Source organism: Candidatus Acididesulfobacter guangdongensis, from assembly GCA_004195045.1.
Taxonomy (GTDB): Bacteria; SZUA-79; SZUA-79; order Acidulodesulfobacterales; family Acidulodesulfobacteraceae; genus Acididesulfobacter; species Acididesulfobacter guangdongensis.
This window is the reverse complement of sequence record SGBC01000003.1, coordinates 288,357-346,027: the sequence shown is the minus strand read 5'-3', so window position 1 is coordinate 346,027 and position 57,671 is coordinate 288,357. Positions and strand designations below refer to the sequence as shown.

The window sequence follows — 57,671 nt, the reverse complement described above, 5'->3', positions numbered from 1 at the left end:
TAATAACGGAAAGATTATCCACAATATCTTTAGGTCCTTTAATTTTAACATATTGCGGAAAAAATGAAATATTCTTTAAATAATAGCCTTTTTTAAATTTTCCCTTAAATATAGGCAGAATTTTAATATATTTTACGACGATTCTGCTTATGATTACAGGAATTATCTTAGGATAAATCCTTACAACCCTTATCCCTGAAGGCAGATTTAAATATGACTGTCCTAATATTAACGTATTTTTTTTACTTAAAAGGGAACTGCCGTTAATCCTGAAATATATTTTTTTGTTTAATTTCATAAATGAAATTTTTGAACCCCTCAGCTTTACTATAATTTTTTTCGGCAGAGTATTGCTGATGGCGAGCCCTTTTGGCAATGCATATATCTTAAGACCGGCATGCAAATTAATATCGTATTTTTTTCCGCCTATAACATATATCCATATAAAAATAGCGATAAATAAAGAAATTAATTTGAGCCAGAAATTATCTTTTATTATGTTTATTATATTTCTTAAATTTTTATTCATCATCGCTGCCGTCGTTCTTATTAACGTCCTCGGTTTTCTTGGTACCAAAGATTAATTCATAAACTGATTTTAATAATAATTTATTTTCATTAGTCTGTTCTGATATATTTTTAAATAAAACAACCCTTAACTCTTCTATATTTGAAATTTTAATAATTTTTTTAGGCATTACTATCGAAACATATCCTGTTTCTTCGGAAACTACTATAGAAAAAGCATCCGTTAATTCTGAAAGTCCGATAGCGGACCTGTGCCTTGTGCCAAAATTCTGGTCTATATTTTCATCGGTTGACAAAGGAAGATAGCACGAAGCGGCAGAAATTCTGCCTTTTTGTATAATAACCGCACCGTCATGAAGCGGTGAAGGCTGCGTAAAAATACTTATCAGTAATTCCTTGGAAATTAAAGAATCTAACTTCACCCCTATTTTTAAATAGTCTCCAAGAAATACATTTCTTTCAAAAACAATTATCGCTCCTATTCGTTTATTTGCCAGCTCTATAACGGCATGCGAAGTTTCTTCTATAATGCTGACTTTTTCAAGTTTATTGCGGGCAATAGCAAATGGATTTTTTCCTACGTCAATCAGAGCTTTTCTTATTTCATTGCGAAAAAGCACTATTATAACGATAATTATTGAACTTAAAAAATCGCCAAAAATAAATTCCGTAGCATAAAGTTTTAAAATTACCGCTATTAAAAAAATTAAAAATATGACAATAAGTCCGATTAGTACCTGAAATGCTCCTGTACCCTTGATAAGCATTAATATGCGATATATTATAAAAGCTACAAATAGTATATCGGCAATATCCTGCCATCCAAAATTTTGAAGCAATAAGGAAAGCATATAAAAAATTTAATATAAAATTTAATGTTGAAAGCAAATTGAAGTTATTGATGTCTTACGAGATTCTCTTTCAATTTTGCAATGGTATTTAAAGCCGTTTTAGTCTGTCTTACATCGTGAACTCTGATAATATCGATATTTTTCAACGTAAGATAAGATGCCAAAGCGATATTGCCGATAAGCAGATCTTCTTTTTGTCCGCCAGTAATCTTTTTAATAAAGGATTTTCTCGAAACACCTGCTAAAATTGGCAAATTCAGTGATTTAAAAGATAATATATAATTTAAAATATCATAATTGTCTTCCGCCGATTTTGCAAAACCGAAACCAGGGTCTAAAACTACTTTATCAGTATCAAAACCTTTAGATTTTAAATATGCCAGCTTTTCGCTGAAATACAGAATAATATCAAACGCTGCATCGTTATAAGGTTCCACGTCAATCTGCATATTCTGCGGATTTTTATTCCTGGAATGCATTAAAATATATGGAACATCATATGAGGTTAAGACATTAATCATATCGTCAGGTTCATATGTCAAACCGGAAACATCGTTTACTATGGCAGCCCCCGCCAGAATTGCTTCTTTTGCAACTTCAGGCTTTCTGGTGTCTATTGAAATGGGAACATCTATATTTTCAGATAATTTTTTAATTACTGGACACACCCTGTCTATTTCTGTCTGAATATCTATAAAATCAGCTGCAGGTCTTGTAGATTCGCCGCCGATATCAATTATATCCGCTCCTTCCTTTACAATTTCAAATCCTCTATTGACCGCATCTTCAAAATTAAAATAGAGTCCTCCGTCAGAAAACGAATCGGGAGTGACATTAAGAATTCCCATTATCAAAGGAACTTTTCCTAACGTTATGTCTTTTTTATTTGTTTTTAATATTTTAAATTTTAAATCAGAATTATTTGAGTCAATGTGCTCAACGTTAATATTGACTACATCTAATATATTTTCAATATCGGAAGAAAGCTCTTTAAGACCGAATTGCTGATGCCTTATCTTTTTTACGATAATACGGAGCTGCACCAGAGTGCCAAACAAAATGCCGTCCGATATGTTAATTTTTCCTGTTATAACATCTCGGTGATTTGCTAATTCCGCCCCTATGCTTAACGCTTCCTGTTTTAGTATATTCAATGCGGTAGAATTTATATTCTTCAGCTTAATAACAATAAAAATGAGCTTATTAGACATAATATACTTTCCGGATTTTGAAACACCTATCTTATCTAATTCGCTTATGGCTAATTTAGAATCAAAAACGTCAACAAGATAAGCATGCATAATTTTACTCCGCTACAGTTTCAGCGGGAACGTCTTTTAAATCGCTATTTTTATAGTCAGGTTTATGCGCTAAAATTATAGCATCTATATCATTACCGTTAACCGTCTCTTTTTCAATCAGGGTATTTGCAAGATCCTTTAATATATCCATATTATCGGTTAAAATTTTTATAGCTCTATCATGATTAGATTCTACTATGTCTCTAACTTCACCGTCAATGACGACGGCAGTCGATTCAGAATAGTCTTTATGCTGCGCAAATTCTCTTCCGAGAAAAATCTGCTCGTCTTTTTTTCCAAATGTAAGAGGTCCTAACTTTTTGCTCATTCCCCATTCGCAAACCATTTTTCTTGCAATGTCCGTAGCTCTTTCAATGTCATTGGACGCGCCGGTAGTCATAGAATGAAATATTAACTCTTCGGCGCTTCTGCCGCCGAGAAGAATGGCTACTTCGTTCAGAAGAAATTCTTCATCGTAATTATGCTTTTCATCTATCGGCAGCTGCTGAGTCAATCCCATTGCCATACCCCGGGGGATAATCGTAACTTTATGTATAGGATCGCTTCCCGGAAGCATTTTTGCGACGATAGTATGTCCGGCTTCATGAAAAGCGGTTATTTTTTTCTCTTTATCGCTGATGACCATACTGCGTCTTTCCGTACCCATCATAACTTTATCTTTAGCTTCTTCAATATCTTCCATTTTGACTGTTGTTCTATTTTTTCTCGCAGCCAATAAAGCTGATTCGTTCACCATATTTGCAAGGTCTGCGCCTGAAAATCCGGGTGTTCCCCGCGCTATAATTCCAAGGTCGACATCTTTGTCTAAAGGTATACCTTTAGTATGAACTTTCAGTATTCCTTCTCTTCCTTTTATATCAGGCTTAGGAACAATTACCTGTCTGTCAAATCTGCCCGGTCTTAAAAGGGCTGGATCTAAAACATCGGGTCTGTTGGTGGCGGCAATTAAAATTACTCCGTCGTTGGCTTCAAACCCGTCCATTTCAACAAGCAGCTGATTCAACGTTTGTTCTCTTTCATCATGTCCCCCGCCTAAACCTGCGCCTCTATGTCTGCCTACGGCATCAATTTCATCTATAAATATTATGCATGGAGCATTTTTCTTGCCCTGGGCAAAAAGATCCCTTACTCTTGATGCGCCGACTCCGACAAACATTTCGACAAAATCGGAACCGCTTATGCTGAAAAAAGGCACTCCTGCCTCTCCGGCTATCGCTTTTGCAAGCAGTGTTTTACCTGTGCCGGGAGGTCCGACAAGCAGCACTCCGTGAGGTATCCTGCCGCCTAATTTTGTAAATTTTTTTGGATCTTTTAAAAAATCTACAATCTCTTCAAGCTCCTGTTTAGATTCATCTATGCCTGCAACATCTGCAAAAGTTATCTTTTTGGCAGATTCGTCCATTAATTTTGCTTTAGATTTACCAAAAGACATTGCCTTTCCGGCTCCTCCCTGCATCTGCCTCCAGAAAAAGTACCAGAATGCGAATAAAATAAGAATCATAGGCAGCCATGATAATAAAAACGACATATACCAAGGTGAACTCGGCACAGGTTTGGCAGTTATCGGCACTTTGTATTTTTCTAACAAAGGAACCAAACCGGGATGCGTCGGGGCATAAGATTTAAATTTTTTACCTGTTTTGAAAACTCCTAGTATGTTATGAGATTCAATTGTTATAGTTTTTATCTTACCCGCTTTTATATCGCTTAATAATGATGAAAATATTATTTTCTGAGATTTAGGTTTATGATGATTAAACATTGTAAATATAAATATCATTAGAAAAATAATAAAAACCCACAATAAAATATTTTTAATTTTGGGATTCAAATTAGAATATCCTCCTTAATTCTTAATAGTTTGTAATTTATTAACAGCTTATGTCGTGTAAGTTATTTTATTTTTTTATATTTTCACTTGTAAACAAAAACATGCCTGCTATAATTATATATTTCTGCATTATTTGATTTTATTTTTTTTATGTTTTAAATTGCAAACTTAAAAACCCTTTATGCCGACACCCTACAAAGTAAAAATATTTTCAATATATATTCAATATTAAATATGTCATATTTAAAGTTTTTTTTCAATATAAATATACTGTTTTTTATTTACTAATTTTATATGCTTTTATATGCCAGCTTTATATACTTCAAAAATACTATAATAGTATAATGATTGTTTCATTTATTATTTTTTAATAATTTAATACTATAACAATTTCATTTATTTATTATTGTTTAATAATTAAATACTATATGTTATTTTATTCATTATTATTTAATAATTTAATATACCCTATGTTTTTTGTAAACTCCGATATTTTTATAGTATCGCTCATCATAATAAACCCTATCCATACGATTTGTCCGCCGAAAAGAATAAGCGGCAGGTTCTGTCTATATAATTCGGGTATTTTTTTGTCTATAAAAAAATCTTTAACTTTTTTTTCATGCTCCATTCCCAAAGGAATAAATCTGTCACCATTAATAAAATTTCTAATTTTTACGGGAAATGACAGTTTATCAAAATCGAATAATATGGCGTTAGCTGAATGCTTTTTAATTTCTTTTTTTATTAATTTATTTATAATGATTTTTGTGTTAACGCCGTTCAATTTTCCTATTGTGAAGTCAACATCTATCTCTTTTATATGAATAACCGATTTATTAATTGTCTTTATATTATATGCATTATTTTTAATAATATCGCTATAATTAATTAAATATTCATAATGTTTATAATTTAACGGCAAATAATAATTAATATCACGTATCTTTCTGATATATTTATTATTTTCTATCTTTTCAAAAATTATTTTTTCATAGCTTCTAATTACTCTTATATTTTTATTAAGATTAAATGATATATTTGGTTTACTGCTTTTTATAATATTTAAAAGATTTTTAAAATTACCGTATGAAATAAAATTCTCGTTATTAGCGATATTATCATAACTATTACGACTATTATTGTTTATACTGCCCATTCCGATTAAGATTTCATTTACAGTAATCTTAAATACCCTATATAAGACTGCCTCTGGAAGTTTTAGCAAATGAACAATATTAAAAGTTAAAATACCGGAATCTTTATATTCGGTATTCAATATAGTATTTTTGAAAATTTCTTTTGCATAATTTTCAATAAATTCATCATCTTTTCGAAGAACTTCAGAAGTTCTATATAACGTGCCAAGAAACGAGGGGTTTATTTTTTTAAATTCTGGAATAATATTTAATCTTATATTATTTCTGAAAATATTTTCCTGATAATTAGTATAGTCTTCAAAAAATTTAATTGAATTTAAACAGGCAAAATCGATAATTTCATTTTTGGAAAATTTAATAAAGGGACGAATAATTATGCCGTTCTTAACTTTTATTCCCGCTATAGAACCGCTCCCGCCGCCTGTAATTGCTCTCATCAAAAAATTTTCGGCAAAATCATCAAGATGATGAGCCGTCGCTATTTTATCGGCATGTATTTTGTCTGCAGTTTTATAAAGAAATGTATATCTGAAATTTCTTGCCGTTTCTTCGATACTTTTTTTATTAATTTTTGATTCTGCAAGGATATTAGCTTTGTCTGTGTAAAACCGGATGGATAAAATATTGCATAAATCTTTTAAATATTCAACTTCTTTATATGACGATTCTCTTATTTCGTGGTCAAATACCGCGCATGCTATCTTAATACCTAATATATGCCTTAAAAAATAAAGAGAATACAACAGCGAAACAGAGTCTACACCGCCGCTGACGGCAGCAAGAATTAAATCGCCGCGTTCGATAAGTTCAAACTCTTCAACGGTATAAATAAATTTTCTTAAAAAAAATGAAGTTCCTTTATTAAAATACGGCATTTATGATATAATTCGCAATTTCTTTAACATATCTAATAACATTATATTTCAGAATAATGTTTCTATTTTTTGCTCTTAATAGTGAATGAAGAACTGTAAAGAGGAAGTTCGGTTATATCTGTGAATCCGGCGGCGCTTAATAATTCAACTGATTCTGCCGAAGAAAGCCTTTCTTCAACGGGCGGTCCCATTTTCAATATTTTATCTTCTTTATCCCAGTCAATAAGAAATAAATTACCTCCCGGTTTCAACACTCTTTTTATCTCGCTAAGATAATCCAATCTATGTTCTATCTCATGAAAAACGTTAGATGTCAGGATAATATCCATAGAGGCGTCTTCCAACGTAATATTTGACTCTTCGCACTTTGTTAATATTGCGCAGCTTTTTTGATTTTTGCTAAAATTGGCATTTTCAATATTTTCTTTTATGCAGGAAAGCATTTCTTCGCTGATATCTAAGGCATATACCTTAACATCAATATTTTCAATATCTGCAATTGTTTTTATTAAAGGAATTGTAAAAAAACCGCTTCCGCATCCAATATCCGCAATTTTCACTTCATTTTGACCGCTGTTACTTAAAATTTCAACAACCTTTTTAATTTCATCAATTGCAATCTGCGGCGGCATCAGTTCATATCTGTCTTTAGATGTTAATCTTTGATGATGGGCGGGATTAAATTTGTGCATTTACAATATTCTCCTATGTTGTTTCTTCGTATTCAAACGATGTATCGTAATAAGACCTGTTTTCTATCATTGTATGAACAGGACATCTTTTAGAAACACGCTTCAACTCGTCAATCTGATCTTCGTCAAGATTTCCAGTAAATTTTATTTTTTTTGTAATTTTATGAGCGTATCCGCGTTCTGCATCGATGTTTGTTCCTGCGCTTTTAAGTTCTTCAACTCTGACTCTTTCATGGACTACATCTATTTCCACATTTCTTAAATCATATTTCATTCTTTTTGCAAACATCATAATAACCGAAATAGTGCATGCCCCTTCCGCTCCCATAGCAAGTTCCACAGGATTGATAGCAAGACAATCCCCGCCGGAACCCTTCGGTTCATCAGTGATTATCGTATGTTTTTCCGTTATTATCTGATTTTGAAGATTATGAAGATGTTTCACTTTTACCGCTACTCTATCGCCATCTGCCATATTATTCTCCTACTGATCTATTTTTTTAAAATTATCATTTTATTCACATTCATTCGAATATTAAATTTGAGGCATCTTGTTTAATATACCGTTTAATTAATATCATAAAAGTTCTTTTCTAACAGAATTAAGCATAAGAACAACATCTACTGGTTGTCCTTTCATTTAATCACAATATTCTAAAAGTTCTTTTCTGACTCTTGAAATATCTGAAGCATTTAACTCAAAAGGGAAACTCCTTATATTTCTAGGCGAAGAATCGCCAAAAGGTCTGTTGCAGGCAGAGATTTCCGATTTTCCTGGGCATCCGGTAGTTCTGAATGCCGTTCCTGTTTCAACTATCATAGCGACATCTTTAAACGGAATTCCAAAATCCACTATTTTACCTTGAGCATCAAATTTCATATCTTCCGCATTACCCATATCATAATCAATGATATGCCGAGCTACCTGCACTCTTCTAAATTGACCTGCGGGACACTGCGGATGACTGTCTAATTTTGAACCTTTTTCCTGATAAAATGAAAATAAATGGGAACGAGCACCTTTATTTCTAACATCCTGCATCCTGAAAACCATTTCTTTTTCGGTTTCTCCAAGTCCTACCACGAGATGACATCCTACTTTATTTTTTCCGAAAACAGAAACGGAATAATCCAATGTATCGTTATATTTATCCCATCTATGCGGTCCTTTAACACCTGAGCCTCTATATTCGTCAAATAATTCAGGCGTTGCACAATCAAGAGCCACTGTAACCATATCTGCTCCGTATTCTTTAAATTTATCTATGTCGGAATGTTTAAGTATAGTAGGGGTTAATAGTATAGAAGTCGGACAATGAAGGTTCTTAGTAAAATTCTGCAGCAGCGTAAATGTATCTTCTTTTGCGTTCTCATGAGTAATCATTGAGATGCATATTCTTTGGACAACATCTTTTTTAGCAAGTGTTGTTTTAACTATATCCTCGGTTTTAAATGAAGGCCAGTCAACCCTTATAAAACTTTTATCATTGTAATTTCCTTCTCTGGATTTTTGTAAACCGCAATAAGCGCAATTTGCTCTGCAGCCATCATCATAAGTCAAAAGAACATTGACACAGTGAAGACATGCATTCCTATAAAATAATCCAGGCACCATTCCAAGTGTCATCGCAGCAGCAAGGCTTATTTTAAGGTATTCCGGCGAATTTTCGGCGGCATGATCATTTAAATTTTCTTCAAAAGGAATCGTTTCTAAATCAGTATCCGCAATAGCTATCCCTGTCTCTTGATAATTCATATAAACATTCTCCATTTTCATTTATTATATTTTTTCTATATTGTTTTCTACATCATTTTTGAATCTTACACCTTTCCATTATATTTATTTTGCATAACCTAGCAAAGAAACGCATAAATATTTTCTATTGCAAGATTAAGGAATACTTAGATAAATATAAATATTTATTATTTTGTTTATTCTTTAATTTTTATTTATAAATTAATTTTTTTATTTGCTTATAATCTTGGATAAATCTTGCAATATATTTGCATTGAGCATAGTTTCCCCGTCAAAGATACCTTTATATGCGTCTTCTTCTTTTTTATAATTATAGCATAAAGGAGAAGATATATCTATAAGTAATGCTTTGATTCCCGAATCTTTAAAAGCTTTGTTGCGTTTAATATAAAATTCTTTGCAGCAAAAGCCGATATATGAATTTATATTATTATTTTTCAATTTATTTAATGTTTCGACAAGGTTTTCATAATTAATTATCGTAACAGGCAATAAATTAAAGTCTTTCGCAAATTTATAAGCTATACCGGTTTCGCAATCGCCGCATATTGAGCAATAGTCGACATTTCTAAATTCGCAGCCTTTTTTTTTAGCGCAATAAGGCAGTAAAATAGCTTTTACTGATTTTATATCGCATAGCTGCATTCCGTTTACCAGCATAAAACGTGAAAGTTCGTCTTCATTAATGCCAAAATCATTAAGAAAAGCTATTTTATCTATTATATTATTTATTATATTAAAAAAATCAACTTTCGAAACATTCTGAAATTCGGGTGTATATTTTTCAAAAAATTCATCTATTTTAAAAATTAATTCGTTAATATCGCAATCTTTTAAAAAACTTTCTAAATCAGCGATAGCTCTTTCAGGTATAACAAAATAATCTCCGGTAAAATAAATATATTTTAGCAGTTTTCTTTTATAATCAACTTTGGCAAAAGTTTTAAATATTCCCCCGCTGCATCTGTATGTATCTTTGATAGTTTTAGTTTCTAACAGTTCGTTATCGGATGAATATACCCATTCATCCGATTTATAATATTCTTGATTTTCAGTAATATAATTATTTTCTTCCGCGCTCAGTGTTCCATAAGTAAACTGGATATTAAAATATTCTGAAAATCCTTCTATAATCACAGACTTTACAATTTCTATATCTGGAATATATCCAAGTACGTTTTTTAAAGATGTGACCCTTGCGGATATGGAATCAAAATTTTTTGATATTAATTTTTCTACAGGAATTTTTAATGATTTTACCATATTTTCAGGATTAAAATCCAAAAGCAAAGTGCCTTGAAAAAAAAATATAGACGAATCGTATGTTCCGCCTGTACCCGATATCTTTTTACCATCTACTTCAATATCGTTTCTAGGTCTAAATTTTGCATTAATACCCAATTTATTAATGCCTGATACAAATGCATTGCATATATTTTCAGTTAAGTTTTGAAAATTTGCAGCTTTAAGAGTTTTTGAGGAAAAAACTAACTCCCAACCCAATTGCGCTTCATCAAAATATATTGCGCCGCCGCCGGTGATGCGGCGGCCTATATCAATGTTTTTATCATTACAATAATCTATTCTTATTTCATTGAATACAGACTGATGAAACCCTGCAAGCGTGCAAGGTTTAAATGTTAAAAAGCGCAAAGTATCAGGAATTATATTGTCTTTTCTTAAATCAAGCATTGCTTTGTCCATAGCAATGTTATAAGAAAAATCTTTAATCCCTGTATCTATAACTCTAAACATTTTATTATTTATTATTTAATATTAATTTAACCGCCTATATTGATAGTTGATAGCGCTTCTTCTGCAAAAATTAAGGAACAGCAGACATCGGAATATAATGGTTTTAGCTCAAGTTCTTTACTGAAAGGTATAACGCCTTCCGAAGGATATGCGATTCCGTTTAGTCCCGCTTTAACAGCAAGTTCCTCTATTTTAAATTTATTCATCCCGTATGGTCTTTCGCAGCCAAGCAAAACAGGAGTATGGGCAAATTTTTCTCTGGCATATATAAAAACATCGCCTATTTCTTCAGGCTCAGGAGGAACTGTATTTTCCATCTTCGTGTTACCCATAGGCATAAACCCAACAAGAACTAAAGAAGATATACTGTGTTTCGATATAACATCTATTGCGTTAAATTCACCTGCAATTTCGCCATGTTTCAAACCTATAACAACATGAGGCGAACATGGAATGTTTCTTTCAGATAAGTATTTTAAAGAATTGTCATAATCTTCTACCGAAGCTTTTAAGTGATAAACGGTACGAATGGTGTCTTCATCACCAATTATATCAAGCATAGCGGAGTCAACGCCGGCATCAAGCAGACCGTCGGCTATTTCTTCGGTAATAATACCGCAATGAACTATAACTTTTAGCTTAAAATCAGTCTTAATTTTTTTAATAGTATTTATATAAGGTAAAATTTCGACTATGCCCTTAGAGTTTGAACCTCCGCTAAGCAAGAAACCTTTACCTTTTGATTTGGATATTTGAGCCGCTCTGTGATATAAGTCATCCGTGGTAATTACAGAATCCATAGATTTTAATATTTCTGCATTGCAGTGGTCGCATTTTAATGAACATGAACTGCCTGTTATCGACAAGGGAGGAAACGAATCAGATTTTTCATTTTTAAAATCTTCAGTTTCATAAGCTTTTATGCTCGGAGCATAAAAATGAATTACATTATTAAAATTATTTTTTCTGATATTAAAACCATTAATATATTTAGAACTTATTTGTTTATCAAATTCATAGTAGCTCATAATTATTATCTCTTTTTTTTTATTATCTTTTTTTACAAATTATTTCTTCATCTTCTAATTTTTTTCTATAAGCATTCACTGCTGCTTCACCGGTTGGCAATAAATTTATATCTGATGCGGCTTCAGGCAGCGGCTTTAATTTAACTAACCAGCCTTTTCCGTACGGATCTAAATTAATAATGTGGGAGTCGCTTTCTAATTCAGCGTTAACAGCGACTATTTCTCCTGAAAAAGGCATAGGAAACGGACCGACGTATTTTCCGCTTTCGATAGTTGCAGCACTTTTCCCTTTTTTTATAATTTTTCCGACAGGTTTAACGTCGGCATATAATATTTTTCCGGCAAGCGATTGAGCCGGATCAGTCATACCGAAAGTAAATGTTCCGTCGTCATTTTTTTTTCCCCAAACCTGATTTTCTATATCATAATAGAGGTCTTCAGGGATATTACATTCATTTAAAATAGCCATTGAAAATATCCTCCCGTCTTAATTTAAAATAACGCGTCTATAAATGTTATATATAAATGTTATATATAAACAGCACACATATATAATGAATAATATAAATTTTCTTTTAATAATTTATTCAGCCGATATATAAGAAATTTATAGAATTATACATATTTTTGCAGCTAATTTACAGACGCATATAATAGAAACTATATAATTTAAAAAAAATAATTTAAATTAGAGGTTTATTTAATGTTTTTAATTATTCGCATTTAATTCCGTCGGCTTCTATTTTTTTCTTATAAGCTTCTACGGCCTCTTTTCCTGTCAATAAATTTTTTTTATCTGCTTCTATATCAGCGGGTTTAATTTTACAAACCCAGCCTTTACCGTATGGATCACTGTTGATAGGTGAAACGTCCGCTTTCAGTTCTTCATTAATTGCAATAATCTCGCCGCCGAAAGGTGCAGGAACGGGACCGACATATTTTCCGCTTTCAACGGTAGCGACAGATTTCAACTGAGCAACTTTTTGTCCTACTTTTTTTGGAGTAATGTACAATAGTTTTCCGGCAAGACTTGCTGCAACGCTTGTCATACCCATTAAAATGGTTCCGTCAGATTCAATTTTACCCCAAACATGCTTTTCGATATTGTAATAAAGTTCCTCTGGAATATCGCATCCATTCATTTTAGCCATAAGATTCTTTTCTCCTTAAAATAATTTTTTTGTTAAATTTTGTAATTGTTAATAAAATTTATCAAAATTTATAATACTACATTTTTATCTGCTTGACAATAGTTTATGTTACCTTAATCTTGCAATAGAAAATATATATGCATTTCTTTGCTCGGTTAAGCATATTTATATTAATTTAAAAAAAATGCCTAAAATTTAATTAATAATCATTAAACTACTAATTAAAAGATAGGCATAAAATTATATAAGACAATCTAAATTACGGCTAATTATCTTATGTGCTTACAAGATAAAACTTAAACCAATCCTTTAGATTTTAACACATCCATCGGATTAGAAATAGGATCTGTCAATTTTAAATCTTTAGCAGATTTTCCCATAGAAAGACCTATCAATTGAGTAAAATAAACAACCGGAATTTTTGCGTCATTTCCGTGAACTTTAACTATTTCGGGCTGTTTTATATCTAATGCAGCGCCGCATAGCGGACAAGGAAGAGCTAAAATATCGGCTCCAGCTTTTTTGGCTGCTGATAAGATAGTAGCCGATAACGTTGCCGACAACGATTCATCCTGAAGAGCATGAGCGCCTCCGCAGCATGAAGCAGCAGCATCGAATTTTACAATCTCGGCTCCGGTAGCAGCTAAAAGCTCATCCTGAAAGTACGGATTTTCGGAATCGTCTCTATTGCTTTTATAGCCGGTTTTAGTAATAGTTTTAGGTCTTTCATATAAGCAGCCGTAATAAGAAGCAACTTTCAAACCTTTTAGAGATTTTTTTACCGCATTTTTTACTTTTTCAGGTCCTACTTCATTATAAAATAATTCAAGAAAATGTCTAACGTCTATATCACCTTCATAAGAACCGTATCCGACATCTTTTAAAAAACTTATAACATCGCTTTTGGCATTTGCATTTTCATTCATAGCGGCGTTAGTTCTCAGCAAACTGTGATAGCAACCATTGCATGGCGTAACCACAGCATCTACATGAAATCTGCCTTTAGCAGAATCCATAACTCTAGCCGGAAGCATATATGAAAGTTTTTCATTAGAACCTTTGGCTTCTAATGCGCCGCAGCAGTTAAAATCATCTATTTCCATTAATTCAATGCCAAAACCTTCGGCAACTATTTTTGTAGATTCATCATATGCTCTTGCCATTCCCTTTAATGAACAGCCTGGAAAATAACCTAATTTCATTGTAATTCCTCCTTTAACCTCTGGGAGACTTTTTTCCAATCTTTAATTTTGCCTCCAAATAGTTTAATTCTCCCGCTTGTAAACATTTTAAAGCCTAAGGATAATTGGTCTCCGCTCATCATATCTTTGAGTCTTCCTGTTTTAGAATAGAAGTCTTTTACTATTTTGACTTCATCTATTCTTCCGTCACTGATGACTTCGTCCATAAATATTTCGTCAAATGCTTCGTCATTTGTTAATTTACCAAAGACCTTTTTATCTTCAAGGAATTTTGCGATAGCTCTCACAACTTCCTGAGTATTAACACCTTTTGGACATCTATGAGTGCATCTGTTGCAGGAAACGCATTTCCATACTAAATCCTTATAATCAGATACTAAAATGTCATAATGTCCTCTTCTGACAAGATTTATAAAACCGCGCGGGTTGAATTTATCAACAAACTCAGGCAATGTACAACCGCCTGTACATGTTCCGCATTGATAGCATTTTGCGATCGTTGCGCCTCCTGGCAATTTTTTAACTTCGTCAAGAAATTCTGTAGTAACATCTTCATATAAAATTCTTGACGGCATAAATTCTTTCCAAATACCTACAAGCTCTACGCCGTCAATAACCATTTTATCAGTATTTTCCGCCATATTAATTAACTCCTTAATTATTTCTTTGTTAGAATTTTAATTTATTCTAAAATTATTTTAAAGATGAAGCAACTTTTGCAGCTACAGCAGCTCCTTCAACTATACAATTTTCTACATCCAACGGACCTTTATCTGCTCCGGCAATAAATATTCCGGCTTTAGAAGATTCATTAGGACTTAAAAAATCATCTTTTGGAGCCAAATAACCATACTCATTTTGTTTAATTCCGAGTATTTTAGCTGCTTCGATAGTTCCATCGCCAGGCGCTTGTCCTGCCGCTAAAATTATCATATCAACAGAATGTTGAATAGGTCTGTCCATGATAGTTTCTTCAGCTCTCAATGATAATTGCTGATTTTTCAGTGTTACTTCTGCGCCTCTGCCTCTCGTAAAAATAACTTCATATTCTTCCATAGCTTTTCCGTATAATTCTTCCCATCCTCTGCCAAACATTCTCATATCCATGTAATAAACATAAACTTCAGTATCAGGATATTTTTCTTTAATTTCAATAGCCTGCTTTGTCGAAACAACGCAGCCTACTCTGCAGCAATAAGGATTTCCGACCTGCTTATCTCTTGAACCGACACATTGAAATATTGCGACTTTTTTTGGAATTTTTCCATCAGACGGTCTTTTAAGTTCGCCTTTTGTAGGTCCACTTGGATTAAGCAATTCTTCCACTTCTGCGTTTGTGACAACATCTTTAAATCTGCTATAACCGTATTCCTGCTTAACAGTTGGATCAAAATGTTCAAAACCTGTTGCTACAACAATGGCGCCAAAAGTTTCTTCAGATTCGCCTTTTGAATTTTTGATTTTGACTTTAAACTCAGGAGCATTACCGGATAGTGCTGTAATTGTCGAGTGTTTATGAACTTTAATATTGGAATTGCTTTCTACATTTTTAATAACAGGGTCAAGAACTTCGCTTACTAAACGCATATCCGGCGCTAATTTATAATACTTGTGTTTTGCAACCTGTCCGCCGAGATAATCCTGTTTTTCAACCAATGAAACATTGTATCCCATTTCTGCTAATTCATGCGATGCTTTAAGACCTGTAACTCCTCCGCCGATAACTAAAACTGTTTTCACCTTAAAATACCTCCTTGTTAATAAATAATATATTTAAATAGTTTTTTGGCACTTACCCTATATCTAATGTCAGAAATTCAAATATAAGGCATAATCAACGATCGATGTAGCGAAACTAAACTTGCTACATCGAAAGCTCGCGCCATTTTTGAGAAAATTAATTTATTTATATTTGTTAATAATTTAAATATGTTAAGTTATACAATATACCTTAAAATATTTTATACCTCAAATCACATATATTAAATATTAAATTAATTATATGAAATTCCCATTTTATCAAGAAGCGGTTCTACAGGAGTAACGTGGAAATTTAATCCTGCTTCTTTAAACGGATGAGCTCCTAACGCCAATGCCGCAAGTTGAGAATAAAATATAACAGGATAATGATAATCCTCTCCGACAGCCTTCTGAATCCACTGTGTTTTATCAAAAGTTGTTCCGCATCCTGTGCAATTAACTAATATCATATCAGGATTAACTTCTTCTTTAATAGCTTTTAGTTTGATATTTTGAGCCGATCTAGTAAATTCTCTGTTAACGAGAATGTGTCTAAACCCAAATCCGCAGCACATAAACCATTTAGAATATTCTTCCATCTGAACGCCAAGCGTTGATGCAAGACCGCCGACAACGATAGGTCTTTTACCGCCTATTATATCATCTGAAACCTGTTTGAAGAAATGACATCCGTAATGTTCAACTCCAACTAATCCTTTAATTCCTTCAAGTCTCTTAGGATCTGCATTAGCTAAAATCTTATCTCTCAATGCATATGCAATTTCGCTGTCATGTACAATTTCTTCCGGTATTACCAATTCTCTGCCTAACTTTGCCAATATTTTTTTAACTTCATCTCTCAGTTCTTTATTGCCGACAAGTAAATGTCTCATTTCAAGATAATTTCCGAAACTTGTAACGCAATGAATCGTAAAGTTATAACCTTCTTCATAAGCTCTGTGCCAATTTCTTGCAGCGACAGCTCCGAGCTGAACCAAGTTTCCAAGACCGGATGCATGGTAATTCCAAGCAGTACAGGAAGTTTGCTGCATATCGTTATAGTATTTAATTCCAAGCTTGTCTCTATAGTAAAAATTAGATCTTGGAACGCCCGGCAAGTTTGCGCACTGTCCGCAGCTCTTATGCTGATAATGCATATCCAGAGGAATCTTCTTTTTAATTCCGTACATAACTTCTTCTTCCTTGTACGGTCCGATAATATGACCGATTTTAATTTCTCCTTCTTCTTCCAGCCTTTTCATTTCCGCTCTTATATCATGCACATGATAACTCATTCCTTTTCCATGATTAATGGCGGTTTTAACGTCGTTTATTTCGTAAGACATCGATAATGCCCTCCTTGTTAATTTAATATAGCTTTCTTTTAATGTAACGTTATTAATTATTAAGATATCTAAATTATCTATTAAATTATCTATAAATTGTACTATAAACTTAAATCTAAAATATTACTAATTTTTATTTTTTTAAACCAGTATAAATTTTCATAATAGCATGACTTACAAAAATTTATTAAATAAATAAGCGTTATATTTTATTTTCCTGCTGCAGCTAACTTAGCTTTTTTTTCTTCAATTCTGGCTTCCATTTCTTCCTTTTTATCTTCCATATCATCCTGCACTATGTCCACCAAAAACGGGAACACTGTTCCTACTTTTTCTAATGCGCCGCTTTCTTCCCAAATTCTTTGCATTTCATAAATTGTAAAATCTTCAGCTGCCCATGCTCTGTCAACAACATTCATTCCTGGAAATCCCTTAAAAAGTTCTTCTCTCATTTCCATTTTTTTTGAAGATAATTCAATCATCCTTGGACCCCAATCAGGAAAGGCATCAGGCGACAACATATCCGGCGCAAGCTGATTTCCGCGGGTTAAAACTAATTTTGCTATTCTTGTGTACCCGGCAAGAGCTTCTGCAGCTAATCCTTCCCTTACTGCAATTTCTCTCATAGTCATAACGATATCGGCTGCCGAATTTTCTTTAGGACATCTGTATTTGCAGCTGAAACATTGAGCACAGTTCCATATTTTGCTCTTCATGTATTCTTCAATAGTCTCTTCATCGCCCTCTATCATCATCTGACATACTTCGCGTGGAGAGTAATCATAAAAAGCGGCTGCAGGACAGTTTGCAACGCAAGTACCGCAATTAAGACAGCCGTGCAGAGATTCTTTAATTCGGAAATCTTTCATGATTTCTTTATAAAAATGTCCGCCTTTGGTACTTTCAATCTTCTCCGTAATCGGATTTTTTGCTTCTTCACTCATTTTAGAATATCCTCCTTATTCGTAATTCTTATTTAATTGTTAGACTGTTAACTATTAAAACAAAATAAATAAACTTACCGACCTGACTAAAAAACGGCGATAAGATTTTTAACTTTTATAACTACTATTGCTTGAAGCAGACTGAGATATTTTTAATTCTTTTAAATCGCTGGTTTTCTGAACATCCTTAATATCTTTTATAAGCTGGCTTATTTTGGTATTTTTAAGGAAATACCGCAATTTGTTGTCTTCCCTCTTAAAATCTACCATATTTGTATTTCTTAAAACCGATAAATGCTGAGAAATATTGGATTGAGACTTTCCTAACACCGAAGATATGTCGTTTACGCTAACTTCCTCATCGCAAACTATGCAAAGGATGCCGAGTCTTGTGGGATTTGATAATAATTTAAATATATTAGCTAATTCTTTACATTTATTATTTAAATTATTTTCGTTATCGCAATAATTTTGATTCACTTTTTAAAACCTGATTTTATGATTAAATAAAAAATTAATAAACTATTAAATTAAGTAATTATTAAATTTAATTTTTAATATCCGTATATTCTAAATATAGAATATACCAATCAGGTTTGTCAAGCAAAAAATAAAAATAATTTTTAAATAAAATTTAAATATATTTAACTTATTGTTTTTATAGGTATTAAAATTATAGATAATTATAAATATTAAAAACTAATATTTATTAGATAAACATTAGTTTTTCCGCTTGCTACATATAGATATATAATATTATACATTATATGATATGCGTCAAAAAAATAAAAGATTTATAAATCGGAATTTACAAATTAAGATTAATAATTGATTCTAAATGCGCTTTAAGAAATTTATTAGAATGAAAAAGTTCTGAAAATACGTCAACCATAGGAAACGGAGAATTCTTTATTTGATTCTGCATCATTTCATTGAAAAATTTTTTAGTTATTTTCAATGATTCAGCCGATAATTCGTTAAAATCATTTAAAAAATTATCAACATAACTATCAATATCTTCTTTTTTTAATACATTCGTTAAAAAACTGAATGAATGCATTTCTTCGGCAGAAAATCTTTTACCCGACAATGCAATTTCTTTTGCCTTTTGAGCGCCAATCAAAAAAATTAGCCTGCTTATTAATGCGGAAGGGGAAACGATGCCGCACCTGACGGAATAATCGGCAAACGTAGATTCAATTGTTGCAAATTTAAAATCGCAGGCAGCTGTTATGTCAAAACCTATGCCTGAAACTGTTCCTTTAATTTTTGCAATAACCGGAACTTCTATATTTTCGATATGATTAACCATTTTATTTAAAACAGTAGTAAAATATCTGGCGTCGTTTTTGTCTAAATCTTTAATTTTTTTAATAGAAGGACCTACGGCAAAATATTGCGGATTAGAGCTTTTTATTAATATAGCTCTTATGCTGTATTGTCCCGAAATTTGTTCCGTAATTATTTTAATAATTTCGTTCATTTCCTGTATGTATAATTCGTTTTTATCTCCAAAACTTAAATCTATAATGCCAATATTATTTTGAGTAATTTCAAAATTAACCGCCATAATTTTACTCCTTTATTATTTATTATAAATTTTCATGAGTTTCTTCTTTATGCCATGACTTTTTTTCAAACATATAGTAAATAACCGGAATAACTATCAGGGTCAGTATAGTAGATGCAAACATGCCGAAAATCAGCGACCATGCCAGTCCGTTCCACACAGGGTCGGTTACGAGTATTGCCGAACCGAATATGACGGCGAGCGCCGTAATTAGTATCGGTCTGAATCTCATAGAGCCGGCTTCCACTAGAGCGTCTATTATATCATAGCCTTCCTTTTTTTTATTAGTAATAAATTCCAGCAGCAAAAGAGAATTTCTTATAACTATTCCTGATAATGCAATTGCGCCTATCATCGACGTTGCAGTAAAATAAACGTTTATAATTGCAAAACCCGGCATTATACCTATCATTTCCAGAGGAATTGCGCCCATTAAAATTACAGGCAGCATAAATGAACCGGTATATCCTACTAAAAGAACATATATAAGTAAGATAGCGATTAGCATAGCAGCGCCTAACTGAGCAAAAACTTTTAAGGTTAAGTGCCATTCTCCGCCCCATCTAATATGATAACCAGCCGGCAAAGGATGCTTCAGGAAATGCAATATTAAGCTTATATTGGCATACATAGGGCTTCTTTTGACAACTTTGCCGTAAACATAAACTACCGGTTTTAAATCTCTGTGATAAATCATATTTGTTAAATATGCGTATTTAATCCTGACAACTGAATTTAAAGGTATCAGTTTATTTGCAGCAGGCGAAAAAATCCATATATTTGATAAAGAACCTACATTTTTTCTATAATTTGCAGACATTCTTAATAAAATATTAACCTGATGCAGATGATTTTTAATATGCAGCGTCCCTACCGGCATACCATAATTTAATAAATAGAGTGTCTTTGCAACCATTTCGGTATTTATTCCAAGTAAAGCCGCTTTTCTGCGTCTTAGTATGACTTCTATTTTTCTTATCGGTTTTTTATATGAAGAATTAACATCCGTCACGCCTTTAGTTAGTTTCATCTGCTTTTCAACTGCCGATGACAGCTTTTCCTGCTCATTATAATTGCTTCCGTAAATTTCTGCAACGATTGTAGATTTAACAGGGGGTCCAGGGGGACTCTCTAAAACTTTTATTGTTGCATCATATTTTTTTCCGATTTTATGCACTACCGGCAAAATATTTAAGACAAGCTGATGCGAAGACGTATTTCGTTTATTTTTATTTATAAGATTTACGCTTATTTCAGAAAACCAGCTCGCATTTCTGAAATCGGAACCCCTCAGCAAACCTGAAAAATTGATGACCGAAGGCGTTCCTACATCTACCGTATAGTTTTTAATCTGTTTTATTTTCTTTAAATAATTAATTACATTCATTGTTGCTAAATTAGTTTTTTCAAACGAAGAACCCTGTTTTGTATTTATAGTTATAAGAAAAGTGTTAGTATTGGCGACAGGCAGCATTTTAAATTTTACTAATTTAACAATAGGTAAGGAAATAGATGCAAAAAACAAAACGATTATAATTACCATAAAAACAACTCTTTTTTTCTTGCTTACAAGTAAAGGAGTAACAATTTTAGCATATAAATTACCTTTACCTTTTTTATTTTCAGCCTTTTTTTCCTTTTTTTTGAGAAGTTCAAATCCTCTGTTTGTCGCCATCAATTTTAGATAAAACCATGGAACGATGGATAATGCAATAAACAAAGACACAATCATGGATATAGGGACGTTAAACGGAATAGGTCTCATATACGGACCCATCATTCCCGTAACAAACAGCATAGGTATGAAAGAGGCTATTACGGCAAGTGTAGCAAAAAAATTAGGATTTCCGATTTCGTTGACCGCATCTACAACGTAAGTAGGCAATATATTTCTTTCCCGCGCAAAGACCCTTTCAATATTATCGACAACGACTATTGCATTATCAACCAATAATCCCAAAGCTAGTATGAGGGCAAACAACGTTATTCTATTTAATGTCTGATGAAATATAAATGCTATGCCGAGGGTCAGAAAAAGCATCAAGGGTATTGTAAAAGCAACTACAAGAGCTTCCCTCCAGCCTAATATCAAAAGAAGCAGCGTTATAACAATAGCAATACTTAAAATTAGTTCAAACAATAAGTTATTAACGGCATTATTTGCCTTTTTACCGTCATTTCTAGTTATAACATAGTGCACTCCGGCAGGCATAACGGTTTTGGCGATATAATGGAATTCGTTCAATACATTGTTTACCACGGTGACTGCATTTTTGCCGCGTCTTTTAGCAATAGCAATGGTTACTGCCGGATATAAACCTTTTAGTCCATGTACAATTTTATCATGAGGATTTATTTCAGAATAATTTTTCCCAAAACCGATTTCAGACAGAAAATGTAAGGATTTATATGTATATTTAATTTTTGCAATATTTTTTAAATAAACAGGATGTCCATGAAACACGGCAACAATAAAATTTTTGACGGAACCGACATGGTGAAAATAACCGCCCGCGGTAACAAATGCCTTTTTATTGTTATTCTGTAAAAACCCGACAGGCAGCGAAACATTTGTATTTTTCAATTCCTGCGCTACCGTCAGAGGAGAAATATTATATGCGCTCATTTTAACGGGATTCAGATATACATTGAGCTGTTTGTACCTTGCGCCGTTCAAAAATGTCACTCCGGTGCCATGAACAGCGTCTAATTTATTTAAAATCCTGTCTGCTATTGTGGTCAATTTACCGTTTGAAAATTTTTTGCTCCACAGCGTTATGTCAAGTATCGGAACATGATTTACATCAATAGGTTTAATCAAAGGACGCATTACGCCTTTAGGCATTTCATTAAGATTTGAAAAAACCTTATTGTAAACATCCACCAAACTCTGATTTCTGTCGGCATTCACATGAAACTGAACCGTCACTATAGACTCGGAATTCATAGAAATGGAATAAACATGCTTAACGCCTGGAATCTGCCACATCTTCCTTTCAAGCGGATCGCTGACTAAATTTTGAACCTCGTTTGCAGTAGCTCCTGGAAATCTGACAATAATATTTGCCGCAGGAACGATTATTTGCGGGTTATACTGCCTTGGGGTTAGCAAAACAGCAATTACACCGAAACCTATGATAAAAAATATCAACAGAAGCGTAATCTTATTTTCTAGAAAATATTCGGTTATTTTAGCGCTAAAATTTTTTTCCATATTTAAAAAGCTCCGACTTGCTATAATTATTAATGTGTTAATATTAAAAATTTTGCAGTTTTTTTGTTTTAATCTCCGCTTTATCCCTTTATTATTATTTTTAATCTCTATTTTCTATAATTCCTATCCTGCAAAGAGATAAAAAGAAAAATGGAAAATAAAATAAAATAAAATAAAATAAAATAATATAATATAAACTAAAATAAAATAAACTAAAATAAAATATTATACGGTCTTATCTTTGAAATATCGGCAAAACATAATCGCCGCCTTCTAGTTTGTTTATTCCTGAGGTTATTACCGTTAACCCGGGCTGCAAACCGTTTAGAATAATTATGTATTTATTGTTATAAACAGGACCTTTTTTTACAGGCTGGAACATTACTTTTCCCTGTTTATTCGCAATGTAAACACCGGATATGCCTAATTTTCTGAATATTGCCGATGCAGGAACAATCATAGCTTTTGTCTGTCCGATTTTAAAATAAGCTACTCCGTACATACCGGGCAATATATTTTCCGAAGAAGGATTCAATATTTTAATTCTTACCAATATAGTGTGAGAATAAGGATTTGCAGATTTTACCACCGTTATAATTCTGCCTTTTATTTTTTTATCTATAGAATTAATTTTTAAATTAACATTTGTATTTTTTAATAAAGTTCTATAATAATTTACATTAACATTTGTTTTAAATATTATTGAATTTACATTCTGTATAGTTAAAAGCATTTGACCCGGCGAAACTAGATTTCCTTCAGAAACATTTTTTTGTGTAATTTCGCCAGTAAGAGGCGAATAAATATTTTTATAGTCAAGATAGCTTAACGCCTCGTTCAAATTAGCTTTTGCAATCCTATAGCTCATATTTGCATTGTCAAATGATTGTTTTGATATGGAATTTTCTTTATACAGTCTTTTCATTCTTTCAAAAGTTGTTTTCGCGTTCAAATAATTAGCCTTTGCAGCAAAATATTTAGAACCTATCGCAGGAGCGCTGATTTTAAGGAGCAGCTCGCCTTTACGAACAAATTCGCCTGAATGAAGCGGGTCGTAAACGATATAGCCCATTATATGCGCGGATATTATACTGCTATTCGTAGAATAGACATTCCCGGGAGAATTTAAATACTTACTTATTATTTTATATCCCGTCTTTATAGCGGATACTTTAAATATATGTTTAGTCTGATTAATATGAATCTGTTTTTTGGCGCATCCGGAAAAAATAACCGGCAGCATCAAAAGCAAGAAGAAGGCAAATAAAAATTTTAAATCAAATCTTCTTTTGTAAGTTTTAATATTTAGTTTTGCCATAGTTTTTACCCCAGTAATGTTATATAATTTTTATATAATTTATTTTAATGTAATGCTCTATTGTAATAATATACCAGATTTCACGCATATAAGACAAAAAAATTTAATATACGACGCAATATATATATAAATATAAATATATGTATAATATAATTTATATTTTAAGATATGTCAATATTAAAGTTTTGCAAATTATACTATGCATTGCGCAGTTATGATATGCCGCCGCAAAAGGAAAAGGTGTCAAAGGAAAAGGTGTCGGATTTATTTTTTTGCATATAGAGTAGTTCAATTAACAAAGAAAATATTTGCAAAAAAATTAATCTGACACCTTTTCCGAGCAGATAACTTTCTATTGCAAGATTAAGGCTATATTGTAATCTTGCATCATACATTATTGTAATACATAGGTTTCAGTGCAATAAATATTTTAAATGGGAATGATAAACCGATAATAAGGTTTATTGTGTAGTTGCTTGCAGAATATTTCAATAAAGATACTAACCCAACTTTACCATAATTATGAGCAACACATTGATATTGCTATATTTATGAGGCAATAAAAATGTCCATAGGGACTAAAAAATAAAATATAATAATATTAATTGGCTATAATTTTAGAATAATAAAAGTGGTGAAATCGGGCGAAAAAGACATCAATTAAATATGCAGCTATATAAACGTATATCTGTATTACTGTAGTATTGCTGTAAATAACTGCAATAAATGAGGAACGGAAACAGATCAGATTAGCCAATTTATACGACGCGCACGTGAAAATTTTTTCCTTCCCATCTTTTACTTTCTGTCCAAAAAAACGTAAAGATTATCGTGCCGCCGTCTTTTATGTCTTCAGTATTAAGGTCTGCATAATAGATTCCAAGCCCTGAATCTGTCGTTTCTGTATTTTCAATTTTATTCCAGTTATCGCTGCTCCAGCAAATTGACGCCGGAGCCAGCGTTTCAATACGTAATGTGCTGCCGCAAGGCATATTGCCGAGTCTGTGGTTAAAGCGCCACTGCATTAACTTAGAGCTTATATTATTCTTTAAATAACGGTTGGCAGTCTGAGGCGGCATATCAAAGACTCTTTCTTCGGTAATAGAACGGACTAATTTTAAATATTCCGCATGCGCCCACACTAAAGGCATCGCAGAACCTGTCGGATGACCAAAAAAAAGACCGCGCTCCGGAATATCAGGACCGTCCCATACCTGTTCAGGCAGCAGTCCGCCGTCACTCGCAAGATTCTCCATAGTTTCAAGCAGTCTTACGGCTTCTTTAAAATTTCCGAGAGCTACATTATAGTGCGCCCTCTCGCCCGTAAGTAACGGCCATAATCGTCCTATGCCAGTGCCGTCAAAAGGACTGCCGTCTGCGTGTTCGCCGTAGCCGTCGTCATTATAACGGTGCCAGCACGGACCTGCGGGGGTTTCTACTTTGAGTAAAGAATCTATAACCTTCAGCGTATTAATTATGCGCGGGTCGTCTGCTTTGCGTAAACCAAAACGGACTAACGCCGTAATATCAGTGCACACTACTGCATCTGCAGACATATGGCTTGAAGCCGGCGGACGATTTTTAATAGGAATATACTCATCGCCGTTTTCAAAATCTGCGGCGGTAATTCTGACGTAATAGCCCTCCACGCCGATTTTTTTTGCAAGTTCCGTATTTTTAACATAAAGCCAGCGGTCAATACAGGAGTACCATATGTCGGCAGTTTCACGTAAATATGGTGCAATGTGCCCGTCTCCAGCCAATTCGGCAAGCTCGGCTCCCGCAATAAGCGCCGCAATTTCCGATGCAATAGTAAAAGGCGTATATCCGCCGTCCTCTTCCCACCTGTCCTGCTGAGTAACCGGTCCGTTTTTTGCTATATATATGAGCGCTTTTTTGAGCATAGGCCAAAAACGATTAATGTCGTTATCTAAAAGAGCATTTTCACGTCTGGCAAGGTCAAAAAGCAATATAGGCAAAGCTGTTTCGTCCATCTGCACGCCGCCCCAGTATGACAAACCGTCAATCCACATATTTTGAGGCCAGTGCCCGTCGTATTCCTGAGTAGCTTCAAGATAAACAAGAGAGCCGCGCACATCTGTTTTTATATCAGCCGCAAGAAGACCGCCTGCTGATTCTACCATATCCCGCGGCCATACTAAGTGATATCCGCCAAGGTCTCCGTCTCCTTTAGAAAAACCCCACGGAACTGCAAGACTGGCTAAAATCGCTCCCGGAATATTTTTTGACTGATGAACACGAATTACCATAGCGCTTGTTGAAAAAAGTTTGCGATCTTCTGCTTGCAAAATTGATTCTTGCCAGCGCAGCCACGGTCTGGAGTATGAATTAAGCAGAGAATCAAATCCTTCATTGAGGGACGCTCTTGACAGAAGCGCTGCTTCTACCGGATAATGACTGAATCCAAGCGCTAAAACAAAAGTACAGTCTTTTAGATTTTTTAAATCTATCTCGCCGGTAAGGGCAACATTGCCGTTTTCTGCTCTGTTGTAATAAGAAGTTAGACTGCGGTGTCTGATTAAATCCTGCCAGCCGTCGGAAACACCGACAAAACCGACCGAACAGGTTTTAAATCCGGTATTGCTCATAAGGCAGATTGCATTAGCCTTGCGCGAAGCAAAAAGTCCGGTTATTCCTTTATATGTATCTACCCATGCAGTATTTCCGGCTCCGTGATTATCTAAATGCGAAGCGGCAATAGCATAAAGCCTGTAATTCCCAGGTTTTAAAGCAATAAATCTTACTCTTAAAAGAACTACCGTTCTGTCAGGGTCGGCTATTATATCCTTTTCTATTCTGTAGCGTTCTGCTGTGCATCGGCTTTCAATATGATAGGCTGGCACACCGGAATTAATATACGTTGTAGTGTGAACCGAATGGCGCTTTTCTTCGGAAAAAAATCCATCGTCGGCGGTGACAATAAAACCTAAATCTCTAATAGCAGCCTGGTCTATAACCGGAGAATAAACCTCATTTAGTATACCGTGAGAGATGGTAAACCACACCGGACTGCCGTTTAAAGCCGTTCCTATGCCGCTTTTATTCGCGCTTGTCCAGCGTCCCGGAATCCCGGGCCACCCGGGAGCAAATACTGTATCCGCCATTTTTAACCCCTCTTGTCTGTTTATATTGAATATTATTTATATATGCAGTATGTGTGCTATATGCCGGTATGACATATTTTACTTACATATTTTGTTTACATATTTTGCATAATTTATTTAAGAGATGTATTCTCTTAAATAAAACAGATATGAACACGCGGCGTTAAATAATAAATCAGCCGCCATGGGTAAAATTGGCGTAGTCTATCATAGCGCCGTCTACAAAGAGCGTGCTGCCTGTGATGTAAGAAGCATTTTCAGATACTAAAAAAGCGGCCGCTTTAGCGACTTCTTCGCGTTCGCCCAGTCTGCCGTAAGGAATTTTATCAATAAGGTCGGCAAGGGTATTTGCATTTCCCCAGACGCTTTGATTAATAGGAGTCTTAATAGCTCCTGGCGCTAAAGACATAACCCTTATTCCGGAAGAACCTACTTCCTGTGCAATAGTTTTTGTCAACATGGATAAGCCGGCTTTTGCCGCCGCATATCCGCTATAACCGCTCCATGGAATATTTTCATGAACTGACGTCATATTTAAAATAACCCCGCTTTTTTGAACCACCATATATTTAAGCGCTTCCCTGGCACAGTAATAAGGACCGAAAAGATTAATTTTAACAACTTTTTCCCATTCCGATATATCAGACTCCCAAACAAGAGCTCTGTTTCCATCAATTCCCGCATTATTAACAAGAATGTCAATTCCGCCGTATTGTTTAATAAATTTCTCAAACATCGCTTCAACCGATTTTGCGTCTGAAACATCGGATTGCAGCGTAAACACTTCGGCTCCCTTTTCTCTGATATTTGAAGCGATTTTTTCAGCGGCGTCAGGGTGCGAATGATAGTTAAGACCTATTTTTGCCCCGTCGGCAGCAAATTCTTTAGCTATAATTTCGCCAAGCCCCGAACTTGCTCCGGTAATTAAGGCTCTTTTACCTTTTAGATTTATATTCATTAATTTAGTCTCCATTATTACTACTATCGGAAAATTAGTGCCATCCGATTTTTTTTGCTGCATATTACTGCATAAATTTGCTTATTTTAGTTCTTGTATTTTCATCTACTTTGCTTAATCCCTCTTTTATGAATTTCATATCACGTTCGGCTAAATCTTTAGGAAGCGATGAAGAAACGCTTATTCTGAGTTTTAAAAACGATTTCAAGGTATCATCGTCTAAGCCAGATGCAAGTTTTAAATTGGTTTTGCAAAGATTTAGATACTGCGTATCAGACGCTTTTTCAGCCATTTCTTTAATAAGCTCTTTTAATGCGCCTGTTTTTTCCGCATCAGACATTGAAAGCAATGTTTTAAAAAGTTCCTGCATGCTGCTTTCTCTTTCTGCGTCGTTTAAAGAAGCAATTTTTAGAATATCAATCTTTTCCATACGAAAAACCTCCGTTTTTTATATCAATTAACTTATTATTATAATTATCTATTATATTAAAAGTGCGGCAGACATATTATAACACTACATTATAATACTATATTATAATATAGTAATTGTATGCTCTGCCATTATATTTATTAATTACATACTTGCATACAATGTTAGCATCGTAGAATATCATATAATGTATAAAAGTCTTACAGCAGTTTTCTTGCTGCTTTAGCAACGCCTTCGCTGCTTGTCGGATGCTGATTTGGAAGACTCGCTACTGTATGAACATCTAATGAATTCTGTATCGCAGTAACTAATTCGCCTATTAAAAGTTCAGCGTCTATTCCTATAACCCATGCACCGATAATTTTTAAAGTTTTTGCGTCAAAAAATTCTCTTATTTCCCCGTTTAGTTCGTTATAAATTTGAGCTTTCGCATCCACAACAAAGTCGTAGGAACATTCTAGAATATCAATACCGGTTTTCTCTGCCTGCGCCGGCAGAATACCTGCGTATGCAGCTTTTGGAAACGTAAAAACGGTAGTCGGCACTGCGTTAAAGTCCATATAGTCTATTGGAGTATTGCCGGCGAAAATATTATTGGCGCAGACTAACGACTGTCTTTCGGCGGAATGAAAAAGCATTGAAAGACCGTTCACATCCCCCGATGCGTAAATATGCGGAATATTAGTCTGAATAGCGCCGTTGATTTTTATCCTGCCTCTTGCATCAAAATCAATTCCTATTTTAACTGTTCCTTCAGGTATAACAGGTTTTCTTCCGTATCCCATAAGAACTAAATCGGCATTTATTGTTTTCAGAATACCGTCTTTCATATATGAAACATTGTAATTATAGCCGCCGTTCACGTCGGCTTTTTCTACTTTTTTAATTTCCGTTCCCAATTCTAACTTAATTTTAGGGTCCAATGAATTTTGGAGGAGCAAGGCAAATCTTTCATCCATAGCCGTAAGTATTCTTTTGCTTCTCTGAATGATTGTAACATCAACTCCAAGCTCACCGAAAAAAGTTGCGGTTTCAACGCCGATATATCCGGCTCCTAATATTGCTATCGATCTCGGAAGGGTTTTAATCTTAGTGTTCAGAATATACAAATCGGTGCTGGTAATACAGTGTTCAGCTCCATCTATCGGCAGAATATAAGGCTCCGCCCCGCTCGCAATTATAATATTATCAGCATGATACATTATTTCAGAATCTTCGGTAATAACTTTTACGGTATGCTTATCAACAAAAGAAGCGGTACCTTTAATAAGCTTTAAATTTTCAGACGCTTCTTCAAGTTCTTTGGCATGCTGAGCATATCTGAATTTCTGAACGTTATCTTTAAAATCAATAATTTTTGAGTAATCAAATCCGATATTATCGCCTTTTAAACCGAAATATTCCCTCTGTTTTGCAAGTTTATACACCTCTATAGCCTCTCTGACTGTTTTTGAAGGGACGCACCCCTGCTCTAAACAGTTACCGCTCATGACTCCTTTACTATCTATCATAACAGCTTTTTTTCCGGCCCTCGCAAGTCTGAATGCTGCGGGATATCCGCCGCCGCCTGCTCCGATAGTGAGTAAATCGACGTGTTCCATTAGCAAACCTCCCTAATTTTATATATTAAGTTTATCATTTCAATGATAAATAATGATAAGTCATAAAAACATCTAATTTTATTAGTATATCACAAGATAATATAAAAAAAATTAACATGAAACCTTTACTTTTATTAGTATATCACAAGATTCAACTTAACCAAACTTAACCGCCACGATACTAAATCTTTTAGGATTAATTAAAGGTATCAAAATAATAGAGTAGCAAAACGGAATTTATAAATATAAAGGCTCTGAAACAAGCGAACAGGTAAAAACCATTAACAATTTTTATACATTAAAAAAAGAGATGTTCGGTGCGTTGATTAATTTATCCGAACGACTGGGAATGGATTCCTATATCAATAAGTCTTAATTCATCGTCTAAAACATGATATATCAAAAGAAGGTCTTGCTCGAGCCATTGTCTTTGCCCTTATTAAGCCGGTCGTTTAATTCTTTGGTGAAAGCGTCTTCTTTCTCCATTGTTTTTGGATTTATCATTTGTTTATAAATTTTTTTAATTTCTTTTCGGAAAAAATCTCTTAATTCATCTACGGTAATATTAACCTTCTCAAGCGTCAATAGTCCTTCTTTATCGGCAGGTGAAACATTTAAATCATACATATTTTTAATTATATGATTTGCAAAAGAATTTCCGCTTGTTTTTATGATAGACAAGTAAGTTTCTTTCAAGTTACATTTTTTATTTTTAATCAGATAATATATATCGTAATAATCTCTTAATTTGTTTCTTTGGGAAATAATATCGCAATTTAATTTAAATATTGTGTCTATTTGCGCAGCTTTAATATTACCGGCAATTATATTGGGGATATCTTTGCTTAAAATATTTCTAACCGTTAAGTCGGGGACCACGAAAAAAGAAATTTTAACCCCTTTGATTTCATAGATTTGTTGGTAATCGTCTATATTTTCTCCATCTTCGGCAAAATCCATATATCCTGCTTCGTCATAAATTTTTTTAATACTAAAACTTTTTTTTCCTAAAGAATTTATAAAAAAATTTATGCCTACTTTATTAAGTTTCTCGCTTTGTATTATAAAATCGAGATCTTCGCTCTCCCTGTGGTTTAAATAAACTGCAAGTGCAGTTCCGCCTATTAAAGTATAATCCTTGAATATCGGATAATCTTTTATTTCATTGAGCAGATTAATTGCTTTTTGAGACTTGCTTGTATTCATCAAAAACCTCTTTGATAACATTAAATTGAAAATCAAGAAATGGAATGTTGCTTTTCTTGATGTAAGTCTTTATTTCATTATAATTTTTAAAAACCCTGTTAAAACCCCATTTTTTTACGCATAAAACAATATATTCAAATATGGTGGACTTTATTGCGGCGACAATTATAGCGTCTATTGGTGCCGGCATATCTGGACAACTCCAAAATAAAGATTCTAACCCTAAATCTTTGGGATATATTCTTTTTTCTTCCTTTTCTTCCGACATATTTTTCATAATTTTAGTTATATTATACAAAGATATTATCTATTTTGCCGTGTTTATTATATAGTTTTTGTTTTCCATGATTATATTATACTATATCCGACCTTATGTATCAAAGCGAGAAACTTATTTTTGCGATGTGGGGTTAAAAGACGAAATAAAAAATAATCTTTTGCTCAAGTCAGCAACGCTTCGCCGTTGCAATTTAACCTGCGGTGCTCTGGTTGGAAAAACTTATTTTTAATTTTATTTGTTTTTGCTTTTGTAAGTTTCGGATTTATTAGAAATTCCAATGCCGTATATCTTGGCAGTCCTAATAATGATGTATCGCATGCAGAAGCGTTTGCCGAGCAGATAGAACAATATGCCAGGCAGGGCTTGCAATACGCAGCGGAAGCGGCGCAGCTAAAAGCCCAGGCGCAAATGCTTGCAAGCAACCCCGGAGAAGTTCAAGGACAGCTGCAAAACTATAATGCGCTGGACAGCTCTTCCGGATTAAACGGCAATATTCAAACACAATTAAGCACAAGTTTAAATAGTCTTTCTAATGCGCAAGGACAAACACAGGCGCTTCAGGAGCAGAATCGTTTGTCGTCGGCGGAACATTACCGCCGTCAAGTTATGATTTGTACGGTAATAAATAAATTAAGATAGTCAAATATAAGAGGAAATTATTATGGCAACCAATAATGCTGCCCTATTTATAATAAATGCGCTTAAACACCCAACATCCGCTTTGGGTACCCAAACCGTCGGCGAACAGGCGGAAAGTCCCTTAAAGGAGGATGCCGTAAATATTTTAGACGACCGTTGCAAAACCGTTGCAGTGGACTATGAAGAGAAAATAGATAAATTATAAAAGCCTTATTTTAATGGCTCCCCGACGGATTCGAACCATCGACCCAGTGATTAACAGATATTTTTAAAAGAAAAATTAAACTTAATAAAACAACGGCATTTAGGCTTGCTTTCTATCTTTAACGGCTATTTTATTTTATCTATTGTATCTTGTTTTTATCCTGTTTTATTTTAATTTTATCATAATTTTATCATAGTTTTTGAAATTTATCCCAATTCGTAAAAGTTGTTAAAACCCTTTTGTTTTAAATGATTTTTTAATTTTTTATCGCCGGTTAAAAGCAGACCGTTTAAAAATGTAGACAATGCTACGAAAGGAGTATCTTTTTCATCTATGTCTTTTGTTAGAAGATAAGCTTTATTGAATATTTCTTTTGGAATAAGTTCTTCTTTAATAAAAGTAATTTTACTTAATATAGTTTCTAATTGGGATAGAATCTCATCTTCATTTAAATTAGAAATATTTTGTATTTTATCTTTATGCTTAAATATTTCTACAAAAAGAAAATTACAAGTATAAAACTCTATATGTTTAGAAAATAAAATAAACTTATATCTATTTTCTTTGCTTAAAAGGACAGAAAATAATATATTTGTGTCTATTATTACCTTAGGCTTCATCTATAAACCTGTTTTTGTTAGCCTTCCACCATGTTTCTGTAATTTCATCGGACAAAAAACTTATACCTTCTTCTGTTGCCTTACTTTTTTGCGACAACTCTATATTCGTTAAAAAATCTATGGTATTTTTATCGTAGCTGCCTATATTGAATTCCAAAATCACTTTATCGTCCTGCAATGTTGCTTTCATTTTATTTAACCTCTTATTTAACCTCGTTTAATTTGTAATTTAATTTGTTTATATTTATTTTTACTCTCTAACATATATATTATTACTTGTATTCATAAAAGTCAATCTTGTCCGGCAAGTCAGCTTCTGTTTGTTGCATAATGTCATCATATTCTTACATTTCAAAAATATTTTAATTATTTTTAAGTTAGTTATACATAAACATTATAATAGTTATTAACATTTTTTTTTATTATTTGATTTATTAAATAAAATATAATACAACATATTAAAATGAATAATTTAAGATAAAGAGAATGACTTTTTATTATTAAATTAAATTAAATTAATTATCAAAAGAGGAAGAAAACGAAAAATAATAAAAAAAATTATCATAATTTTATCATAATCGACAAAAATGATAATTCGGCGAAGTCTTAAAAGCCTTATTTTAATGGCTCCCCGAGACGGATTCGAACCATCGACCCAGTGATTAACAGTCACTTGCTCTGCCGGCTGAGCTATCGGGGAATGAATAAAGAATGAATAGTATTATTTTATTTCTAAGCGATTAGATAAGTATAATTAAAAAAAATTATCATGTCAATATTTTTTTATGTTGATGTAAATTTTATTTTAATTAATTTTTATTTAATTATACAACTTGATTATAAGTTGAATTAAGCAAATAAAAACCCGCCGAAAAAATATTTTTAATAATTCGGCGGGTAGGAGGACATTAAATAAGGAGTTTGAAGATGAAAAACATTAAGCACAAGTCTTAAATCTAACTAATTTATCTCATCTCACTTATTAATTATATTATAATATATGATTATATAAATGTCAAAATATATTTTGATACCGTTCTCGTACGGTACGCGGTACGCTGCGGTAGAAATAAAATAACGTTTCCTTTATTCTATGAAGAACAATGCACCGCTATAATTCATCGTTATAATATGATAAAGCTATGAATATTCTTCATAAATTTTTAACCTTGAATCTAAAAAATTGTTTAAAAAAATAATAAATATTCTCAATCTTTTATTTATATTGCGTGTATGCAATTCAAATTGTATTTTATGTTTTTTTTTGATATATTTTATAATCGCATGACGATTTATAATTTACATTTAAAATTTATATTTATAATTTATAATTTTATTTTTTTATTTAATTTTTAAAAGAGAGGGATATTATGCCTTTTATATCTATTAAAATGCTGGAAGGAAGAACAAAAGAGCAAAAAGAAAGATTAATCAAATCAGTATCTAAATCTGTTGCTGAATCATTAGACTTGGATATATCGCACGTCTGGGTTGCGATAGAAGATTTCCCAAAGGATGAATGGGGAATGGGAGGAGTCCTTGCTTCAGAAAAAAATAAAAAATAATATAAAATAAAAAAATAAAAATATGCTCTTATCTGAAATTAAAAAAGAAACCGATAAAAAACCCCATGTTTGCGCATCTATAGGAAAAGTAGAACTATCTAAAGTTATTTCTGTTATGGAAGATGCTGCAAACAATAATTTTTCATGTGTTGAAATAAGATTTGACCTTTTAATAGACCTTCAAGAAGAATTACTTTTCAACAAATATCTTCCTGAAATAATTTCATGCAGCGAAAAATTTAATTTGCCTGTCATAGCAACTAGAAGAAACATTTACAATAAAGACGACAAAAATAATTTGAACAGCATAAATAAAGAAGCAAAAAACGACTGCAAAAATTATACCGCAAATATTGAAAATATAAATAAAAATACAGCTGAATACAAATTAGCCGCAGCAAATAAATTATCCTTTTTAAATAAACTTATAGACAATGGAATAAAAACGGTTGATATCGAACAAGATACAATAGAGCCTTATTTGATTGCCGAATTTATAAAATTTGCGCATAGCAAAAATTCTGAGGTTATTTTATCGGTGCACGATTTCAACTCTTTTATTAATTTAAAAAAAGCAATGCAATTCTATATTGAAGCAAGCTATATGAAAGCAGATTTTTTTAAAATGGCGGCGCTTATTGCGTCAAAACAGGAAGTGCTTGATATATTATCTATTTGTAATAAAATAAACGAATTAAGAAATTCGGATATTGGAAATTATCCTGAATTTATAATTTTCGGAATGGGAGATAAAGGAAGATTAACCCGCATTCTCTCATTGAATTACGGGTCTTTTTTGTCATACTGTTCAATAAACGATGGATTGCCCACCGCTCCGGGTCAGGTAGATATCAATACATTTAATAGAATTTATGAATCTTGCAATTTTAGTATTTTGTAATTTCATAGTTTTGTAATTTTGTAATTCATTATACGTTAGTTAATAGATGCGTTAGTTAATAGATGCGTTAATAGTTAATATTACGGTAATATAGAATTATAAACATTGTAAACAATATAACCATATGGCAATCTTAAACAATTTATTAAAATCAAAAAAACTTGGAGAAATTTTAGTCGATTCTAAGATGCTTAATCCTACGCAATTAGAATCTGCCCTTAATGAAGCAAAAAAAAGAAATATGAGGCTGGGAACAGCTTTAGTCTCTCTTAGTATTCTGTCGGAAGACGATATAATTAACGCTTTATCTCAGCAGCTCAGTATTAAGAAAATAGAGCTGTCCAAAATCGCCATAGACCCCGCAATAGGTAAAATTTTACCTGAAGCCCTTTCAAAACAGTTTAAGATGGTTGCTATTAATCTTTCGGACAATATCCTGACCGTAGTTATATCTGACCCTCTAAATGTTTTTGCCGGAGACGCTCTTAAAAAAGCAGTTAATTATGATATAGAAATTGCAGTCGCAAGAGAACACGAGATACTCAGAGCCATCGATTTTGTATATTCCGCCAAAGATATTATAAAAGCCGATAATTCAGAGCATATAGCCTTAAATTTAAACAAAGGACCGCAAAAAAGCACAACCGGCGTCAATTCTGCCACCTCTTCCGTTTTTGCAGCACCGGCAGGCGATGCTATAAACAAAGAAATTATAGAATCGGAAGATATAAATATAATTAAATTAGTAAACGACATAATAGTTTCGGCATCGAAGAACAGAGCTTCAGATATACATATAGAACCGTTAGAAGATGAAATTTTAATAAGAGAAAGAATAGACGGGGAACTTTTTGAAATTAAAAAACTTCCAAAGCAATTTATAAATCCTTTGATTGCAAGAATTAAGATAATTTCTAATATGGATATCGCCGAAAAAAGAAATGCGCAGGATTCAAGATTTAATATTACGCTTTCTGGAAAAGAACTTGACATAAGGGTTTCTATACTGCCTACGATAAACGGAGAAAAAGCTGTACTGCGAATATTAGATAAATCATCCAAGATAAATAAAATATCAGAATCTTCGTATATTGACGATATAACTAAAGGCAAAATATTAAAACTTATAAACAAAAAATACGGATTATTTCTGATAACCGGACCTACCGGCTCAGGAAAGACAACTACTGCTTATTCAATATTGTCAGAATTAAATAAATTAAATAAGAACTTAGTAACCGTTGAAAATCCGGTTGAATATAAGATAAAATATATAAATCAGGTCGAAGCCAATCTTAAAGGCGGAATGTCTTTTGCCGATATTCTAAGGTCAGTTTTAAGACAGGACCCCGACATTATACTTGTCGGAGAAATAAGGGATATAGAAACCGCTAAAATAGCGATACAGGCTTCATTAACTGGTCATTTTGTAATTTCAACCCTTCATACGCAGGATGCCTCTAGCACAATATCAAGACTGATAGATATGCAGATAGAACCTTTTTTGATAGCATCCGCTATTGTAGGCATTATTGGTCAAAGACTGCTAAAAAAACTTTGCGATAAATGCAAAAAACCGTACGAGCCCGATGCAGAATTATTAAAAGAATTGGGTTTGCCTGAAAATAAAACAGTTTATTTTTATAAAGAAAAAGGCTGTCCTGAATGCAGAGGCACAGGTTTTAAAGGAAGAATTCCTATATATGAATTATTGGTTCCTGACAATAATATACAAAAATTGATTTTAGAAAAAGCCGATGCCTCTCTAATAAGGAATACGGCTGTTACAAACGGTTTTATTACGCTGAGAAGATACGGCATAATAAAAGCGCTGGAAGGGCTTACTGCTATAGAAGAAGTACTGCAGGCAACACAGGATATTTAAATAAAATTGACCGTACAAAAATGATAAAAAATCAACAAATAATTAAAGTAATGAAAATGAATATGTCATATTTTAAACAAAATATAATATAAAGTAAGTCTTATCCTTAATGAATTTTAATCTTTTTAAATCTTCTATGGCAGAATATAATATAATATAATATATATTGTAAATATTATATATTGTTATTAATGTTTATTAATTGATATATTAGTATAATAATTATAATTTGTAAAAAATAACATAATAAAATAACATAATAAATAATAACAAATGTCAATTTATATTTATAGGGCAAGAAGCAGAAACGGTAAGTTAGTTGTCGGTCAAATTGAAGCGGCTTCCCTGCTTGCAGCGGAAAAGAACGTTGAAAATCTTCAGTTGATTCCGTTATCGGTTGTTGAAAAATCAAGTATTTCTATGAACGAACTTATTCCTTCTTTTCAATCTATATCAAAAAAAGATATAATTATTTTTTCACGTCAACTTGCCACTTTATATCAGTCAGGCGTTCCTATCAGCAAAAGTTTAACTTCTCTGATTGAGTTTACAAGAAATAAGAAATTTAAAATTGTTCTTCAGGAAGTCAAAGATGACCTTGAAAGCGGTCAGACACTTGCAAAAAGCTTGAGCAATCATCCAAAAATATTTTCCGAAATATACGTTAACATGGTTGAGGTAGGCGAATCGACTGGTCTTTTATATGACGTCTTAGTCAGAATTGCCTTGCTTATGGAAAAAGAAATGGCTATTAAAGCAAAAGTTAAAAGCGCGACATTTTATCCAAAATTAGTTATTACTGCTATAATTATTGCAACTGCCGTTTTAATAGGATTTGTTATTCCAAAATTTGCTATGCTCTACAGCAGTTTTAATGTGCCTCTTCCTCTTGAAACCAGAATCTTAGTCGCTATTTCCGATTTCTTTGTTAATTTCTGGTATATTATGCTGGCAATTTTTGCAGCGCTCATTATTTCCGTCAAACTTTATTTGAATTCGGTTAGCGGCAGGCTATGGTGGGATGAATACAAATTAAAAATCCCCATATTCGGAAGTATTTTTTATAAATCTATGATGGGTCAATTTACAAGAATATTCGGTCTTTTATTTCAAAGCGGAATACCGGTTAACCGTGCTTTTGAACTTATAAGGAATTCTGTAGACAACAAATATTTTACAAGAAAAATAGATGAATTGCAGGAAGAAATCACAAAAGGCAAATCCATCACACAAAGTTTTATAGATTCAAAAATTTTTTCTCCAATAATAATTCAAATGGTAAGCGTCGGCGAAGAAACGGGTCATATAGACGAGATGCTTAACAAGGTAGCCGATTATTTCGACGAAGATTTAGACCATCAGCTTAACATATTGCAGGCATCAATAGAACCTATTCTGCTGAGCATTATATTCGGAATGGTTTTATTTTTAGCGCTCGCTATTTATCTTCCGATTATAGACGTCATTAATTTTACTAAAAAATAACATTTGTCTTAAAAATTCTCTCAGCTGCCGTTGGATTAAAAATTTACAATCCCATTCTTTTCTTAAAATATTCAATAGTTAATTTTAAGCCTGCTTCGATATTAACTTTGGGATTGTATCCCAATTTTTCTTTTGCAAGCGATAAATCAGGTCGTCTCTGAATCGGGTCGTCTTTAGGCAGATCTTTAAATACTATTTTTGATTTAGAACCGGTCAGAGACAAAACCAATTTTGCGAAATCTATTATTGTAAACTCGTAAGTATTGCCGAGATTAACAGGACCAGTAAAATTTTTTGAATTTTTTAAAAGCATAATTCCGTCTAGTAAATCAGAAATATAACAGAATGAACGATTTTGTTTTCCGTCTCCGTAAACCGTCAAATCTATCCCTTTTAACGCCTGAACTATAAAATTGGAAACCACTCTTCCGTCGTCTTCAAGCATTTTTGGACCGTATGTATTAAACACGCGCACTATTTTAATATCTGTGCCGTAAGTTCTGTGATAATCAAACATAATAGTTTCCGCCGCTCTCTTCCCTTCATCATAGCAAGACCTTATAGATGTCGGATTAACATTGCCGCTGTAAGTCTCGGGTTGAGGATGAACAGAAGGAGAACCGTAAACTTCGGATGTGGAAGTATGCAGCACCGGAATATTTAATCTTCTTGCGTTTTCCATGACGTTAAATATTCCAAAAACATTATCTTTCATTGTCTTAAGAGGATTTTTCTGGTAGAACGGAACAGAAGCCGGACATGCCAGATTAATAATAAAATCGGCTTCAATATTAAAAGGTTCGGATATATCGTGTCTTATTAATTCAAAATTATAATTATCTTTAAATTCTTTTATGTTTTCTTTTGAACCGGTAAAAAAATTATCCATACATAACACTTCGTTGCCTTCATTTAACAACCTTTCGCATAAATTAGAACCGATAAAACCAGCTCCGCCCGTAATTAAAACTTTCATAGCAATTAATCCTCCGCTTTTTTTATAAGCATTTGCTTTATAATTTTTTATTTTATTTTATTTTTATATTTATACTTTTTTGCGCTGCTTCGCAATTTATCAAATTATTTTATAATCGATACTTGTTTCCGTATCCCCTTCTTGTTATCATATAAAAATCTTTTACAAATGTGGTGCTGTTGCCGATGATGATAGTCGTATTCATACTGACTAAAGAAAATTCATCTATATGTTCAAGTGTCGTTATTACAATTTCTTCGTCCGGTCTTGATGCCGCCTTAACAATTGCGGCAGGTCTGGTTTTATTAATATTCTTTAATAAAATTTCCTTTGCCGCAGTTAATTCATCTTTTCTTTTAGCGCTTTTAGGATTATAAATAATGATGACAAAATCTGCTTTTGAAGCAAAATCCAGTCGTTTTTCAATTTCTTCCCAAGGAGTCAAAAGATTAGACAGCGAAATAACGCAAAAATCATTCATAATAGGAGCGCCGACAGAGCATGCGGCGCTGCAAAAAGCCGGAACGCCCGGTATGAAATCCAAAGGAATTTTACCTATAAGCGATTTTTTTTCCAATAGTTCCAATAGAAGCCCGCTCATACCGTAAATACCTGCATCGCCTCCCGAAACTACGACGACTCTTTCACCTTCCATAGATTTATTTATAGCTGCTTCGCATCTCGTAATTTCATCTTTCATATTAAAATGCAGTTTTTCCTGCTCTTCGCGCAGCATTGCACTAATTTGCTTCAGGTAGGTCGAATATCCTATTATGACGCCGCATTCTTCTATCGCTTCAACGGCTGCTTTCGTTAAATGCTTAATATCACCGGGTCCCGTTCCTACCAAAGTAATTTTTCCGTACGCCATACTGCCGCAGTTCAAATCAGATGTTATATCGCAACAGCTATTGTCGTATTCATTTTCTTTTTTTTGCATATTAATAACTCCTTATTTATATCGGATGACAAAAGTGCGCACGGTTCGCAAACGGAATATGCGCCAGTGTAGCGGAAACAGGCTGACGACGTATCGGCAGTCCCGTCCGGCTTCACATTATTACAATAATTGTCAGTTCTTAAATCTCTTTTATATTCATATAAAAAATTATTAATTTCGTCTTTGGAAAAGAAATCAATATATTGAGCGTATTTTTCGGCAAATTTTAAAATCCCTTTCTCTTCCGATTTAATATCTATTGTAGCGACGTTTCTGATACTGAGCATAGAAAGACTATTTTGATTAAATATCTCTTGAATAAAATTTTCAATTTCTTCAAAAGCGGTATTTTTATTACATCCTATTCCTATCGACAGATTTCTCGGAAACAATCTGCAAATATTTATATTGTAATGTAATTCCGCACATGATAATTCATCAAACGTAAAATTCGGCGTTTTCAAATTTATTAGCACATCTGTTTTATAAGAAATGACTATAATATTTAGACTTGCAGGTCTTACAGGTTCATTAGCATATGATTTGTCATTATTTGACTTATTATCATATGATTTGTTATTACCCGTTCCATTATCATATGATTTGTTATTGCTTGACTTATTATAATTTGACTCATTGCAACGCTCTTTTAATATTTCTTCCGACCGGTTATCACGTTTGTAATTTAACTTATTATAATGCTCTTTCAATATTTCTTCTATATCGTTTTTTTTATAGATAAATTGTACAGGCTGAGTAAAGTCTGTAAAATAGTCTTTAATTTCATTTCTAAAACATTCATTGCTGCTCAGAATAAGGTCTGACTCAGGGATAAAAATTATTATTTTTTGAGCGCTTAAGGATGATTTATTAATAAATTTTATACAATTTTTATTTTCAATGTTCAAATTAAATTTTTTTGCGAACATATCTAAAGAAAACTTTTCTGAGATATCGGTAGCAGTCGTTATTACCGGAGCTGCGCCTATAATTTCAGCTATTGAAACGCACAATTCATTGGCTCTTCCGATATGCCCCGAAAGCGCGCTTATTGCGTAATTGCCTTTTTCATCAATAATTATTACTCCCGGGTCGGACAGTTTGCTTTTTATAAACGGAGATATAAGCCTTATGACTGCGCCAAGCGAAAGAAAAAAAATTAAAAAATCATATTCGTTAAAAGCGAATTCTATATTTTCACGATAATTATCATTATCGTAATTAAAAAATTCAAAAGTGCCGATACCGATATTATAAACATTGCAGTTATGAAAAACTTTATTGCCGCTGTTATTATAGCGTTTTTCATAATTACTATCGTAATCGCTGCCGCTGCAGTTTCCGCAATTACCGCTGCCGCCATATGTATAAGAATTATGCAATCTTTGCGGCTGGCGCTGCCGGTACTTTAGCTGATGACTGCCGCCGTGTTTATAATAATTATGCAATCCGTCTGAAAGTTTTGATGCAAGTTTTTTACCGTTTTCGGTAAAAGCGAATATAGCCGCCTTGTTTAAATAATTACCGGCTTTATCGGCTTTCCTTTGCTTTCCTGAATGTGTGAAAAAAATTCTCGTCATATAATTTAGATTTATGGTCAATTGAATATTTGCCAGCAAGCGCATTTCCTACAAGCAGCACCGCCATATTTTTGATAGATCTGGCTTTTGCAATGCTTAAAACATCTTTTAATTTACATTCTATAAGTATTTCCGATTTTAAAGACACGTCTTTTGCTATTAAACAATATGTGTTTTCGTCATAACTTTCTAAAAGATCCGATACAACGGAATCTATCAGTCCAAAGCTTAAATATATCGCCATGGTCGCTTTATGCGATGCAAGGCTTTTTATATCCTGTCCGTCAGGCAATTTTCCGGTTCTGCCTGCAGCCCTGCAAAATATCACAGTCTGGGAAACATCAGGCAATGTGAGCGTTGATTTATTGGAAGCGCAGGCTGCAAAAGCGGCTGTGACGCCCGGAATAATTTCATAATTTGCCTGTTTTATTTCAAGCAGCGCCGCCTGTTCGCTGATTGAAGAATAAAGCGACGAATCCCCTGCATGAAGAACAGATGTTATAGTACCGGCGTCATACATCATCGCTATTTTTTCTGCAATTTCTTCAAAGCACATGCCGCTCATATCGTAAAGTATGCAGTCTGAACCAGGTATTTTTAATAACTCTTTATTTATCAAAGAACCTGCATAAAAAACACAGCCGGACGCCAATAATATTTTATAGGCTTTAACGGTCAATAATTCAGGGTCTCCCGGACCGGCTCCGATAAAATAAATTTTATATTTTTCAATATATTGCATATCCATAATTTATATAGTTTAGATTTTGTTTTTTTAGTTATAAGTTATAATAAGTTTAGACTCTGTTTTTATTTAATTTATTCTTAATTTATTATTAATTTAGTCTCAGTTTAGTCTCAGTTTATACTTTTTTCGCTATATCCGCTATTATAAAATCTATATAAAAATTGCCGCAAGAATAGAAAAATAATCATAGCCGCCGCTATTGACGGGCTCAGTACAGTCCAAATCGATGCCATCTTTCAGCACAGATTTTTCCAATATATAAAATTTAAGTTTACCGTTCTTAAAATCATTGTAAAGCATTCTTCTATAGATATGCAGTATATCATATATATTATTTCCGGCTTTCATATAAATTATCATAGACGGTTTTTCTTTTGAAGACATAATAAAATTGATTTCCGATTCAAGTTCCGAATCGGTTTTGCCTATAGGTACGCTAATTAAAACCGAACTTTTTTTTACCGCATACGGTTCCTTTATTAAGCCGAGCAAATAATTAAAAGATGAAATTCCGGAAATTATGTTTACATTTAAAGCTATATTATGACTATCCGCCAGTTGTTTCAGCGATTTGTACAGTTCCGCATAAGTGCTGTAGAAAGCGGGGTCCCCTATCGTTATATAGGAACATAGATAATTTGCTTTTAATTTTTGAATAATTTTTAATGCATTTTCATCATAAAGCGTTTTATTAAGATTAAAATTTTTTTTCATTTCTATATCCAAAGGTATAAGTTTAGAATCATGAATATCAATCAGATTGCCTTTTAAAATATCCAAAGCAAAATTATTATTTGAATATAAAACTCTCGGATAAAAAATAAAATCGCTCTCTTTCAAAATTTTAACCGCTTTCAGCGTAATTAAATCAGGGTCTCCTGGACCAACTCCCACGATATTAAGCAAATAATTATTCATTATTGTAATAAATAAATTGTTTTTATTATTTTGTTCTGAATTGTAATAAATAAATTGTTTTTATTATTTTGTTCTGAATTGTAATAAATAAATTGTTTTTATTATTTTGTTCTGATTATTTTTATAAGATATACCTGATTTAACGCTTTAAAATATGAACTGTAAGATATTGATTCTAAACGTGAAATATTTAAAGAAATTATCTCATATCTTATTTTTGATTTATTATTTTCTATATATGACATCACTTTATTAAGCGTATCAATCATAACGCAATTTACAACAATTATTCCGCCTGATTTGAGCATTTCAAAGGAAGTTTGTATAATATCGTCTATAGATATGCCTCCTCCGCCGACAAAAATAGAATCCGGCTGAATATGTTCAGCTGCAAATTTATCTTTTAAGTAATTGAAAATTGCAGGCATATCACCAAGCATAGCTTCTATATTGGGTCTTTTAAATTTTTTAATATTTTTTAATAAATTATTTATTTTTATCTTATTTTTGTCTATTGAATAAATCATTCCCTCAGAGGCTACTGCGGCGGCTTCAATACTTACGCTTCCGCTTCCGCATCCGGCATCAAGCACGACGCTGTTCCTTTTAAGTTCAAGCATACTTAAGGCAGCCGCGCGTATTTCTTTTTTTGTCGGCTCTCCTTTGCCGTGAATAAAATCATCATCGTTTATTCCTAATATATTGACACTAACATTAACATTAACATTAGCATTAACATTAGCGTTAGCATTTACATCCGCATCTGCAATTATTTTGACACCGGCATCGGCAACCGCAGCTGCACCGCCATTAATACTATCATTAGCGTCTGTACTGATATCGGCATCAGTATGAAAACCGGTATGTATAATGTTATTTCCTGTATTATTGTTTGCCGTGCGGCTTTTATTATTACAATTACCGCAGCTATCGGCTCCGCCGTTATTGCAATTTTCGCCGACATTGTTTTTTTTATTAATAACGTGTTCCAAAATTACAATGTTTTTCGTATCTTCAAATTCTTCCAGCGCTTTTTGGATATTTATTTTATTTGAATTTTGTTCTGTTTTAATATTTAAGGATAATGTTTTTTCATTCTTAGAGCACAATTCGCTTAAAACATGAAATTTATAATAGCCGCTAAAACCTTTTTCCATTAAAATTTTATAAATTTGAAACGGATTATTAATTTTATCCGTATATATACCGATATTTTTAGATGTATAAAGAGCCTTAAAAAGGTTTGAGACATTTCTTCCGTGAAGGCTTATTATTTCAGAATCCGACATTGATATTCCAATAGATGCAAAACCTTTTTGCATATAGCTTGCCGCCGGAAAAATTTCTATATATCTTCTGAACTTTTCATCGGTATTATTAAATATAGTTCCGGCAATTCCGAAGAAATTAGGGTCCCCGTCGGCTAAAACCAATATATTTTTTTTAGTTATATTTTCCGTTATATAATCTAATATAAACTGTATTTTGCTTCCGTAAAAGATTTGAGAACTTTTTATTATATTATGTTCATGTTTAATTTTTTTTAAAATATATTCATCTTCCTTTCTTGCAAAGATAGAATCGATATGAGAAATTTTTAATATAGACTGTTCCAGCGAAATATTTGCGCTGAAACATTTTGAAACACCGATTATATAAATTTTATTTAGTTTCAAATATTTTTTCTCCCGAATATGATAAAAGTATTATCTTGCATTTTACCTTATTGTTATTTATTTTTTCTATATTATTTTTCGCATTATAAAGTATTTTATTGATAATTCCATTTTTGATATTTTCATTTTTTATGTTTTCTATATAAGAAAATGCTTCCCTTGAAGTATTTGAATTAATCACTTTTTTATAAATAGCGCTAACATCGTCCTCGTCCTCATAATAATCATCGGAGCCGCCGCGCCGCATATACCCGCTATTTTTAATTATTTCTCCAATATAATTCAGATTTAGCCGGCTATATTTAGCGTTGGTATTTCTTTCCCCCTGGGATATTTTAACAATCTTCCCGAACTGACCCGTTAAAATAATATTTTTAATTCCGAAGTCAGCCGCCTTTCTCACTGAATATGACACAAAGTCGCCTATTTCTATAAAATACTCTTCCGGCAGATCCGTGAAAATTTTCATAGCGCACTTTTCGCTGAATCTGCCCGGCGTAAACACGCATAAATTAATGTTATTTTCAGATAAAAAATTCAATGATGACTTAATAGTATCAAGCCAGGCTTTTGCGGATATCGGAACAACATAGCCTGTAGTCCCTAAAATACTTAATCCGCCATTTATGCCAAGCCTTGAATTTAAAGTCTTTTTAGAAATTTCCTCACCGTCAGGTATATATAATACCGATAAAAAAAAATTTACGGTTTGCAAAACATCATTTGAATCGTTTAATACCTTATTATTTTCATTTATTTTTTTATTGAATCTGCATACTGCAACTGCAGCAGTTAAACCGTTCAATTCATTTAAAGCATTTTTTTTTATCATGTCTTTCGGAACAGGATTTACAGCAGGATATCCTACTCTGACCGGCAGCCCCTGTTTAGTAGCTATACCAATGCCTTCAGCCGATGAGAAGAAAAAATCTCCGGCATCGGTATTTATAATTTTATCATAAAAAGTTAATTTATTATGATAAAATTCGTTAAAATAATCCTTTAAATCATTTTCAAAAACTTCGGCAATAATTTTATCAGAATTATTTAAATCATTTTCAATATCTTCAGCAATAATTTTATCAGAATCATTATTACGGTCATTATCATATTCATATTCGTCTGCACCTTTATTATTATTTTGAATATTTAAATTTTTATTAACTTTTTTGCAGATAATCATAAAATCGGCGTATATCTTAATGCCGCCGGTTACATCTATATCGTCTCCTGAAAACTTCTGAATAACGGCGGTAGATATTTTTATCCCGTTTTTTAAAAATCTGTGTGATAAATCCATAACATCGATATTAACGGATTCTCCTCCGGGCATATCTACTGAAATAGTTTCAAATTTTTCTTTCGTAAAATAATACCGTATCGACGACCTTATTGCGCCTGCGCTGACCGTTCCTGTAGAAAAACCTTTTTTTAAACCGCCTTTGGAATACAATATATCCATATTAGTTTCGTGCTATTTTTTTAATTTTTTATCGTTACCTAAATACCTAAAATACCTAAATACTTTGGAATACAATATATCAATTAAAAAGACGTTCCAACCGTAAAATTTACCCCTCCCGACGGCCAGTAAGGTTCCCTCGTCAGAATAAAACCGTATGAAAAACTTATCGGTCCTATAGGGGATAAATACATTATGCCCGCTCCGGCAGATTTATACAGTACCAAAGGTTTAATATCCGACGTGGTTAAGAAAACATTTCCTCCGTCCTGGAAGCCGAATAAATCAATATTGTGATATACGGGGATATTTAGCTGAAGATTATAATTTTCCATAACGTCTCCGCCTTCGGCATAGCCATACTGATTTATCACGCCGATAGAATCCTGCGGAAATCCCCTGACGGTTGTTCTGCCTCCAAGAAAGAATCTTTCGTTAATAGGCACCTGCTCCGTCGGCGATAGCGGTCTTATATATCCGAATCTTAAGGAATATTCCAAAACCGTATCATAAACAAACGGTATAAATTGTTCCGTATGAACAAATAATTTGGCAAAATTTATCTGCGAATCTAATATGGCTGACGAATAAGATAATCTTATATCTGTAAGATTACCGGATGTCGGATTAAATACGTTATTTTTCGAATTATAAATAAGCGACGCTTCAAGCGAGCTTATCCTTGTGAAACCGGTATCGCGCGGAGTGACGTCAACGCCAGGATTTAACCCCGACAGATTGTCGTATGACATATTATAAGACAATAAACCCTTTAACTTGTGATTAAATTTTCTTATCAGCGAAAAAGACGTTCCTTCTTTATGCAAGGTATAATTTAGCGTAATGATATCTGAATCTAACGCTTCGGCATTAAATGCCAGTCTTCTATAATTAAAAATAGCGGGATCATAATAATCAAATAAAAGATTAGTGTAAATAGCGCTTTTTGAGAACCGCATAGATAGAGATTTTCCTGAACCGAACAGATTGTCGTCGTTAATCTGAAAAAATCCCCTGTATCTCGTATATGTTCCGTAGCCTGCACCGAAACTTAAACTTATCGGTTTAGAATCTTTTACCTGAATAATTATGTTCTTATATTTTTTAATATTCTCAGGATTTTCTAATTTTATGGCAACCGAATTAAATAATCCGGTTTTATATAAATCGTTTTGGGTTTTAATTATGCTGCTCTGATTATAAACCTGACCTTTTTTAAATAAAATAAGCGATTTTATATATCCTGTTTTTGTTATAGTATTTCCGGTAATAAAAATGTTTTTTATAATAACCTTCCGGCTTTTCTGCGTAGAATAATACAGCCTGCATCCGTTTTTATTTTTTGAATAAACTATCCGCAATCTTGTTTTTGAAAAAATATAGCCTGCATTAGAAAGGTCTGTTTCAATTAAATTTTTTCCGTTATCTGCGTCTAATATTTTAAGCGGTTTATCTACCATTTTTTTAAAATAACTTTTAACCTCATTTTTTATCTTCAACGGAAGACCTTCAATACTGATGCTTTTTATATATGTTCGTATATTTTTTGTTATATCAATATATATTATTACCGATTTTTTATCTTTGCCGAATTTCAGACTGTAATTTGCTTTGGCGCTCAAATAGCCCTGATTATTATAAAAATTTTCTATATTTTCAATATCTCTTTTTAATCTTCTTTCGCAGAAAAACTCAGGTGCAAATAATGAAGATACGTGCGTCCTCATTAAAGAATCTATCCTTGAGATGCCGAAAGGCTTATTGCCTGTAATTATTATATTTTTTACGGCAACTTTATAGCCTTTATTGACGTTATAAAATAGGTTAATTATTCTGCTATGTTTATTTTTTATTTCCTTAAAAGAAACTTTATTAAAAAAATAGCCTTTTGTTTTAAAAAAATTCCTTAAAACTTTTTTAAACGCCAAGAAAGTTCCCTTATCAAAAATGAAAACATTATGAACGGTAAAAACATTGTTTTTAATAAAATCAGAATTATACGGTCTAATTCCTTTAAAATGAAATAATATTTTATAGCCCGGGTGGATTGAAAATAATAATATAGTTTTATATTTATTTATATATTTTATCACTGTTGGTTCTATTATAGGATTCAGATAATTTTTCTTAATATAAATATGCCTTATACGCTTTCTGAAATTTTTTATTAAAGACCTGCTTAGAGGTTTGCCTGAAATTTCTTTAATAGACGAAGAAAGAATTTTCGCAGGATAAAATGTTTTCCAGTGTACGAAGACTTTTGAAATCAGGACGGGTTTATTTAAAGCTATAGTTATATTTATTATATATTTTTTATCTTTTCTAAGCACATAAGAATTTAGTGAAACATGGGCAAAAGGATAACCTGAATTTTTTAATAATTGTTTTATTATTTTTATTGATTCTTTTTTATAAGAATGCAGATACTGTCCGTTAATTTTCAGTTTAATTCTGTTTAATATTAATTTTTTACCGATGTCTGAATTGTTTAGCCCTTTTATAGTTATTGTTTTTATATAAACTTCTGGAAATAAAAGAAGTTTTAAATATATTTTCCTATTTTTATATCTATAAAAAACCATTACGTTCGAAAAGAGTTTAGATTTATAAAGAGCTTTAATTGTTTTTTCAATGTTATACATAGAAAAATATTGCCCTTTTTTTATATGAATATAATATTTTATTGAGTTAAGTTTAATATTTGACGGCAGGCGGTATGATATCGATTCTATTTTTGTTTTTAAGGGCAAAGAATAAATTAAGGCAGAACCTACACTCTCCATGTTTTTATTTTTGGCGGTATTAACGTTCAATCCGTAAGATGCCGGCAGGTTATAGCACAAACTGCCCGATAATATTAGTAATATTACCGTAAGAACAAATAAAAAATTTAAACATAATTCAATTTTCGGTATAATGTTTGTATATTTATTCACGTTTTTATTTATTTATTCATATTTTTATTTATTTTATATTTATGTCTAATATATCCCGCTATATTTTATTGTATTATAAATATAAAGCGTCTTATTTTATTATGATTGTATCAGTCAATACCCTGCAGTATTTTAGTTTATTATAAACATAAAGCGCCTTATTTTATTATGATTTTATCATTCAATACCCTGCAGTATTTTATTTTATTATATATTTTTACTGTATTATAAATATATATTATAAAATAAACAATTAATAAAACCTGAAATGAAATTCGATAGTTCCGCCGACCTCGCTGTAAATATTAGAATTATTCGGCGCAAGTTCGTTATTTTCCCATTCTCCTACTAAAGATATATGATGTGTTATATCATAAGTGAGCGTAACAGATTGCGACGATTGGGAAGAAATAATATTGCTGTAGGAAACCGATAAGTTATGAGCAATTTTTTTCGTTACAAGCACCTGAGGAGCCGCATTATGCGTTATAACGGAATATGACGGCGTTACCGACAAGTTTTTAAAACCGAAATAGCTTGATATAGTTCCCGTAATACTGTGTTCCAGACCGCCGCCTATTGCGGAAGCCGCCTCCGATGCCGCTATGCTTCCCGCCGAATTTGCATAAATAGAATTGCTGGTAACGCCAAGGGCAAGCATTGACACGATAGAAAGTTCCGAAAGAGGCGGCGTTGAGGAAAAATTAACGTTAAAATTTAAAAGCGAACCGTTCGCATTCATTCTGATAATGTACTGGCTTATATGCGTATATGCCGATACGGCGAAAGAAGGTGATATTTTATATGGATTATTAAAGTCTAGATTTGCGTAATACAATTTAAATCTATTGCCTCTAAAATAAATTTCTCCTTTTTTAGCATCTACGACACCGGTTACGACAGGATTATACAGCCGTCCTAAAATATTTAAATCTGCGTTAAAAACGGCGTCTGCTATATTGTTTCTGATAAAAATAGTGTTGTCCGCTTTTATTTTAATATTTAACGAAGGATTAAAAACATTTTTTTTCGCAGCGGGTTTAATAAAATCATATCTTTTGTATTTTATAAGAAAAGAAGAAAAATTAATCTTTCTATCATAAATAGCTTTTTTAATTTTTACGCTTCCCGAGATAAGTCCTTTTTTATTATTGCCGTTATATGTTAAAGTCCCGCCTGCGATTGCGTAAAAATAGTTTGACTGACGGTAAACCGCCGAATTAAATTCAGTTCTTAAATGATAATAAACGGGCTTAAAATCCTTCATACGTATAAAACCGTCTCCTGAAAAAAACCCGTTTAACAGCCTTAACCGTAATTTATTAATCATCAGCAAATTTTTATTAAAAGTAATATGTCCCCTCAAACGCGATACTGTGTACATAGGATTTGCGGAGGTTTCTATTAATCCTTTTTTGATGTTTGCATATCCGTAAATTTCCGGATGTTTTACCGGACCGAAAATAACGGCTGAACTGGAAATAAATCCTGAAGAATTGATTATTTTATTTGAGAAAAAATCTAAAATAGAAAGACTCGTGCTGGCATTAATAATAAGATTGTAATATTTATTCGTAATATTGCCTCTGAGCTGAAAATAATTTAATTTGCCTTTAAGTTTAAAACCGCTGATTGTCAGATTGCGGTTCATGTATGCAAAACGTATATTTTTTACGTTTTTTAAAAACAGAGAACCGTGTTTTATGTATAAATAGTCTAATTTGCTAAAAATATAGGAACTGCCGATAGAGTTTAAATCTCCGCTTCCGTAAATACCTCCGTCTAAAACAATTAATGTTTTTTTATAATTAACGCCGGCATCTTTTATTTTAGACAAAAACCTGAACGGATACCCTTTTTTTAGTATAACTGAAGCATTAGTGTTTATTTTCCCGTTCATAGCGCTAATACTTATTTTTATTTTTTTATTGTTTGCGGATAAAAATCTTGCGCTTACGGTATTTAAATAATAATTATTTAAATATATATCGTTTGCCGACATGCTGCCGCTAATGGCGGGAAATTTAAAAAAACCGCCTATATGGAGATTAAAATTTAGCAGCCCTTTAATGTTAATATTATTGCCGTTGATATTATTGCCGCCGGCGGTATTAATATTGTTTGCCGAATTGTTTTTGTCCTTGTTTTTATTTTTATTTTGATTCTTATTTTTATTGTGATTCCTATCTATGTTCTTAATAAAATTCAGACTTGAAAGTTTTATATTGTCTGCGTAAATATTTGCGTTATAATTATAATTTCTGGTTTTTGACGCCTTAAAGTTAATAGTCCCAGAGCAGTGAATTACCGACGGGGAGGAAATCTGATTGCCGACGGATAATGTTTTAATTTTTAAATTTCTTTTGTTTATTATTAAACTTGAATTTAAATTATATAAATATTGTCTGTAAATATTTATTTTCCTGGAAAATAACGCAATATAAATATTCGGATCAGAAAAAGCTCCGCCTATTGTACCTTTTGCATTAAACATGCCTGCGATATTATCTGCTCCGAAATGTATATGTAAAGCGTGAAAATAGGCTTTAATAAGACTTTTCCCGTTGACCTTAAATATTTTGCCTGAAAAACTGATTGTGCCCGCATTAGCGCTTTTGCTGTTATCGCTTATGCTGCCGCTATTTCCGATATAATTTTCTTTCAGCAGAACTTTTTTAAAATAAACAGCTCCGTGCGGTAAAATATTTATATTGAATTTTCCGCCGTAGTTTTTAAAATATTTATTTATAGACAGCGATTTTACGTTTCCTTTCAGAAAATAGGATATTGACTTAAAATTTCCTTTAATATTAACTTTTACCGCGCCTGAAGAAGCCGGACTGAAATATCTGCCTTTATATTTTTTTAATAAACTTACTTCCGGCATTGATTTATATTTACCGTTTATCAATATCGATAAGCTTCCTAATTTAGATTGATAGGATATAACGCCGGAGGAATCCGCTTTTATATATCTTGAATCTGCTCTGACATTATTAAGCACAACAGAATTATTATTAATTAGAGTATTTCCGGTTACATTAACATTATTCAAGTAATTTACGTAAATAATTTTTCTTATGCCTTTTGACCTGTATTTAAACAACTCGACGGGTTTTTTTACAATAAAACTTTCCAAATTGGCAACATAGAAATTTTTTCCGATCCTTATAAATGTTTTAACCTTTCCATATACGTTTCCAGTAAATTGAGGAATCTTTTCTGCATCATAAAAATCTATAATCTTTCCTATGGACAGTTTACTTAATTTAGAATTAAATTTACCCTGCATATCGGCTAAATTTATCTGCCCTTTTGAATCAAATCTGCCGTTAAACATTGTTAATTTGATTTCGGGAAATTTTACGATACCTCTAAGATGAAAAATGTTCTCTTTTTTAAGGAGTTTGCCGGATACATTGGATAAATCAGATTTATTATATGCATTAGATGTATTAAATTTATTGGATATGCCAGACAGTTTAGATATGTTGGACGTGCTGCGATTATTAGATTTATCGGTTTTGCCGTCTTTAGACTTGCGGTCTTTGCGGTATCCGATGGTTTTAATATGTTTAATATATTTAGTATGTTTAAAAGTTCTTGCCAAATCAAGAGAATAATTTGCAAGTATGACGCCATTTTTAATAGCTGCCCCGGAAAAAATAAAATCAGTCAGACGAATTTTACTTTTTACTTTTAAATTTCTAAGTAAATTTCCGGAAGCGCGGATCGTTAAATTTAATCCGCCGTTAATCGGAAACGGTTTTATATTTTCTGGAAGTTTAGACAAACTTGGAATGCTCAGGTTGGAAGTAATATAAAACCCTTTAATAAAATTAACAGAACGGATAAAAGAACTTTCTTTATTTCCGCTGCTGCTTTTGACGCTTTGTTTTTTGCTCCGCTTTTTATTCTTTTTATCGGAATATGCTACTGGAATAGGATGTTTCTTAAAATAAATTATTCCGTTTGAAACCGTTTTAAAATATTTTGCAGAAAAAGACAGATTTTTTATTTTGACAAAACGGTTAAACATATGAATATATGCTGAAGACGACGAAAAAATCTGATTGTAGAGCGCAGTTTTTAAATGTATATACGGCGCATCATAACTTAAAAATTTTCCGTATCCGTAAACGCCTTTTAAAAAAGCGTTACCGCTTTTTTTAATAAAAAAATCAAGCTTAAATTTTTTTACGGTCAAATTAAGTTTTTTACCGATATCTTTAAATCTTAAACCGCCGCCCCGCACTGCTATATGTTTAACCGATACGGATAAGAGCGAAAAAGACGATTTTTTGGTAAAAGATTTTAAAACTTTTCTAAAACCTCTATAATTAAGTATTTTATTTTTTTTTAAAATTATTTTTACTGCCGGTTCGTCCACATAAATTTTATTAATTATAATCTTTCTGCCGAAGAAATCAAAGCGTCCAAAATATATATTTATCCTTTTTATTGACGTAAAATCTTTCAGTTTTAAATCGGTTATTCTGACCTGAGGGGAAAATAAGGAAATTTTTAATTCTCCTATAGTCGTCTTTTTATGCAGCATTTTTGTCAGATAATTCTGCGCATAATTTTTTGCAATATTGTCAAAATAAGGAGAGGTAAAAAATAGTATAGAGCTTAAAGAAAAAATTACAAGCAACATGAAAAAAAATACTAATAAATATCTTCTTTTTTTAAATAATGAAAACAATTTCATTGCGGCTTAATAATATAAATATAATATATGTCGCTATCAGTTAAATAAATATTGATTAAATATCTCTTAAGCGTCGGCAAAATATAAGTTCGATAAAATAAATACTATACTTGTTCTATTATACTTATTTCAAATTAATATTGCATTAAAATATTCCTTAATCCTGCAATAGAAAGTTATCTACTCGGAAAAGGTGTCAGACACCTTTTACTTTTTACTTATATTTCGCTTAACCGAGCAAAGAAATGCATAAATATTTTCTATTGCAGGATTAAGGATATTGTTTAAACTGTGTATTACAAATAATTCAAATAAAATTTTATAAATAAAATTGTATTTGAAATAACGGCTGTATTTCTGTATATAAAATACTGCATTAAGATACTTATTAAGATACTTGACTAATAAATCGCAAAACCGTTGAAAAAATTAAAAAGCCGCATATAACAAAATGTATTGCAAAATTAACAAAAAAATATTATTATAGTTAAAAATTTATATAATTAATTTTAGCGGGGGGTTATGCGTCAATGGCGGCAAGTGCGGATAAAACAGTCGTAAACGCTGACAAAACTTTCAACGCGTCAGGTTTATTCTGTCCTGAACCCATTCTTAAAATGAGAAAAGAATTTGAGAGTTTGAACAGCGGAGAAATTTTAGAATTTATAATAACAGACCCGGGTTCTGTAAGCGATGTGCCGGCGTGGTGCAAAAGGACTGGCAACGAATTAGTTGAATCCGCCGAAGATAGCGGCGTATATAAATTTTATATACGAAAAAAATAAACATGCGATGTAAATGTAAAAATACAAAAATATAATAAACTGAGAATTAATAAATAATTAAAATAATAAATTTCAATATATGAAGGCTAAATTAGGCGAATTATTAATAAAAAAAGGTATTACCGACGAACTTACAATAAATAACGCTTTAAGCACACAAAAAAAATTAAACGATTTAGAAAATAAATATCTTAAATTAGGCGATATTTTAGTGAGAAGCGAAATAATCACGCAATCTCAATTAGACGATATATTAAACGAACAGCAAGAAAAACAGGATTCATTAGTTGGTTCGTCTTCTAAATTGCAATTTGAAAAAAATGACGGATTCATTGATTTTCTGTCTTCCGAATTTCAGGAATTAGATTCCGATAAAAATATTCAGAAAACTATAGACCAAGATTTGATACGGCTTATTCCCGTCTCTATAGCCCTTAATTACGACATTGTTCCGTATAAAAAGGAAAATAATAAACTATATGTTTTTGCTGCAAATCTTTTAGATGCGGCAGCCGAGGATGATTTAAAATTTTATGTCGGATGTCCAATAGAACAGAAAATTATCTCTAAATCCGAAATTAATCAGCTGATAGGCAAATATTATAATGCGGGAACTATTTTAAACGACGGCGGCGGCAATAAAAATGAAAATCAACCCGAAGCTAAAACAGAATTAATAGATATTACAATTCCCGACAATAATAAAATAATACAGTTTGTAAACAGAACTATATCGGACGCTATAAAAATAAACGCTTCCGATATCCATATAGAATGCTATGAAAAAGAATTGCTGATAAGATACAGACTAGACGGCAAACTTATAGAAGCGTCATCAACTTCGTCTGACCTTAAAAACGCTATAATATCGAGAATAAAAATAATGGCAAATCTTGATATATCCGAACAGAGGCTGCCTCAGGACGGTCATATAAAAGTAAATTATAAGGGCAATTATATTGATTTAAGAGTATCTACCCTGCCGTCGCTTTACGGCGAAAAAACTGTACTGAGGATATTAGATAAAGGCGCCATTGAACTTAATATCTCAAAATTAGGATTTTCGGAAGATAATATAAAAATACTTAAAAATGCAATACATAAACCTTACGGCATAACATTGGTTACCGGACCTACAGGTTCCGGCAAGACTACCACTCTGTACAGCGCTCTGAACGACCTTGACAGAAAATCTTTAAATATAACGACGGTGGAAGACCCTATAGAATACAATATGGACAGGATAACGCAGGTTAACGTAAGAGAGAAAATAAATTTCACTTTTGCGGAGGTTCTTCGCGCATTATTAAGGCAGGACCCCGATATTATTATGGTTGGCGAAATAAGAGATAAAGAAACGGCGGAAATTTCTATAAAAGCGGCGTTGACCGGTCACATGGTGCTTTCCACAATCCATACGAACAACGCAATATTAACTATTTCAAGGCTGATAAACATGGGTATAGACCCTTATCTTATAGCTTCAAGTCTAAATCTTGTGATAGCCCAAAGATTAGTAAGGAAACTATGTCCGGTATGCAAGGAAATCGATTCCACTTATCCTGTTAGAAATAAAAATATTAAAGTATATAAGAAAAAAGGATGTCCCGAATGTATGCATACCGGATTTAAAGGCAGAGCCGCAATTTACGAAATGCTTGAGATTAATGAAAATATAAGCAAACTGATATATCAGAACGCGGACGAATCTAGAATAACGGAATACGCCCGCGAAAACGGCATGCGTTTTTTAAGA

The 57,671-nt window shown here is 32.5% G+C and carries 45 protein-coding genes, 1 tRNA gene and 1 pseudogene (2 of these 47 cut by a window edge); 8 read left to right on the top strand and 39 right to left on the bottom strand.

Going from position 1 to position 57,671, the window contains the following annotated elements; translation table 11 throughout:
• The 27 genes and pseudogenes from EVJ46_07920 to EVJ46_07790 form a co-directional block, all read right to left on the bottom strand.
• Positions 1 to 532: the 5' portion of a YbbR-like domain-containing protein gene (locus EVJ46_07920; GenBank protein RZD16106.1), read on the bottom strand. Its footprint begins 146 nt before the window's first position; only the first 532 of its 678 coding nucleotides appear in the window; the start codon lies at positions 530 to 532; its stop codon lies beyond the left edge, outside the window.
• Positions 522 to 1,379, bottom strand: a complete 858-nt coding sequence (locus EVJ46_07915) for a TIGR00159 family protein (protein RZD16105.1) — start codon at positions 1,377 to 1,379, stop codon at positions 522 to 524. The genes EVJ46_07920 and EVJ46_07915 overlap by 11 nt, the downstream gene beginning before the upstream one ends.
• Before the next feature lie 44 nt (positions 1,380 to 1,423).
• Positions 1,424 to 2,680: a dihydropteroate synthase gene (folP, locus tag EVJ46_07910; protein ID RZD16104.1), complete on the bottom strand. Its 1,257-nt coding sequence runs from the start codon at positions 2,678 to 2,680 to the stop codon at positions 1,424 to 1,426.
• Positions 2,681 to 2,684: 4 nt separating this feature from the next.
• Complete coding sequence (locus tag EVJ46_07905; GenBank protein ID RZD16103.1) at positions 2,685 to 4,532, bottom strand: ATP-dependent metallopeptidase FtsH/Yme1/Tma family protein; 1,848 nt, start codon at positions 4,530 to 4,532, stop codon at positions 2,685 to 2,687.
• Positions 4,533 to 4,968: 436 nt separating this feature from the next.
• Positions 4,969 to 6,567: a tRNA lysidine(34) synthetase TilS gene (gene tilS, locus EVJ46_07900; protein ID RZD16102.1), complete on the bottom strand. Its 1,599-nt coding sequence runs from the start codon at positions 6,565 to 6,567 to the stop codon at positions 4,969 to 4,971.
• Between the two features lie 62 nt (positions 6,568 to 6,629).
• Entirely contained in the window at positions 6,630 to 7,259 is a 630-nt protein-coding gene (locus EVJ46_07895) for a class I SAM-dependent methyltransferase (protein RZD16101.1), read from the bottom strand.
• Positions 7,260 to 7,272: 13 nt separating this feature from the next.
• Positions 7,273 to 7,734: an OsmC family peroxiredoxin gene (locus EVJ46_07890; GenBank protein ID RZD16100.1), complete on the bottom strand. Its 462-nt coding sequence runs from the start codon at positions 7,732 to 7,734 to the stop codon at positions 7,273 to 7,275.
• A 165-nt stretch (positions 7,735 to 7,899) separates the two neighbouring features.
• Entirely contained in the window at positions 7,900 to 8,964 is a 1,065-nt protein-coding gene (locus EVJ46_07885) for a radical SAM protein (GenBank protein RZD16240.1), read from the bottom strand.
• A gap of 261 nt (positions 8,965 to 9,225) precedes the next feature.
• Positions 9,226 to 10,770: a DUF116 domain-containing protein gene (locus tag EVJ46_07880; protein ID RZD16099.1), complete on the bottom strand. Its 1,545-nt coding sequence runs from the start codon at positions 10,768 to 10,770 to the stop codon at positions 9,226 to 9,228.
• Positions 10,771 to 10,796: 26 nt separating this feature from the next.
• Complete coding sequence (locus EVJ46_07875) at positions 10,797 to 11,798, bottom strand: radical SAM protein (GenBank protein ID RZD16098.1); 1,002 nt, start codon at positions 11,796 to 11,798, stop codon at positions 10,797 to 10,799.
• A gap of 22 nt (positions 11,799 to 11,820) precedes the next feature.
• On the bottom strand, positions 11,821 to 12,267 hold the full coding sequence (locus EVJ46_07870) for a glycine cleavage system protein H (GenBank protein RZD16097.1): 447 nt from the start codon (positions 12,265 to 12,267) through the stop codon (positions 11,821 to 11,823).
• 244 nt (positions 12,268 to 12,511) lie between these two features.
• Positions 12,512 to 12,949 carry a glycine cleavage system protein GcvH gene (gene gcvH, locus EVJ46_07865; GenBank protein ID RZD16096.1) on the bottom strand — a complete coding sequence of 146 codons (438 nt, stop codon included), beginning with the start codon at positions 12,947 to 12,949 and terminating at the stop codon, positions 12,512 to 12,514.
• A gap of 296 nt (positions 12,950 to 13,245) precedes the next feature.
• The gene (locus tag EVJ46_07860; protein RZD16095.1) at positions 13,246 to 14,190 is read right to left on the bottom strand and encodes a disulfide reductase; all 945 of its coding nucleotides are present in this window, start codon (positions 14,188 to 14,190) and stop codon (positions 13,246 to 13,248) included.
• Positions 14,148 to 14,792 (bottom strand): hypothetical protein, encoded by a 645-nt coding sequence (locus tag EVJ46_07855; protein ID RZD16094.1) that lies wholly within the window; start codon positions 14,790 to 14,792, stop codon positions 14,148 to 14,150. The genes EVJ46_07860 and EVJ46_07855 overlap by 43 nt, the downstream gene beginning before the upstream one ends.
• Positions 14,793 to 14,844: 52 nt before the next feature.
• Entirely contained in the window at positions 14,845 to 15,924 is a 1,080-nt protein-coding gene (locus EVJ46_07850; protein ID RZD16093.1) for a CoB--CoM heterodisulfide reductase iron-sulfur subunit A family protein, read from the bottom strand.
• Positions 15,925 to 16,145: 221 nt separating this feature from the next.
• Complete coding sequence (locus EVJ46_07845; GenBank protein ID RZD16092.1) at positions 16,146 to 17,237, bottom strand: heterodisulfide reductase subunit B; 1,092 nt, start codon at positions 17,235 to 17,237, stop codon at positions 16,146 to 16,148.
• A 209-nt stretch (positions 17,238 to 17,446) separates the two neighbouring features.
• Entirely contained in the window at positions 17,447 to 18,181 is a 735-nt protein-coding gene (locus tag EVJ46_07840) for a 4Fe-4S dicluster domain-containing protein (protein RZD16091.1), read from the bottom strand.
• A gap of 108 nt (positions 18,182 to 18,289) precedes the next feature.
• Complete coding sequence (locus EVJ46_07835; protein ID RZD16090.1) at positions 18,290 to 18,661, bottom strand: transcriptional regulator; 372 nt, start codon at positions 18,659 to 18,661, stop codon at positions 18,290 to 18,292.
• 328 nt (positions 18,662 to 18,989) lie between these two features.
• Positions 18,990 to 19,751: an enoyl-CoA hydratase/isomerase family protein gene (locus tag EVJ46_07830; GenBank protein RZD16089.1), complete on the bottom strand. Its 762-nt coding sequence runs from the start codon at positions 19,749 to 19,751 to the stop codon at positions 18,990 to 18,992.
• A 22-nt stretch (positions 19,752 to 19,773) separates the two neighbouring features.
• Complete coding sequence (locus tag EVJ46_07825) at positions 19,774 to 22,965, bottom strand: efflux RND transporter permease subunit (GenBank protein ID RZD16088.1); 3,192 nt, start codon at positions 22,963 to 22,965, stop codon at positions 19,774 to 19,776.
• A gap of 235 nt (positions 22,966 to 23,200) precedes the next feature.
• Positions 23,201 to 24,283, bottom strand: coding sequence for an efflux RND transporter periplasmic adaptor subunit (locus EVJ46_07820; GenBank protein RZD16087.1), 1,083 nt, complete (start codon positions 24,281 to 24,283; stop codon positions 23,201 to 23,203).
• A gap of 758 nt (positions 24,284 to 25,041) precedes the next feature.
• Positions 25,042 to 27,408, bottom strand: coding sequence for a glucan 1,4-alpha-glucosidase (locus tag EVJ46_07815; GenBank protein ID RZD16086.1), 2,367 nt, complete (start codon positions 27,406 to 27,408; stop codon positions 25,042 to 25,044).
• A 175-nt stretch (positions 27,409 to 27,583) separates the two neighbouring features.
• Positions 27,584 to 28,366: a glucose 1-dehydrogenase gene (locus EVJ46_07810; protein ID RZD16239.1), complete on the bottom strand. Its 783-nt coding sequence runs from the start codon at positions 28,364 to 28,366 to the stop codon at positions 27,584 to 27,586.
• Positions 28,367 to 28,430: 64 nt separating this feature from the next.
• A complete protein-coding gene (locus EVJ46_07805) occupies positions 28,431 to 28,796 on the bottom strand; it encodes a dehydrogenase (GenBank protein ID RZD16085.1) in 366 nt (121 codons plus the stop codon).
• A 200-nt stretch (positions 28,797 to 28,996) separates the two neighbouring features.
• The gene (locus EVJ46_07800) at positions 28,997 to 30,397 is read right to left on the bottom strand and encodes a dihydrolipoyl dehydrogenase (GenBank protein RZD16084.1); all 1,401 of its coding nucleotides are present in this window, start codon (positions 30,395 to 30,397) and stop codon (positions 28,997 to 28,999) included.
• 570 nt (positions 30,398 to 30,967) lie between these two features.
• Positions 30,968 to 31,624: pseudogene (locus EVJ46_07795) on the bottom strand (hypothetical protein).
• Positions 31,572 to 31,880 (bottom strand): hypothetical protein, encoded by a 309-nt coding sequence (locus EVJ46_07790; GenBank protein ID RZD16083.1) that lies wholly within the window; start codon positions 31,878 to 31,880, stop codon positions 31,572 to 31,574. Before EVJ46_07790 ends, EVJ46_07795 begins: the two are co-directional and overlap by 53 nt.
• A 186-nt stretch (positions 31,881 to 32,066) precedes the next feature.
• On the opposite strand from EVJ46_07790, the gene EVJ46_07785 reads away from it, so the two are divergent.
• Both EVJ46_07785 and EVJ46_07780 read left to right on the top strand, forming a co-directional pair.
• Positions 32,067 to 32,522: a hypothetical protein gene (locus EVJ46_07785; GenBank protein RZD16082.1), complete on the top strand. Its 456-nt coding sequence runs from the start codon at positions 32,067 to 32,069 to the stop codon at positions 32,520 to 32,522.
• A 22-nt stretch (positions 32,523 to 32,544) separates the two neighbouring features.
• The gene (locus EVJ46_07780) at positions 32,545 to 32,727 is read left to right on the top strand and encodes a hypothetical protein (GenBank protein RZD16081.1); all 183 of its coding nucleotides are present in this window, start codon (positions 32,545 to 32,547) and stop codon (positions 32,725 to 32,727) included.
• 206 nt (positions 32,728 to 32,933) lie between these two features.
• On the opposite strand, the gene EVJ46_07775 is transcribed toward EVJ46_07780, so the two are convergent.
• The 3 genes from EVJ46_07775 to EVJ46_07765 form a co-directional block, all read right to left on the bottom strand.
• The gene (locus EVJ46_07775) at positions 32,934 to 33,347 is read right to left on the bottom strand and encodes a DNA-binding protein (protein RZD16080.1); all 414 of its coding nucleotides are present in this window, start codon (positions 33,345 to 33,347) and stop codon (positions 32,934 to 32,936) included.
• Entirely contained in the window at positions 33,337 to 33,537 is a 201-nt protein-coding gene (locus EVJ46_07770; protein ID RZD16079.1) for a hypothetical protein, read from the bottom strand. Before EVJ46_07770 ends, EVJ46_07775 begins: the two co-directional genes overlap by 11 nt.
• Positions 33,538 to 33,971: 434 nt before the next feature.
• Positions 33,972 to 34,047, bottom strand: a tRNA-Asn gene (locus EVJ46_07765).
• 670 nt (positions 34,048 to 34,717) lie between these two features.
• Between EVJ46_07765 and EVJ46_07760 the strand changes: the two genes are divergently transcribed.
• The 4 genes from EVJ46_07760 to EVJ46_07745 all read left to right on the top strand — a co-directional run bounded on the left by EVJ46_07760 (position 34,718) and on the right by EVJ46_07745 (position 39,183).
• Positions 34,718 to 34,912, top strand: a complete 195-nt coding sequence (locus tag EVJ46_07760; GenBank protein RZD16078.1) for a hypothetical protein — start codon at positions 34,718 to 34,720, stop codon at positions 34,910 to 34,912.
• A 22-nt stretch (positions 34,913 to 34,934) separates the two neighbouring features.
• Entirely contained in the window at positions 34,935 to 35,813 is an 879-nt protein-coding gene (locus EVJ46_07755) for a type I 3-dehydroquinate dehydratase (GenBank protein ID RZD16077.1), read from the top strand.
• Between the two features lie 124 nt (positions 35,814 to 35,937).
• Positions 35,938 to 37,698, top strand: a complete 1,761-nt coding sequence (locus EVJ46_07750) for an AAA family ATPase (GenBank protein ID RZD16076.1) — start codon at positions 35,938 to 35,940, stop codon at positions 37,696 to 37,698.
• Between the two features lie 273 nt (positions 37,699 to 37,971).
• Positions 37,972 to 39,183, top strand: coding sequence for a type II secretion system F family protein (locus tag EVJ46_07745; protein ID RZD16075.1), 1,212 nt, complete (start codon positions 37,972 to 37,974; stop codon positions 39,181 to 39,183).
• 43 nt (positions 39,184 to 39,226) lie between these two features.
• On the opposite strand, the gene EVJ46_07740 is transcribed toward EVJ46_07745, so the two are convergent.
• The 9 genes from EVJ46_07740 to EVJ46_07700 all read right to left on the bottom strand — a co-directional run bounded on the left by EVJ46_07740 (position 39,227) and on the right by EVJ46_07700 (position 55,130).
• Positions 39,227 to 40,159 carry an SDR family oxidoreductase gene (locus EVJ46_07740; protein ID RZD16074.1) on the bottom strand — a complete coding sequence of 311 codons (933 nt, stop codon included), beginning with the start codon at positions 40,157 to 40,159 and terminating at the stop codon, positions 39,227 to 39,229.
• A gap of 109 nt (positions 40,160 to 40,268) precedes the next feature.
• Positions 40,269 to 41,099 carry a precorrin-3B C(17)-methyltransferase gene (cobJ, locus tag EVJ46_07735; GenBank protein ID RZD16073.1) on the bottom strand — a complete coding sequence of 277 codons (831 nt, stop codon included), beginning with the start codon at positions 41,097 to 41,099 and terminating at the stop codon, positions 40,269 to 40,271.
• The gene (locus EVJ46_07730) at positions 41,054 to 42,724 is read right to left on the bottom strand and encodes a hypothetical protein (protein ID RZD16072.1); all 1,671 of its coding nucleotides are present in this window, start codon (positions 42,722 to 42,724) and stop codon (positions 41,054 to 41,056) included. Before EVJ46_07730 ends, cobJ begins: the two co-directional genes overlap by 46 nt.
• Positions 42,630 to 43,427, bottom strand: coding sequence for a cobalt-precorrin-4 C(11)-methyltransferase (gene cbiF / locus EVJ46_07725; protein ID RZD16071.1), 798 nt, complete (start codon positions 43,425 to 43,427; stop codon positions 42,630 to 42,632). Before cbiF ends, EVJ46_07730 begins: the two co-directional genes overlap by 95 nt.
• 150 nt (positions 43,428 to 43,577) lie before the next feature.
• Positions 43,578 to 44,345 carry a hypothetical protein gene (locus EVJ46_07720; protein ID RZD16070.1) on the bottom strand — a complete coding sequence of 256 codons (768 nt, stop codon included), beginning with the start codon at positions 44,343 to 44,345 and terminating at the stop codon, positions 43,578 to 43,580.
• Between the two features lie 101 nt (positions 44,346 to 44,446).
• Positions 44,447 to 46,021 carry a precorrin-6Y C5,15-methyltransferase (decarboxylating) subunit CbiT gene (gene cbiT / locus EVJ46_07715; GenBank protein ID RZD16069.1) on the bottom strand — a complete coding sequence of 525 codons (1,575 nt, stop codon included), beginning with the start codon at positions 46,019 to 46,021 and terminating at the stop codon, positions 44,447 to 44,449.
• Positions 46,008 to 47,483 (bottom strand): cobalt-precorrin-5B (C(1))-methyltransferase, encoded by a 1,476-nt coding sequence (locus EVJ46_07710; protein ID RZD16068.1) that lies wholly within the window; start codon positions 47,481 to 47,483, stop codon positions 46,008 to 46,010. Before EVJ46_07710 ends, cbiT begins: the two co-directional genes overlap by 14 nt.
• Positions 47,484 to 47,566: 83 nt before the next feature.
• Complete coding sequence (gene bamA, locus EVJ46_07705; GenBank protein ID RZD16067.1) at positions 47,567 to 50,326, bottom strand: outer membrane protein assembly factor BamA; 2,760 nt, start codon at positions 50,324 to 50,326, stop codon at positions 47,567 to 47,569.
• 346 nt (positions 50,327 to 50,672) lie between these two features.
• Positions 50,673 to 55,130, bottom strand: a complete 4,458-nt coding sequence (locus EVJ46_07700) for a hypothetical protein (protein ID RZD16066.1) — start codon at positions 55,128 to 55,130, stop codon at positions 50,673 to 50,675.
• Between the two features lie 530 nt (positions 55,131 to 55,660).
• Here EVJ46_07700 and EVJ46_07695 point away from each other — a divergent pair.
• Both EVJ46_07695 and EVJ46_07690 read left to right on the top strand, forming a co-directional pair.
• On the top strand, positions 55,661 to 55,915 hold the full coding sequence (locus EVJ46_07695; GenBank protein ID RZD16065.1) for a sulfurtransferase TusA family protein: 255 nt from the start codon (positions 55,661 to 55,663) through the stop codon (positions 55,913 to 55,915).
• Between the two features lie 79 nt (positions 55,916 to 55,994).
• Positions 55,995 to 57,671 carry the 5' portion of a type II/IV secretion system protein gene (locus tag EVJ46_07690; protein RZD16064.1) on the top strand. 87 nt of this gene lie beyond the right edge of the window, so the window shows 1,677 of its 1,764 coding nt (coding positions 1-1,677); its start codon is at positions 55,995 to 55,997; the stop codon falls past the right edge of the window.

What these genes read in the sequence shown, in the direction of transcription:
- EVJ46_07845 (RZD16092.1), bottom strand. Translation starts at nt 17,237, where the DNA reads ATGTCTTACGAAATAAACGACGTTAAAACCGCCATTAATCATGGAAAA.
- EVJ46_07875 (RZD16098.1), bottom strand. Translation starts at nt 11,798, where the DNA reads ATGAGCTACTATGAATTTGATAAACAAATAAGTTCTAAATATATTAAT.
- cobJ (RZD16073.1), bottom strand. Translation starts at nt 41,099, where the DNA reads ATGCAAAAAAAAGAAAATGAATACGACAATAGCTGTTGCGATATAACA.
- EVJ46_07790 (RZD16083.1), bottom strand. Translation starts at nt 31,880, where the DNA reads ATGAAAAATATGTCGGAAGAAAAGGAAGAAAAAAGAATATATCCCAAA.
- EVJ46_07825 (RZD16088.1), bottom strand. Translation starts at nt 22,965, where the DNA reads ATGGAAAAAAATTTTAGCGCTAAAATAACCGAATATTTTCTAGAAAAT.
- EVJ46_07740 (RZD16074.1), bottom strand. Translation starts at nt 40,159, where the DNA reads ATGAAAGTTTTAATTACGGGCGGAGCTGGTTTTATCGGTTCTAATTTA.
- EVJ46_07820 (RZD16087.1), bottom strand. Translation starts at nt 24,283, where the DNA reads ATGGCAAAACTAAATATTAAAACTTACAAAAGAAGATTTGATTTAAAA.
- EVJ46_07695 (RZD16065.1), top strand. Translation starts at nt 55,661, where the DNA reads ATGGCGGCAAGTGCGGATAAAACAGTCGTAAACGCTGACAAAACTTTC.
- tilS (RZD16102.1), bottom strand. Translation starts at nt 6,567, where the DNA reads ATGCCGTATTTTAATAAAGGAACTTCATTTTTTTTAAGAAAATTTATT.
- EVJ46_07770 (RZD16079.1), bottom strand. Translation starts at nt 33,537, where the DNA reads ATGAAAGCAACATTGCAGGACGATAAAGTGATTTTGGAATTCAATATA.
- EVJ46_07870 (RZD16097.1), bottom strand. Translation starts at nt 12,267, where the DNA reads ATGGCTATTTTAAATGAATGTAATATCCCTGAAGACCTCTATTATGAT.
- EVJ46_07840 (RZD16091.1), bottom strand. Translation starts at nt 18,181, where the DNA reads ATGAGTGAAGAAGCAAAAAATCCGATTACGGAGAAGATTGAAAGTACC.
- EVJ46_07750 (RZD16076.1), top strand. Translation starts at nt 35,938, where the DNA reads ATGGCAATCTTAAACAATTTATTAAAATCAAAAAAACTTGGAGAAATT.
- EVJ46_07915 (RZD16105.1), bottom strand. Translation starts at nt 1,379, where the DNA reads ATGCTTTCCTTATTGCTTCAAAATTTTGGATGGCAGGATATTGCCGAT.
- gcvH (RZD16096.1), bottom strand. Translation starts at nt 12,949, where the DNA reads ATGGCTAAAATGAATGGATGCGATATTCCAGAGGAACTTTATTACAAT.
- EVJ46_07760 (RZD16078.1), top strand. Translation starts at nt 34,718, where the DNA reads ATGCCTTTTATATCTATTAAAATGCTGGAAGGAAGAACAAAAGAGCAA.
- EVJ46_07730 (RZD16072.1), bottom strand. Translation starts at nt 42,724, where the DNA reads ATGCGCTTGCTGGCAAATATTCAATTGACCATAAATCTAAATTATATG.
- EVJ46_07775 (RZD16080.1), bottom strand. Translation starts at nt 33,347, where the DNA reads ATGAAGCCTAAGGTAATAATAGACACAAATATATTATTTTCTGTCCTT.
- EVJ46_07830 (RZD16089.1), bottom strand. Translation starts at nt 19,751, where the DNA reads ATGGCGGTTAATTTTGAAATTACTCAAAATAATATTGGCATTATAGAT.
- EVJ46_07700 (RZD16066.1), bottom strand. Translation starts at nt 55,130, where the DNA reads ATGAAATTGTTTTCATTATTTAAAAAAAGAAGATATTTATTAGTATTT.
- EVJ46_07805 (RZD16085.1), bottom strand. Translation starts at nt 28,796, where the DNA reads ATGGAAAAGATTGATATTCTAAAAATTGCTTCTTTAAACGACGCAGAA.
- EVJ46_07720 (RZD16070.1), bottom strand. Translation starts at nt 44,345, where the DNA reads ATGAATAATTATTTGCTTAATATCGTGGGAGTTGGTCCAGGAGACCCT.
- folP (RZD16104.1), bottom strand. Translation starts at nt 2,680, where the DNA reads ATGCATGCTTATCTTGTTGACGTTTTTGATTCTAAATTAGCCATAAGC.
- EVJ46_07880 (RZD16099.1), bottom strand. Translation starts at nt 10,770, where the DNA reads ATGTTTAGAGTTATAGATACAGGGATTAAAGATTTTTCTTATAACATT.
- EVJ46_07810 (RZD16239.1), bottom strand. Translation starts at nt 28,366, where the DNA reads ATGAATATAAATCTAAAAGGTAAAAGAGCCTTAATTACCGGAGCAAGT.
- EVJ46_07780 (RZD16081.1), top strand. Translation starts at nt 32,545, where the DNA reads ATGGCAACCAATAATGCTGCCCTATTTATAATAAATGCGCTTAAACAC.
- cbiF (RZD16071.1), bottom strand. Translation starts at nt 43,427, where the DNA reads ATGGATATGCAATATATTGAAAAATATAAAATTTATTTTATCGGAGCC.
- EVJ46_07855 (RZD16094.1), bottom strand. Translation starts at nt 14,792, where the DNA reads ATGGCGGAAAATACTGATAAAATGGTTATTGACGGCGTAGAGCTTGTA.
- EVJ46_07800 (RZD16084.1), bottom strand. Translation starts at nt 30,397, where the DNA reads ATGGAACACGTCGATTTACTCACTATCGGAGCAGGCGGCGGCGGATAT.
- EVJ46_07815 (RZD16086.1), bottom strand. Translation starts at nt 27,408, where the DNA reads ATGGCGGATACAGTATTTGCTCCCGGGTGGCCCGGGATTCCGGGACGC.
- EVJ46_07745 (RZD16075.1), top strand. Translation starts at nt 37,972, where the DNA reads ATGTCAATTTATATTTATAGGGCAAGAAGCAGAAACGGTAAGTTAGTT.
- EVJ46_07895 (RZD16101.1), bottom strand. Translation starts at nt 7,259, where the DNA reads ATGCACAAATTTAATCCCGCCCATCATCAAAGATTAACATCTAAAGAC.
- EVJ46_07710 (RZD16068.1), bottom strand. Translation starts at nt 47,483, where the DNA reads ATGGATATATTGTATTCCAAAGGCGGTTTAAAAAAAGGTTTTTCTACA.
- EVJ46_07755 (RZD16077.1), top strand. Translation starts at nt 34,935, where the DNA reads ATGCTCTTATCTGAAATTAAAAAAGAAACCGATAAAAAACCCCATGTT.
- EVJ46_07890 (RZD16100.1), bottom strand. Translation starts at nt 7,734, where the DNA reads ATGGCAGATGGCGATAGAGTAGCGGTAAAAGTGAAACATCTTCATAAT.